The sequence below is a fragment of the Peribacillus sp. NPDC096447 genome (assembly GCF_044762725.1).
Lineage (GTDB): Bacteria > Bacillota > Bacilli > Bacillales > DSM-1321 > Peribacillus.
The window spans coordinates 173,015-230,685 of sequence record NZ_JBIWEV010000001.1 but is presented as its reverse complement, the minus strand read 5'-3'; the positions used below and the strand labels follow the sequence as shown (position 1 = coordinate 230,685).

The 57,671-nt window shown below is 41.2% G+C and carries 59 protein-coding genes (1 of these 59 cut by a window edge); 51 read left to right on the top strand and 8 right to left on the bottom strand.

All coding sequences use genetic code 11. The annotated features are described in order from the left end of the window. The 20 genes from ACIQZD_RS01130 to ACIQZD_RS01035 all read left to right on the top strand — a co-directional run. On the top strand, positions 1 to 467 hold the 3' portion of the coding sequence (locus ACIQZD_RS01130) for a heptaprenyl diphosphate synthase component 1 (RefSeq protein WP_402897413.1). It extends 364 nt beyond the left edge of the window; the window shows 467 of its 831 coding nt (coding positions 365–831); its start codon lies beyond the left edge, outside the window; it ends in the stop codon at positions 465 to 467. A 3-nt stretch (positions 468 to 470) separates the two neighbouring features. After that, a complete protein-coding gene (locus ACIQZD_RS01125; protein ID WP_352920278.1) occupies positions 471 to 1,181 on the top strand; it encodes a demethylmenaquinone methyltransferase in 711 nt (236 codons plus the stop codon). 34 nt (positions 1,182 to 1,215) lie between these two features. Then, the gene (hepT, locus tag ACIQZD_RS01120; protein ID WP_137016018.1) at positions 1,216 to 2,178 is read left to right on the top strand and encodes a heptaprenyl diphosphate synthase component II; all 963 of its coding nucleotides are present in this window, start codon (positions 1,216 to 1,218) and stop codon (positions 2,176 to 2,178) included. A 96-nt stretch (positions 2,179 to 2,274) separates the two neighbouring features. Next, a complete protein-coding gene (ndk, locus tag ACIQZD_RS01115; protein ID WP_034308008.1) occupies positions 2,275 to 2,721 on the top strand; it encodes a nucleoside-diphosphate kinase in 447 nt (148 codons plus the stop codon). 189 nt (positions 2,722 to 2,910) lie between these two features. Next, positions 2,911 to 3,684, top strand: coding sequence for a CheR family methyltransferase (locus ACIQZD_RS01110; protein WP_402897409.1), 774 nt, complete (start codon positions 2,911 to 2,913; stop codon positions 3,682 to 3,684). 255 nt (positions 3,685 to 3,939) lie between these two features. Next, on the top strand, positions 3,940 to 5,112 hold the full coding sequence (gene aroC, locus ACIQZD_RS01105) for a chorismate synthase (protein ID WP_214750460.1): 1,173 nt from the start codon (positions 3,940 to 3,942) through the stop codon (positions 5,110 to 5,112). A 3-nt stretch (positions 5,113 to 5,115) separates the two neighbouring features. Further along, entirely contained in the window at positions 5,116 to 6,195 is a 1,080-nt protein-coding gene (aroB, locus tag ACIQZD_RS01100) for a 3-dehydroquinate synthase (RefSeq protein ID WP_402897407.1), read from the top strand. 25 nt (positions 6,196 to 6,220) lie between these two features. After that, a complete protein-coding gene (gene aroH / locus ACIQZD_RS01095; protein WP_101222417.1) occupies positions 6,221 to 6,589 on the top strand; it encodes a chorismate mutase in 369 nt (122 codons plus the stop codon). Positions 6,590 to 6,670: 81 nt separating this feature from the next. Beyond that, positions 6,671 to 7,783: a histidinol-phosphate transaminase gene (gene hisC, locus ACIQZD_RS01090; protein WP_402897404.1), complete on the top strand. Its 1,113-nt coding sequence runs from the start codon at positions 6,671 to 6,673 to the stop codon at positions 7,781 to 7,783. Between the two features lie 47 nt (positions 7,784 to 7,830). Then, positions 7,831 to 8,934, top strand: coding sequence for a prephenate dehydrogenase (locus ACIQZD_RS01085; protein ID WP_402897402.1), 1,104 nt, complete (start codon positions 7,831 to 7,833; stop codon positions 8,932 to 8,934). Between the two features lie 23 nt (positions 8,935 to 8,957). Then, complete coding sequence (gene aroA, locus ACIQZD_RS01080; RefSeq protein WP_402897400.1) at positions 8,958 to 10,244, top strand: 3-phosphoshikimate 1-carboxyvinyltransferase; 1,287 nt, start codon at positions 8,958 to 8,960, stop codon at positions 10,242 to 10,244. A gap of 368 nt (positions 10,245 to 10,612) precedes the next feature. Further along, positions 10,613 to 11,884 (top strand): tetratricopeptide repeat protein, encoded by a 1,272-nt coding sequence (locus ACIQZD_RS01075; protein ID WP_350299357.1) that lies wholly within the window; start codon positions 10,613 to 10,615, stop codon positions 11,882 to 11,884. A gap of 41 nt (positions 11,885 to 11,925) precedes the next feature. Then, on the top strand, positions 11,926 to 12,477 hold the full coding sequence (locus ACIQZD_RS01070; RefSeq protein ID WP_241590168.1) for a ReoY family proteolytic degradation factor: 552 nt from the start codon (positions 11,926 to 11,928) through the stop codon (positions 12,475 to 12,477). A gap of 162 nt (positions 12,478 to 12,639) precedes the next feature. Then, entirely contained in the window at positions 12,640 to 13,101 is a 462-nt protein-coding gene (locus ACIQZD_RS01065) for a YpiF family protein (RefSeq protein WP_101222411.1), read from the top strand. Positions 13,102 to 13,261: 160 nt separating this feature from the next. After that, positions 13,262 to 13,768 carry a Rieske (2Fe-2S) protein gene (locus ACIQZD_RS01060; protein ID WP_057276295.1) on the top strand — a complete coding sequence of 169 codons (507 nt, stop codon included), beginning with the start codon at positions 13,262 to 13,264 and terminating at the stop codon, positions 13,766 to 13,768. Between the two features lie 3 nt (positions 13,769 to 13,771). Next, positions 13,772 to 14,446, top strand: coding sequence for a menaquinol-cytochrome c reductase cytochrome b subunit (qcrB, locus tag ACIQZD_RS01055; protein WP_034307974.1), 675 nt, complete (start codon positions 13,772 to 13,774; stop codon positions 14,444 to 14,446). Between the two features lie 56 nt (positions 14,447 to 14,502). Then, positions 14,503 to 15,270 (top strand): menaquinol-cytochrome c reductase cytochrome b/c subunit, encoded by a 768-nt coding sequence (locus ACIQZD_RS01050; RefSeq protein WP_137016001.1) that lies wholly within the window; start codon positions 14,503 to 14,505, stop codon positions 15,268 to 15,270. Positions 15,271 to 15,447: 177 nt separating this feature from the next. Further along, positions 15,448 to 16,044, top strand: coding sequence for a lipoprotein heptaprenylglyceryl N-acetyltransferase LhaT (gene lhaT / locus ACIQZD_RS01045; RefSeq protein ID WP_402897397.1), 597 nt, complete (start codon positions 15,448 to 15,450; stop codon positions 16,042 to 16,044). Between the two features lie 118 nt (positions 16,045 to 16,162). Continuing rightward, complete coding sequence (gene ypjB / locus ACIQZD_RS01040; RefSeq protein ID WP_402897395.1) at positions 16,163 to 16,948, top strand: sporulation protein YpjB; 786 nt, start codon at positions 16,163 to 16,165, stop codon at positions 16,946 to 16,948. Between the two features lie 85 nt (positions 16,949 to 17,033). Then, on the top strand, positions 17,034 to 17,708 hold the full coding sequence (locus tag ACIQZD_RS01035; protein ID WP_402897393.1) for a zinc metallopeptidase: 675 nt from the start codon (positions 17,034 to 17,036) through the stop codon (positions 17,706 to 17,708). Between the two features lie 107 nt (positions 17,709 to 17,815). Here the strand turns inward: ACIQZD_RS01035 and ACIQZD_RS01030 are convergent, their stop codons facing one another. Continuing rightward, a complete protein-coding gene (locus ACIQZD_RS01030) occupies positions 17,816 to 18,688 on the bottom strand; it encodes a YitT family protein (RefSeq protein WP_402897391.1) in 873 nt (290 codons plus the stop codon). Positions 18,689 to 18,854: 166 nt separating this feature from the next. On the opposite strand from ACIQZD_RS01030, the gene ACIQZD_RS01025 reads away from it, so the two are divergent. The 20 genes from ACIQZD_RS01025 (at position 18,855) to ACIQZD_RS00930 (ending at position 38,784) form a co-directional block, all read left to right on the top strand. Beyond that, the gene (locus ACIQZD_RS01025) at positions 18,855 to 19,214 is read left to right on the top strand and encodes a nucleotide pyrophosphohydrolase (RefSeq protein ID WP_076366321.1); all 360 of its coding nucleotides are present in this window, start codon (positions 18,855 to 18,857) and stop codon (positions 19,212 to 19,214) included. Next, entirely contained in the window at positions 19,207 to 20,007 is an 801-nt protein-coding gene (gene dapB, locus ACIQZD_RS01020; protein WP_137015994.1) for a 4-hydroxy-tetrahydrodipicolinate reductase, read from the top strand. The genes ACIQZD_RS01025 and dapB overlap by 8 nt, the downstream gene beginning before the upstream one ends. An 18-nt stretch (positions 20,008 to 20,025) precedes the next feature. Next, positions 20,026 to 20,451 (top strand): methylglyoxal synthase, encoded by a 426-nt coding sequence (locus tag ACIQZD_RS01015; RefSeq protein ID WP_101222403.1) that lies wholly within the window; start codon positions 20,026 to 20,028, stop codon positions 20,449 to 20,451. Continuing rightward, the gene (bshB1, locus tag ACIQZD_RS01010) at positions 20,435 to 21,148 is read left to right on the top strand and encodes a bacillithiol biosynthesis deacetylase BshB1 (RefSeq protein ID WP_402897388.1); all 714 of its coding nucleotides are present in this window, start codon (positions 20,435 to 20,437) and stop codon (positions 21,146 to 21,148) included. The genes ACIQZD_RS01015 and bshB1 overlap by 17 nt, the downstream gene beginning before the upstream one ends. Positions 21,149 to 21,152: 4 nt before the next feature. Beyond that, positions 21,153 to 22,292, top strand: a complete 1,140-nt coding sequence (bshA, locus tag ACIQZD_RS01005) for an N-acetyl-alpha-D-glucosaminyl L-malate synthase BshA (protein ID WP_137015988.1) — start codon at positions 21,153 to 21,155, stop codon at positions 22,290 to 22,292. Positions 22,293 to 22,305: 13 nt separating this feature from the next. Next, positions 22,306 to 23,490: a CCA tRNA nucleotidyltransferase gene (locus ACIQZD_RS01000; protein WP_402897385.1), complete on the top strand. Its 1,185-nt coding sequence runs from the start codon at positions 22,306 to 22,308 to the stop codon at positions 23,488 to 23,490. After that, positions 23,475 to 24,455 (top strand): biotin--[acetyl-CoA-carboxylase] ligase, encoded by a 981-nt coding sequence (locus ACIQZD_RS00995; protein ID WP_402897382.1) that lies wholly within the window; start codon positions 23,475 to 23,477, stop codon positions 24,453 to 24,455. The genes ACIQZD_RS01000 and ACIQZD_RS00995 overlap by 16 nt, the downstream gene beginning before the upstream one ends. A gap of 342 nt (positions 24,456 to 24,797) precedes the next feature. Then, on the top strand, positions 24,798 to 25,634 hold the full coding sequence (gene panB, locus ACIQZD_RS00990) for a 3-methyl-2-oxobutanoate hydroxymethyltransferase (RefSeq protein ID WP_137015982.1): 837 nt from the start codon (positions 24,798 to 24,800) through the stop codon (positions 25,632 to 25,634). Next, positions 25,631 to 26,479 (top strand): pantoate--beta-alanine ligase, encoded by an 849-nt coding sequence (panC, locus tag ACIQZD_RS00985; RefSeq protein ID WP_402897378.1) that lies wholly within the window; start codon positions 25,631 to 25,633, stop codon positions 26,477 to 26,479. The genes panB and panC overlap by 4 nt, the downstream gene beginning before the upstream one ends. Positions 26,480 to 26,504: 25 nt before the next feature. Further along, positions 26,505 to 26,888 (top strand): aspartate 1-decarboxylase, encoded by a 384-nt coding sequence (gene panD / locus ACIQZD_RS00980; RefSeq protein WP_054400285.1) that lies wholly within the window; start codon positions 26,505 to 26,507, stop codon positions 26,886 to 26,888. Positions 26,889 to 27,049: 161 nt separating this feature from the next. Further along, complete coding sequence (gene dinG, locus ACIQZD_RS00975) at positions 27,050 to 29,830, top strand: ATP-dependent DNA helicase DinG (RefSeq protein ID WP_402897376.1); 2,781 nt, start codon at positions 27,050 to 27,052, stop codon at positions 29,828 to 29,830. A 156-nt stretch (positions 29,831 to 29,986) separates the two neighbouring features. Continuing rightward, the gene (locus ACIQZD_RS00970; RefSeq protein ID WP_064505144.1) at positions 29,987 to 30,157 is read left to right on the top strand and encodes a YpmA family protein; all 171 of its coding nucleotides are present in this window, start codon (positions 29,987 to 29,989) and stop codon (positions 30,155 to 30,157) included. Positions 30,158 to 30,175: 18 nt separating this feature from the next. Then, positions 30,176 to 30,652, top strand: a complete 477-nt coding sequence (locus ACIQZD_RS00965) for a cell wall elongation regulator TseB-like domain-containing protein (RefSeq protein ID WP_402897374.1) — start codon at positions 30,176 to 30,178, stop codon at positions 30,650 to 30,652. 19 nt (positions 30,653 to 30,671) lie between these two features. Then, positions 30,672 to 31,856: a pyridoxal phosphate-dependent aminotransferase gene (locus tag ACIQZD_RS00960; RefSeq protein WP_402897372.1), complete on the top strand. Its 1,185-nt coding sequence runs from the start codon at positions 30,672 to 30,674 to the stop codon at positions 31,854 to 31,856. A 245-nt stretch (positions 31,857 to 32,101) separates the two neighbouring features. Beyond that, entirely contained in the window at positions 32,102 to 32,779 is a 678-nt protein-coding gene (locus tag ACIQZD_RS00955) for a GntR family transcriptional regulator (protein WP_230176940.1), read from the top strand. Between the two features lie 108 nt (positions 32,780 to 32,887). After that, the gene (gene hpaI / locus ACIQZD_RS00950) at positions 32,888 to 33,805 is read left to right on the top strand and encodes a 2,4-dihydroxyhept-2-ene-1,7-dioic acid aldolase (protein ID WP_402897369.1); all 918 of its coding nucleotides are present in this window, start codon (positions 32,888 to 32,890) and stop codon (positions 33,803 to 33,805) included. A 79-nt stretch (positions 33,806 to 33,884) separates the two neighbouring features. Then, a complete protein-coding gene (gene hpaE, locus ACIQZD_RS00945; protein WP_402897367.1) occupies positions 33,885 to 35,399 on the top strand; it encodes a 5-carboxymethyl-2-hydroxymuconate semialdehyde dehydrogenase in 1,515 nt (504 codons plus the stop codon). Positions 35,400 to 35,429: 30 nt separating this feature from the next. Then, the gene (gene hpaD / locus ACIQZD_RS00940) at positions 35,430 to 36,413 is read left to right on the top strand and encodes a 3,4-dihydroxyphenylacetate 2,3-dioxygenase (protein ID WP_402897366.1); all 984 of its coding nucleotides are present in this window, start codon (positions 35,430 to 35,432) and stop codon (positions 36,411 to 36,413) included. A gap of 463 nt (positions 36,414 to 36,876) precedes the next feature. Then, positions 36,877 to 37,215 (top strand): DUF485 domain-containing protein, encoded by a 339-nt coding sequence (locus ACIQZD_RS00935; protein ID WP_402897364.1) that lies wholly within the window; start codon positions 36,877 to 36,879, stop codon positions 37,213 to 37,215. A gap of 3 nt (positions 37,216 to 37,218) precedes the next feature. After that, a complete protein-coding gene (locus ACIQZD_RS00930; protein WP_402897362.1) occupies positions 37,219 to 38,784 on the top strand; it encodes a solute symporter family protein in 1,566 nt (521 codons plus the stop codon). A 167-nt stretch (positions 38,785 to 38,951) separates the two neighbouring features. Here ACIQZD_RS00930 and ACIQZD_RS00925 read toward each other — a convergent pair whose 3' ends face one another. Next, positions 38,952 to 39,821 carry a LysR family transcriptional regulator gene (locus ACIQZD_RS00925; protein WP_402897360.1) on the bottom strand — a complete coding sequence of 290 codons (870 nt, stop codon included), beginning with the start codon at positions 39,819 to 39,821 and terminating at the stop codon, positions 38,952 to 38,954. 165 nt (positions 39,822 to 39,986) lie between these two features. Here ACIQZD_RS00925 and hpaB point away from each other — a divergent pair, with 165 nt between their 5' ends. Then, positions 39,987 to 41,459: a 4-hydroxyphenylacetate 3-monooxygenase, oxygenase component gene (gene hpaB / locus ACIQZD_RS00920; RefSeq protein ID WP_402897358.1), complete on the top strand. Its 1,473-nt coding sequence runs from the start codon at positions 39,987 to 39,989 to the stop codon at positions 41,457 to 41,459. Between the two features lie 78 nt (positions 41,460 to 41,537). Here the strand turns inward: hpaB and ACIQZD_RS00915 are convergent, their stop codons facing one another. Genes ACIQZD_RS00915 through ACIQZD_RS00905 form a run of 3 tightly spaced genes read right to left on the bottom strand, consistent with a single transcriptional unit; the run spans position 41,538 to position 43,515 of the window. Further along, the gene (locus tag ACIQZD_RS00915; protein WP_251430558.1) at positions 41,538 to 41,924 is read right to left on the bottom strand and encodes a 5-carboxymethyl-2-hydroxymuconate Delta-isomerase; all 387 of its coding nucleotides are present in this window, start codon (positions 41,922 to 41,924) and stop codon (positions 41,538 to 41,540) included. A gap of 17 nt (positions 41,925 to 41,941) precedes the next feature. Beyond that, a complete protein-coding gene (locus ACIQZD_RS00910; protein WP_402897355.1) occupies positions 41,942 to 42,730 on the bottom strand; it encodes a fumarylacetoacetate hydrolase family protein in 789 nt (262 codons plus the stop codon). After that, on the bottom strand, positions 42,727 to 43,515 hold the full coding sequence (locus ACIQZD_RS00905; RefSeq protein ID WP_402897354.1) for a fumarylacetoacetate hydrolase family protein: 789 nt from the start codon (positions 43,513 to 43,515) through the stop codon (positions 42,727 to 42,729). The genes ACIQZD_RS00910 and ACIQZD_RS00905 overlap by 4 nt, the downstream gene beginning before the upstream one ends. A gap of 204 nt (positions 43,516 to 43,719) precedes the next feature. Between ACIQZD_RS00905 and ACIQZD_RS00900 the strand changes: the two genes are divergently transcribed. From ACIQZD_RS00900 to ACIQZD_RS00875, 6 genes are all read left to right on the top strand, one after another. Further along, complete coding sequence (locus ACIQZD_RS00900) at positions 43,720 to 45,252, top strand: 4-hydroxyphenylacetate 3-hydroxylase family protein (RefSeq protein WP_402897352.1); 1,533 nt, start codon at positions 43,720 to 43,722, stop codon at positions 45,250 to 45,252. A 145-nt stretch (positions 45,253 to 45,397) separates the two neighbouring features. Beyond that, positions 45,398 to 47,257, top strand: a complete 1,860-nt coding sequence (locus ACIQZD_RS00895; protein ID WP_402897350.1) for a XylR N-terminal domain-containing protein — start codon at positions 45,398 to 45,400, stop codon at positions 47,255 to 47,257. Positions 47,258 to 47,514: 257 nt separating this feature from the next. Further along, the gene (asnS, locus tag ACIQZD_RS00890; RefSeq protein ID WP_402897348.1) at positions 47,515 to 48,807 is read left to right on the top strand and encodes an asparagine--tRNA ligase; all 1,293 of its coding nucleotides are present in this window, start codon (positions 47,515 to 47,517) and stop codon (positions 48,805 to 48,807) included. A gap of 116 nt (positions 48,808 to 48,923) precedes the next feature. Beyond that, positions 48,924 to 49,619, top strand: coding sequence for a DnaD domain-containing protein (locus ACIQZD_RS00885; protein WP_402897346.1), 696 nt, complete (start codon positions 48,924 to 48,926; stop codon positions 49,617 to 49,619). Positions 49,620 to 49,641: 22 nt separating this feature from the next. After that, complete coding sequence (gene nth / locus ACIQZD_RS00880; RefSeq protein WP_101222378.1) at positions 49,642 to 50,298, top strand: endonuclease III; 657 nt, start codon at positions 49,642 to 49,644, stop codon at positions 50,296 to 50,298. Beyond that, positions 50,295 to 50,834 carry a YpoC family protein gene (locus ACIQZD_RS00875; RefSeq protein WP_402897343.1) on the top strand — a complete coding sequence of 180 codons (540 nt, stop codon included), beginning with the start codon at positions 50,295 to 50,297 and terminating at the stop codon, positions 50,832 to 50,834. The genes nth and ACIQZD_RS00875 overlap by 4 nt, the downstream gene beginning before the upstream one ends. Positions 50,835 to 50,876: 42 nt before the next feature. Here the strand turns inward: ACIQZD_RS00875 and ACIQZD_RS00870 are convergent, their stop codons facing one another. Together ACIQZD_RS00870 and recU are read right to left on the bottom strand one after the other, a co-directional pair. Beyond that, positions 50,877 to 53,624 (bottom strand): PBP1A family penicillin-binding protein, encoded by a 2,748-nt coding sequence (locus ACIQZD_RS00870; protein ID WP_402897341.1) that lies wholly within the window; start codon positions 53,622 to 53,624, stop codon positions 50,877 to 50,879. Positions 53,625 to 53,651: 27 nt separating this feature from the next. Next, positions 53,652 to 54,263: a Holliday junction resolvase RecU gene (recU, locus tag ACIQZD_RS00865; protein WP_402897339.1), complete on the bottom strand. Its 612-nt coding sequence runs from the start codon at positions 54,261 to 54,263 to the stop codon at positions 53,652 to 53,654. A gap of 142 nt (positions 54,264 to 54,405) precedes the next feature. Between recU and ACIQZD_RS00860 the strand changes: the two genes are divergently transcribed. The 4 genes from ACIQZD_RS00860 to ACIQZD_RS00845 all read left to right on the top strand — a co-directional run bounded on the left by ACIQZD_RS00860 (position 54,406) and on the right by ACIQZD_RS00845 (position 57,079). Beyond that, positions 54,406 to 55,353, top strand: coding sequence for a DUF2515 family protein (locus tag ACIQZD_RS00860; RefSeq protein ID WP_402897337.1), 948 nt, complete (start codon positions 54,406 to 54,408; stop codon positions 55,351 to 55,353). Between the two features lie 356 nt (positions 55,354 to 55,709). After that, the gene (locus ACIQZD_RS00855) at positions 55,710 to 55,985 is read left to right on the top strand and encodes a hypothetical protein (protein ID WP_101222373.1); all 276 of its coding nucleotides are present in this window, start codon (positions 55,710 to 55,712) and stop codon (positions 55,983 to 55,985) included. Positions 55,986 to 56,054: 69 nt separating this feature from the next. Beyond that, entirely contained in the window at positions 56,055 to 56,423 is a 369-nt protein-coding gene (locus ACIQZD_RS00850) for a YppE family protein (protein ID WP_402897335.1), read from the top strand. A gap of 77 nt (positions 56,424 to 56,500) precedes the next feature. Further along, positions 56,501 to 57,079, top strand: a complete 579-nt coding sequence (locus ACIQZD_RS00845) for a YppG family protein (protein WP_402897333.1) — start codon at positions 56,501 to 56,503, stop codon at positions 57,077 to 57,079. 69 nt (positions 57,080 to 57,148) lie between these two features. On the opposite strand, the gene ACIQZD_RS00840 is transcribed toward ACIQZD_RS00845, so the two are convergent. Continuing rightward, positions 57,149 to 57,598 (bottom strand): Hsp20/alpha crystallin family protein, encoded by a 450-nt coding sequence (locus ACIQZD_RS00840; protein ID WP_402897331.1) that lies wholly within the window; start codon positions 57,596 to 57,598, stop codon positions 57,149 to 57,151. Between the last annotated feature and the right edge of the window lie 73 nt (positions 57,599 to 57,671).

The window sequence follows — 57,671 nt, the reverse complement described above, 5'->3', positions numbered from 1 at the left end:
CGAGCGCGATAAAAAAAATAAATGACAATAAAATCATTCTTTACCAACAAGGGTCCATTAATGATGTCCCAACGCTTTTAATGACGATCAAAGCGATCGAGGCTTCGCTGATTCATAAACTCGCGGATTACTATAATGAGCCTGCCTGGATAGAAATAGCGGAAGATCTGCTGCTTTTAAAACGGCTGCATGCCGAGAAGAGCAGTTATATGGAGTCGGGGCAATCGATAGTTTTTGATGTCCTAAGGGAAATGCCTCTCGATGACTCGATTGACGGGAAAGTTACCATTTCGGAAAAAGAAGAACAGGTACGCACCCAATTCGACAAGTGCCTGAGGGATGCCAGGCAATCCGTACAGTGCTCGATGCGGAAGCTGGCAAAGTTGGATGATGAACTTCTGGAAAGAGTGAAGGCCATCTTGGAACAAACAGAGAGTATAGCAAATTCATATGTGAAAGAAGGGTGAATCATGGAGCAGTCTAAAGAGCAAAAAGTTCATCATGTCTTTGAAAAGATATACGGAAATTATGACAAGATGAATTCCCTCATCAGCTTTAAACAGCATCTTAAATGGCGGAAGGCTACAATGGCCATCATGAATGTCCCCAAAGGCGCCCATGCACTGGATGTATGCTGTGGAACAGCGGACTGGACCATTGCCCTTGCTAATGAAGTAGGACCAGAAGGAAAGGTTGTTGGTTTGGATTTTAGTAAGAACATGCTGAAAATCGGCGAACAAAAGGTAAATGAACTCAATCTAGAGCAAGTGTCCCTAATGCATGGGAATGCAATGGAGCTTCCTTTTGAGGATAATAGCTTTGACTATGTCACGATCGGTTTCGGGCTGCGGAATGTCCCCGATTACATGAAAGTGCTCAAAGAGTTAAACCGGGTAGCCAAGCCGGGTGGAATGATCGTTTGCCTGGATACTTCACAGCCTACGATGCTTGGCTTTAAACAGGGCTATTATTTTTATTTCCGTTTCATCATGCCCATGTTCGGCAAATTATTCGCAAAAAGCTATAGCGAATACTCATGGCTGCAAGAATCGGCTCGGGATTTCCCTGGCATGAAAAAGCTTGAAAACATGTTCAAGCAGGCGGGAATGGAAAATGTCAGTTATAAGGCCCATTTCGGTGGGGTAGCAGCAACACATTTCGGGTACAAGCCTTCAAAATAAGCATAATAGCAATGGACAAAGCTGGGTGGAATGTATGAAATTTAAAATGATGTATTCATTTTTGAATGCAGATTTGCAATTAATAGAAAAAGAACTGGAAGCCGCAATCGAAGCGGATTCCACGGTTTTAAGGGAAGCTTCCCTGCATTTGCTGCAATCCGGTGGAAAACGGATCCGTCCGGTATTCGTCCTATTGGGTGCGAAGTTTGGCAACTATGATATTCATGTCGTAAAGCATGTCGCAGCGACTTTGGAACTGATTCATACAGCTTCCCTTGTGCATGATGATGTAGTGGATGATGCCGATTTACGCAGGGGATCTGCTACCATTAAATCAAAATGGGATAATCGTGTCGCCATGTACACAGGCGACTTCATTTTTGCTCGTGCACTGGAAATGATGGCGGTTATCGAGTCTCCGCTGGCGCATCAAATTCTCGCTGATACTATGGTTGAACTATGTCTTGGTGAGATTGAACAAATAAAAGATAAATACAATTTCGAACAGAATTGGCGGATATACTTTAGAAGGATCAAACGGAAAACGGCACTGCTCATTGCATCCAGTTGCCAGTTGGGGGCCATTTCAGCGGGTGTTGAAGAGAGAATTCACCAAAAGCTATTTAAATTCGGATATTATGTCGGTATGTCTTATCAAATCACCGATGATATATTGGATTTTACTGCTTCGGAAGAAGAGCTTGGGAAACCAGCCGGCAGTGATTTGATTCAAGGTAATATCACTTTACCCGTATTGATTGCTATGGAAGATCCAAAGTTAAAAAAGCTTATCGAAACAGTTCGGGAAGATACGCCAAAAGAGGAAATGTCCCATATAATTCATGCGATAAAAACTTCCGGTGCCATTGAACAGGCAGCGAGGATCAGTGATATGTATTTAGAAAAGGCTTTTACTGAGTTGAAAGGTCTTCCTGCCATTAAAGCTAGAAAAACTTTATCGGATATCGCGAAAAATATCGGAAAAAGAAAGTTTTGATAATGGGAGTTGCGAAACTCATCAAACAATGGTAATATTCTAAAAGTATTGCCTTATATAGGCAAATAACAATGATACATATTAGGAGTGACATTCATGGAAAGAACATTTTTAATGGTTAAGCCTGACGGCGTTCAACGCAATTTAATCGGTGAAATCGTTTCCCGTTTTGAAAAGAAAGGCTTCCTTCTTGCAGGAGCAAAATTAATGGTCATTTCTCAAGAATTGGCTGAGCAGCATTATGGCGAGCACAAAGAACGTCCTTTCTTTGGCGAACTAGTGGACTTCATTACTTCAGGTCCTGTCTTCGCAATGGTTTGGGAAGGTGAAAACGTAATCGCTACTGCACGTCAAATGATGGGTGCCACTAACCCTAAAGATGCAGCAGCAGCAACAATCCGTGGCGATTTTGCCGTGACTGTCGGCAAAAACATCATTCACGGATCTGATTCAGCTGAAAGCGCTGTACGCGAAATCGGTTTATTCTTCAAAGAAGAAGAACTTGTTGAGTACTCTAAACTTGTTAACGAGTGGGTTTATTAATTAATACGATCTCTTAAAAAAAAGCGGGTTCCATCGTCATTATGCGATGAAACCCGCTTTTTTTAATTGCTTTTTTAGTTTCAAGCAGCAACGTAAGGGATTATTTTAGTTTAAAGAAAATATGGCACTCTCCGATATATATAAAGGGAAGAACCACTTAAAATAATTATGTGCAGGGGAGTCGTGGGAATGCCTCAAGAATATGAAGAGTTTATTCGTAATATCAAAATGCTGACAGGCATTGATTTGGCATTATATAAGGAAGGGCAAATGAAAAGGCGACTAACATCTCTATATGAAAAAAGAGGATATCATTCATTTCGTGAATACTACAAAGACATTCAAACCAATCCCGGTGTTTTTAATGAGTTTTTGGATAGAATGACAATCAACGTTTCCGAATTTTATAGAAATGCGAAAAGATGGGAAGTGTTGGAGCGGAAAATCCTGCCTGGGTTATTAGAAAGCAAAAAAAAGTTGAAAATTTGGAGTGCTGCCTGCTCAACCGGGGAGGAACCATATACGATTGCCATGATATTATCCAATCTGGTCCCACTTAGCCAGATAGAGATATTGGCGACGGATCTCGATGAAAATGTATTGGCGCGAGCGAAATTGGGGATATATCCCGAACGTTCCTTAAATGAAGTGCCTGAGGAAATTAAAAGGAAATACTTTGAAAAAAAAGCGGATTTTTATCGTGTCGATGATGAAATCAAGAGAAGGGTGACATTTAAAAAGCAAAACCTTCTTGCTGACCGATTCGACCAAGGGTTCGATTTAATCGTTTGCCGCAATGTTTTAATTTATTTCACTGAAGAAGCCAAGAATTTATTATATGAAAAATTCAGTGCATCGCTAAAAAGCGGCGGGGTATTTTTTGTAGGAAGTACAGAGCAAATATTCACCCCAGGAAAATATCAATTTGAAACGATCGACACATTTTTTTATAAGAAAAAGTAAATACTTTAGAAAAAAGGGACTGATCCTGCACCTGCGCATTCAGTCCCTTTTCGTTTGCCGTGCAATAGCAATTCCAGTAGAACTCTAATTTGAAAGAATAAACTATATCGAAAATGTTTAAGTACTTGTAAAATAGAAAGAAAAGTGATTAAATTCAAACAATATGGTTTTTACGTTTTACATATACCCACATTTCATAAAATTGTGGTATATTGATACATATACACTTTAAAGTGCTAAAAGGGGGGCTGGAAGATGAGATATTTAACAGCGGGAGAATCACATGGTCCGCAACTGACTACTATCATTGAAGGATTACCGGCAGGAATGCCGATTTCGAAAGAGGATATCAATCAAGAATTAGGACGCCGGCAAAAAGGGCATGGACGTGGAAGAAGGATGCAGATCGAGAAAGATCAGGCTTTTATTTCTTCGGGAATCAGACATGGCTACACACTCGGTTCACCGGTTGCTTTGGTCGTTGAGAACGATGACTGGAAGCATTGGACAAAGATTATGGGAAGCGAAGGGCTTTCAGAAGAGGAAGCTGAAGAAATTAAACGTAAAATCACCCGGCCACGTCCTGGTCATGCCGACTTGAACGGCGGGATTAAATATGGGCACCGCGATTTGAGAAATGTTCTGGAACGCTCTTCAGCCCGTGAAACGACAGTAAGGGTAGCAGCAGGAGCTGTCGCTAAAAAGCTATTGTCTTTATTGGGGATAGAAGTGGCATCTCATGTTTTGGAAATTGGCGGAGTGAAGGCAGAACCGCCAAAATACGAAAGTATTCAGCAATTGCAACAAGTAACGGAAGAATCTTCTGTTAGATGTTTTGACAAGAACGTAGAACAGCAGATGAAGGATGCAATTGATGAAGCGAAACAAAAAGGAGATTCCATTGGCGGCATCGTTGAAGTCATTGTAGAAGGTATGCCGGTGGGTGTAGGAAGTTATGTGCATTATGACCGTAAGCTTGATGCAAAACTAGCCGCAGCGATAATGAGCATCAATGCATTTAAAGGGGTGGAAATAGGTCTTGGATTTGAAGCTGCCCATCTATTTGGGAGTGATGTCCATGATGAAATCGCATGGGACGAAGAACAGGGCTATTACCGGAAAACCAATCGCCTTGGCGGTTTTGAAGGCGGTATGACAACTGGAATGCCGATAGTTGTACGCGGTGTGATGAAGCCGATCCCCACTTTATATAAACCTTTGAAAAGCGTTGATATTGATACGAAGGAAGTGTTTGAAGCAAGTGTCGAACGTTCCGATAGTTGTGCGGTTCCTGCAGCAGCAGTGGTTGCTGAGGCGGTAGTAGCATGGGAACTGGCGGCTGCCATCGTTGATCAATTCCCTTCAGATCGTTATGAGCAATTAGCGGAATACATAAGATCATATCGGGAAGAAGTAAAGGGGTTTTAAATCATGGAATCCATCCAAATAAAAACGGCTTCCAAGCAATATCCGGTTTTAATTGGCAAGATGGCAATAAATGAATTGCCCGAATTAATATCACATGAATTAAATCATCTAAACAAGATTCTGATCATAACTGATGAGAAAGTGGCGGCACTTCATTTGCAGACCGTAAAAAACGCCCTGATCAAGACGGGGAAACCTGTCCTGCATCATGTAGTGCCTGAAGGGGAGCATGCTAAAACATTCGATGTGTTTTATGAATGCCAAAGCTTCTGTTTAACTCAACAGATTAATCGCAAGTCATTGATTATCGCCCTTGGCGGTGGTGCAGTAGGTGATTTGGCTGGATTCGTTGCGGCTACTTTTATGAGAGGGATTCCATTTATACAGGTTCCGACGACTTTACTCGCCCACGATAGTGCAGTGGGCGGCAAGGTTGCGATCAATCACCCGCTAGGGAAAAATATGATTGGAGCCTTTCATCAGCCTGAAGCGGTCATTTATGATCTTGAATTTTTAAAAACTCTGCCCCTTAAAGAATTAAGGTCAGGTTTTGCAGAAGTCATTAAACATTCATTGATAGCCGATTATGAGTTTTATCTATGGTTAAAGTCGAATATTGTTGATTTGAATGATATAACGGATGAGCAATTCCTGACAATGATTACAAAAGGAATTGGAATTAAAGCTAAAATTGTCGAAGAGGATGAGAAGGAAAACGGCATTCGTGCCTTTTTGAATTTTGGTCATACGCTCGGACATGCAGTGGAAGGTTCAATGGGATACGGAAACTTTACGCATGGGGAATCCATTTTAATCGGGATGGTATATGCTCTTAAATTAAGCAAAAAGAAAGTGGATCTCGATTTTAAACTGGATGAGTTTATTAGCTGGGTTTCTTCTTTAGGTTATCAAATAACGATTCCAACCAGGCTTGAACATGCAATGCTGCTTGAATTAATGAAAACAGACAAAAAATCGGTCAATGATTCAGCTACTTTTGTCCTGCTAAACGAAGTGGGGTCACCACTATTAATGGATATAGCCGACTCTGAGCTGATAGAGGAAATGGCGGATATGATATAGAGTTCAGGAGAAGGGGGGACTATGTGTGATAAGAGGAATAAGGGGTGCCACTACTGTAGAAAGAGACACGGAAATGGAAGTGATTTCCGCTGCCGAAAAGTTGATGGCAGAGATCATTCAGGTCAACGAGATTGATCCCGAAATGGTAGCTTCTGTGTTTTTTTCTGCTACGGAAGAGATTCGTTCTGTCTTCCCTGCCAAAGCCTTGAGGAAATTCGAAGGCTGGACTTATGTACCGGTTACATGCATGAAAGAAATACCGGTCAGCAATTCCTTGCCATTTTGCATTCGGGTCATGATCCATGTAAATACGACGAAATCTCAAAAAGAGATACAGCATGTATACCAGGCAGGGGCTACGGTATTACGGCCAGATTTGACAAAGCAGATATAAGATGATTTTAAATCTATGAATATGATATACTATTCTCACACTTTCTTACTTTAAAGTGATAAAAATATAGAGGTGATTGACATGAAATGGAATGAAGCGGTCCTTTCCTTGAAGTCTTATCAACCGGGAAAATCCACTGATGAAGTGAAAAAATTATACGGGTTGGAAAAAATCACGAAATTAGCTTCAAATGAAAATCCTTTCGGCTGTTCGGAAAAGGTAAAGGAGTCCGTTAGGAATTCAACCCATTCGTTTGCCATCTATCCAGATGGATATGCAACGATGCTAAGGGAAGCTGTTGCAAAACATACAGGTGTGAAAGAAACTCAGCTTATTTTTGGAAATGGATCTGATGAGAACATTCAAATCATCTCCCGAAGCCTATTGGGAGCTGGAAAGAATACGGTCATGGCAACAGGCACTTTTTCACAGTATCGTCATAATGCCACGCTAGAAGGTGCAGAAATCAGGGAAGTTCCTCATATTGATGGTGCACATGATCTAGAAGGAATGCTTAAAGTTATAGATGAAAAAACAGCAGTTGTCTGGCTTTGTACACCAAATAACCCAACAGGTAAATACATTACGGAACAGGACTTATTATCATTCATTGAAAGAGTGCCGGAAGATGTACTTATCGTTTTGGATGAAGCTTACTGTGAATATGCAACGGCTGAGGATTACCCGAGAACGAATCAATGGATTAATAAATATAAAAATTTGATCATACTCCGGACATTCTCAAAAATCTATGGACTTGCCAGTTTTAGGGTAGGGTACGGATTGGCGGATGAGGATATCATCCAGAAACTAGATCCATCCCGGGAACCATTCAATGTCAACACATTCGCACAGAATATTGCTATCGTCGCTTTGGAAGATCAAGCCTTCATTGAAAAATGCAAGGAAGAAAATCAAAAAGGGCTTAAGCAGTACTATGAATTTTGCAATAAGGAAAATTTAGCTTATTACCCGTCACAAGGTAATTTCATCTTTATCCATTTTAAACAGGATGCCGATGTTGTGTTTCAATATTTGCTTGAGCGCGGATACATTGCAAGGTCGGGGAAATCTTTCGGTTTTCCTACCAGCTTAAGGGTCACGGTTGGTTCTACGGAAGAAAATGAAGGAATGATTAACGCTATTAAAACTTTTTTGAATGAAGTTGAGGCACCTTCTGATTCGCTGCTTTAACGTTTCATCAAACCTAGAGGAGCACAAAAGATGCGGGGGAGAGAAGAGTGAAGGGAAAGGTTTTTGTAATAGGTCTAGGTCTAATTGGCGGATCATTGGCCATGGCTGTACGCCATGCACATCCTGAAGCCGTTATTGTTGGTACGGACCTAAGTGAAAAGAATATTCAACTATCGATGCTATTGGGGATCATTGATGATTCTGTATCATCATTGGAAGCGGGAGCATGTGATGCTGATTTGATTCTACTTGCTGTGCCTGTCAATGAAACCGTGAAGATTTTAGCTCAATTGGCTGAGATGGATTTGAAGAGTGATGTCCTCATATCGGATGCAGGAAGTACGAAGGATACAGTCGTTAAGGCAGCAAAACCATTGATAGATAAAGGGGTGGCCTTCATCGGGGGGCACCCTATGGCTGGTTCCCATAAAAGCGGTGCTGCGGCAGCCAAATTGCATTTATTCGAACATGCATTTTATTTGCTTACTCCAGGAGATTCCATCGAAGAAGAAAAAGTCGAGCAGCTGAAAGGGTGGCTGCAAGGAACAAGAGCGAACTTTCTGGTTGTGAGTCCTGCCACGCATGATAAGCTGACTGGGGTCATTAGTCATTTCCCGCATATTGTCGCATCGGGGCTTGTTAAGCAGGCAGAAAATTACAGTAAGGAAAATAAGTTGATTTCAAGGCTTGCAGCAGGTGGATTTCGAGATATTACAAGAATTGCTTCAAGCAGTCCGGAAATGTGGCGTGACATTTTGTTACATAACCGGGATGTGTTACTTGAATTAATGAATGATTGGCTGAATGAAATGGAGCATATAAAAGGCCTGGTCGCGAATGAAGATAGTGAAGAAATCCTTCGATTCTTTACCGATGCCAAGATTTTCAGGGATGATTTGCCAACACATGCGAAAGGCGCCATACCAGCGTTTTATGATTTATATATCGATATACCGGATTATGCCGGAATAATTTCTGAGATTACCGGATATTTGGCACAAGAAGGTATCAGCATTACAAACATAAGGATCATTGAAACCAGGGAAGAGATATACGGTGTGCTGGTCATCAGCTTCCAAACGGATGTTGACCGCATAAAAGCTGCAGAGTGTATTTCAAGACATACAGATTATGAAACGATCCTGGCATAACATTTATAGGGAAGGATGGTTTTATGAATACAAAAAAATTACAAACGAACATCCAATCATTACGTGGTTCGATTGCCATACCTGGAGATAAGTCGATCTCCCATCGTTCGATAATGTTCGGAGCCCTTGCCGAGGGGGAAACGACAGTCACTAATTTTCTTCCAGGAGCCGATTGTTTAAGTACGATTTCCTGTTTTAAGCAGCTTGGAGTTCATATTGAACAAGATGGCCAGCACGTTAAAATTGAAGGCAAAGGTTTTAATGGATTAAAGGAACCGGAATCTGTACTGGATGTCGGAAACTCTGGTACCACGATCAGGTTAATGATGGGCATTTTGGCAGGACAGGAATTTTCGGCCGTTTTGGCAGGTGACGAATCGATAGCTAAACGTCCAATGACCCGGGTAGTCAACCCTCTTCGTCAAATGGGGGCGGTCATTGACGGTCGAAAAGGAGCCGAATACACCCCCCTCTCCATAAGAGGAGGCAAGTTACAAGGGTTTCGCTATGAATTGCCTGTGGCAAGTGCACAGGTGAAATCAGCGATAATCTTGGCCGGTTTACAGGCAGAAGGTGAAACGATCATTATCGAACCGGAAGAGACCCGGGATCATACAGAACGAATGATCCAAGAGTTTGGCGGAAAAATCGAAAAAGACGGTCAAACGATCAAAGTAAGCGGAAACCAAGTCTTCAAAGGGACTACCATCCATGTGCCGGGTGATATTTCTTCAGCGGCTTTCTTCATGGTGGCTGCAGCGATTACGGAAAATAGTGAAGTGGTATTAAAGAATGTCGGCCTTAATTCGACAAGGACTGGAATCATCGAAGTCATGAAATCGATGGGGGCGGATATTACGATTGAGAAGAAGACGAGTGAGGGTGAACCTGCAGGAGACATCACTGTCAGAAGCTCCCGGCTAAAGGGAACGACCATCAGCGGTGATTTAATTCCCCGTCTCATCGATGAAATACCGGTAATTGCACTCCTGGCCACACAGGCTGAAGGGGTAACGACAATCAAGGATGCAGCAGAACTTAAAGTGAAAGAGACGAATCGAATTGATACTGTTGCAAATGAGCTTTCCGTCCTGGGCGCAGATATAACCCCGACAGCAGACGGATTGATCATCAAAGGGCGTAAAGCCTTGAATGGTGGCAAGGTTACAAGCCATGGGGACCATCGTATCGGGATGATGCTTGCTGTAGCGGCTTTGATAACGGATGGGGAAGTGGAACTTGCTGACCCTGATGCCATAGATGTATCATATCCACAATTTTTTGGGCATTTGACGCAATTGATAAAGTGAATATAAAAAAAGTTTACATACCTTATTTGGTCTGTAAACTTTTTTTAAATGCTGAAAAGTGTTGAAAGCGCTAACATTCAGGCTTTTTCTATCTGTATCGATCATGAAAATAATGAAAATGGGGTTCATGATCAAAAAGGAGATTTACCATAGCGTGGAGAATTAACTAGTAACCTTTTTTTAATGAGAATGGGAGGGGACTTCATCAATGGAATACAGGGCTACAGTATGGTAAACTAATGAATACTGTTTACTATGCATCTCGCGATTATTTGGTATTTTGTTCTTAATGGCAGAGTATGTTACATTATGGCGTGAGTGTGTATGACTAGGGACCAAGTCTATCATGCAAAAGGAAGGATTCAACAATGAACACAGTGGAACAAGTTATACAGCATTTAAAAAAAGGGGAATTAACAGAAGCTCTTAAACATATAAATCGAATTAAATCATCAGAGTCAGCAGAGGACATATTGTTGCTGGCCGAAGAAATGCTCCAGCTTGGTTTTGCGGAGGAGGCAAAGGATCTTTTTGAACATCTGCTGCAACTCTATCCCAATGAAGGAGAATTAATTGTTTCGCTGGCGGAAATCCTGATTGACATGGACCAGGAAGATGAAGCGATGCTGATGCTTGAAAAAGTAAGTGCAGATGATGAAGTATATCCAAGTGCTTTGCTTTTGGAAGCGGACCTCTATCAATTACAGGGGATGGACGAGGTCAGCGAAAGGAAATTACTGCAGGCCAAGGAAATGCTTCCAGATGAGATCATCATTGATTTTGCACTAGCTGAACTGTTCTTTCATCAAGGAAGGGATCAGGAAGCCATTGCAAATTACATAAAGGTTTTGGAACAGGAACAAGAAATCGCTGGTGTTAATGTCAATCAGAGGCTTGCTGAAGCATTAAGCAGTTCGGGGAAGTTCGAGGAGGCCCTTCCGCACTTTGAAAAGGCCTTAAAGGATGGACTTGAAATCAATACCCTATTTGAATATGCATTTACAGCTTTTCAGGCAGGTCTTTATGACACAGCCGTACGAAAGTTCATTGAACTGAAAGAATTAGATCATGAATACCATTCTTTATATTTGTACCTGGCAAAGAGTTATGAACATCTTGAAGATCTGGAAAATGCCTTGAAAACAGTCAAAGAAGGAATCAAGGCTGATGAATTCAATAAGGAACTTTACTTCTTCGGTGGAAAAATTGCCTTGAAAAGCGGGCTTGATGAAGAGGCGGAAAATCTCTTTAAAGAAGCACTAGCCATTGATCCGGGATACCTGGAAGCTGCACTCACCCTCTTGAAATTGTATATGCACCACGAAAGGTATGAAGATGTATTGGAGTGTATTGGTGAAGTAAGGCGATATGGAGAAGATGATCCGCAGTTTGAATGGATAGCTGCTGTATCATATCAGCATACTGAACAATTTAAAGAGTCATTAACCAGCTATCATAATGCATATAATTCATTCAAGAACAATCAAGATTTCCTTGAAGATTATGGTTTCTTTTTAATTGAAGAAGGAGACAGAGCCACATCTAGAGAAGTATTTAATAAGCTCCTTGAGATGAACCCGGCGAATGATGAGTATGCGATGATTTTGGAGCGGCTAGGTGAAAGCACAGATGAAATGTAGTTAAGTGAAACGAAACTAAATCTAGACAGAGGAGGGAATTCATGGTGGCTGCCCCTGTTTCTGTGAATGAAAAGAAGGATTTTATTCGGTGGTTTTTAAATCATTATCAACTGAAACGAAGAGAATGTGTGTGGATATTGAATTACTTAATGAGTCATGATCAACTAATGAAAAAGGTTCATTTTGTAGAAAATGCACAATATTGCCCACGTGGACTGATTATGTCGACACATTGTGTGGATGAGGTCCCTTTCAGGTTCTATAAGTCCAATATCATGACGACCGATGCAGAGAAATCTTTTCATGATATCCGTTTAAATCGGGATGAAGACATTTATATTCAGCTTAATTTTAAATCGTCTTATTCTTCCTATCAATATGCAGCGGTACTCGAGAACAACCCCTTCATGCCGAAATCAACGGCATCGAATGAAAAAGACCAGCTGCTGGCTGAACAATTTTTGGAAAGAAGCATGTTGTATTTTCAAAGGGACCGTTTGCTTAAGGAAATCGATGAAGCCCTCGATAAGCATGATGAACTAGCATTTAAGAACTTAACCGAACAATTGAATCAATTAAAAGTACTTGGATGAAATAAATTGACCTTTCCGTAATCAGGAAAGGTTTTTATTTTTTATAAAACATTGATAAAATCCACATTTTTGTAAAGACTATGGGTATATGGTAAAGATGTTATAAAAATAATGGTAAAATGATAAGGAGTTGATTTAAAAAATCGGGAGTGAAGAAAAAACATGAAGTGGACAGCAAAAGATCTTGACATGTATATGCAGTCAAAAGAGTATGTGGATACCGTTTTGATTCCTTTGGTTCCCCTATCTTTTCGAGGGCAAATGAAGCAAACGGGCTCAATGAATGAATTTCTTACCATTTTAAGCTTGGAAATCGAAAAGCAGATGAAAGGAAGGATTCTTTTATTGCCAACATTCCATTATTTAAGTGGTGAATTGGATAAGGTTGAGCGGTTAAAGCGTTGGGCCAATGAAGTGAAAGAAAATAATTTCGAGCATGTTTTTTTTCTTACATCGGATTTTGAGTGGAAAAAGGAAGAGCGGGAATTAGAAAATAATTTAGTATGGATTCCTGCCATCCCCCTGGAAGGGCTTGAAATTGAACAAGCAAGGGAAATGATTAACCAGCAAGTTCTCCAAATCCTTGATATTTTCTCTTATAATTGGAAAAATGAAAAAAAGTAGGATTTTTCGCATTATTTGACACATAGTTGCCACCTTTTGGGTTTTACAAATATTGACCTTGGTAAATTATTGAGATATCATGGAAATGTCCTAGTTTTATAGTGTCGCTATTTATTGGTCCTTTGGGCTCTCAGTATAGTAATAGAGGGGGGGAAAACGCATGAGCAAGCATAATGTTTCACGACGTCAATTCCTTAATTACACACTTACTGGCGTTGGTGGATTTATGGCGGCCGGTATGTTGATGCCTATGGTTAGGTTTGCAATTGATCCTGTATTATCAGCAGATAAAGGCGGGGATTACGTTGCAACTAAACAGAAGGTAGGTGAACTGACTACCGAACCAACCCGTGTCGACTTTAGTTTTAAACAGGTCGATGGGTGGTATGAGTCTGAAGAAACAAATACAGCTTGGGTTTACAAAACGGATGATGGTAAGATCGTTGCTTTATCTCCAATCTGTAAACATTTAGGCTGTACGGTAGGCTGGAATACGGATAAGACTAATCCGAATCAATTTTTCTGTCCTTGCCATTATGGCAGGTATACGAAAGATGGGGTGAATGTGAAAGGGACACCGCCGGTTTCACCATTGGATGTCTTTGACACGAAAGAAAAAGATGGAATACTTTATTTGGGTCAACTAAAACCGCATGGGGAGGCGTAAACATTGCTAACAAAGTTATATGACTGGGTGGACGAGCGTTTAGATATTACGCCGTTATGGCGGGATATTGCTGACCATGAGGTTCCTGAACATGTTAACCCCGCACATCATTTTTCTGCATTCGTATATTGTTTTGGTGGGTTAACTTTCTTTATTACGGTCATCCAAATCTTGTCAGGCATGTTCTTGACGATGTACTATGTCCCAGACATTAAAAACGCTTGGGAATCTGTTTATTATTTACAAAATGAAGTTGCCTTCGGTCAAATTGTCCGTGGTATGCATCACTGGGGAGCAAGTCTAGTTATAGTTATGATGTTTTTACATACTCTTCGTGTCTTCTTCCAGGGAGCTTACAAAAAACCGCGTGAATTGAACTGGATGGTCGGCGTATTGATTTTCTTCATCATGCTGGCATTAGGCTTGACTGGTTATTTATTGCCATGGGATATGAAAGCGCTATTCGCAACGAAAGTTACTTTGACAATTGTCGAATCGGTACCGTTAATGGGACCGGCACTCAAGACATTGATAGCAGGAGATCCAACGATCGTTGGAGCACAGACATTGACACGATTCTTTGCAATTCATGTATTCTTCCTGCCTGCAGCATTATTTGCTTTACTAGCGGCTCATTTCCTGATGATCCGAAAACAAGGTATTTCAGGTCCACTTTAAAAGAATGGTGAACCAAGAACCAAAAAAACCTTTTCATAAAGGAGGGGAATTGTTCAATGCATCGTGGGAAAGGTATGAAATTCGTAGGTGACTCGCGTATCTCCGCGGACCGTAAACCGAATATTCCGAAAGATTATTCAGAATATCCTGGGAAAACTGAAGCATTTTGGCCTAATTTCCTTTTAAAAGAATGGATGGTAGGAGCTGTATTTCTCGTAGGCTATCTATGCCTGACAATCGCACATCCGTCACCATTGGAAAGGATAGCAGATCCTACAGATACAGCGTATATTCCGCTGCCAGACTGGTATTTCCTATTCCTTTACCAATTACTTAAGTATACCTATGCTTCAGGCCCTTATAATGCAATCGGGGCTTTAGTAATACCTGGTTTGGCTTTTGGAGCTTTGCTCTTGGCGCCTTTTTTAGATCGTGGTCCAGAGCGGAGCCCGGCAAAACGTCCTTTTGCTGTAGGTTTCATGCTCTTGGCAATTGCTGGCGTTTTCTATTTAACATGGGAGTCTGCAGCCCACCACGATTGGGAAGCTTCCAAGAAACAAGGAGCGATCGTGGAAGGTGCAGACATTGATAAAGAGAGCGATGGGTATAAACTGATGGATTCCAGTGGCTGTATTAGCTGTCACGGGGCAGAGTTAACTGGTGGAGCAGGAGCGCCAAGCTTAATTGACACTGGCTTGAGCCCAGAAGAAATCTCTAAAATCGCAGTCAAAGGCCAGGGCGCTATGCCAGCTGGCATGTTCAAAGGTACAGATGAAGAATTGGCAACATTAGCTGAATTTGTATCTGGTTTATCGGCAAAATAAAATAGCCATCCACAGCATTTTCCTTCATATGCTGCAAATGAAGCTGACGACTACGGTTGTCGGCTTTTTTATTGGTAAATTGAAGCGTAAATGAGAAGAAATTGAAATGAATGCTTGGTTTTCTGGTTAATGGCCTGTAAAATGAGTATACTTGAGAATGTTAGTGAGGGTAAAAGAATGAATGTTATCTACAGTTGGCTTGCAAATCGGCAAATGCTCGTTTTGTTATTAATGATAAATATATTCGGAACTGCCTATGGATATTATTGGTATGGCAGTCAATTGGAAAACACTCCTGCGATTTTTTTGGCATTTGTACCGGACAGTCCGACAGCTAGCCTGTTTTTTGTTTTTGTTTTATTGGGGTTCCTATTAAGAAGGAATTTCGGACTTATTGAAGCGTTGGCGATAATGACACTATTCAAATATGGCATATGGGCAGTTGTAATGAATTTGATGACCTTCGTGACAACAGGTTCACTGCCTTGGGAAGGTTATATGTTAATGGCTTCTCATTTGGGGATGGCGATTCAAGGGGTATTATATGCACCATTTTATCGAATAAAACCTTGGCACTTGATAGCGGCAGGGATTTGGACCATACATAATGACATAATCGACTATGTTTTTGAAATGATGCCAATATACCGTGATTTATTGGTGTATATGGACTCTATAGGTTATTTCACTTTTTGGCTCAGCATACTTTCCATTTTTGTCGGCTGGTTCTTTGGATATAGAAAAAAACGGTTCACCCTGTCCTTCATCTCTTAAAAATCAACACTAAATACAGCTTTGTAAAAGCAGGGTTAACTTTTTTATGTTGAACGAGGTCTACTCATGTTTTTTCTTTCATATCGTTTTAGTAGAGATATGAGGAGGGACGAGTAGCATGTTGAAAAAATTCATATTAACCATTGCTGTTTTATTTGTCGTCTTACATTTCCCTGTCTATGCAGAATCCTCTTCAAGTTTGGAGCAATTAGATGACATTTCCGATAGAGCCTTGGAAATGACCAAGTTGAAGCGATATGGAGATTCGGAAAAGATGCTGACGTTTTTTTCTGACCGGTTTTTAAAAGATACAGCGAAAGAGCAGATCCTTGACATGGACGAACTTCGAATTATCACTGTAGCTCATAATGAGGCGTTGATGACAATAAAGGATATGAACAAGGGAGATTCCGAAAAGGTTAATTCTGTTACAAAGTTCCGGCTTGTTGTTGATGCGGTCAAGTCTACTCATCAGCCACTTTGGACAGAGATGGAGGATCAAATGATGAGTTCTTTCCAGCAGACAAAGAATGCCGCCATCAAACAAGACACAATTACATTCAATAGCCAATTGAACTTATTCCTATCACAATATGAAATGATATATCCAAGCTTGAAAGTCGACCTTTCCAAAGAAACGATGCAGCAATTGGACACGAGGATTCAATATATCAATCAATACCGCCCGGAGGTAATCAGTGATGGAGATAATCAAGAGGAACTGGATGCGCTGCAAAACGAACTAACCTCCATTTTTGATGATATGGGGGAAGATGATGCAGATCCTTCCCTTTGGTGGGTCATCATTTCGACAGGCTCAATCATTATCATGACGCTTTCTTATGTAGGCTGGAGAAAATATAAAGGTGATAGGGAAAAACCAAGGAAAGAGCATAATGATTAAAAAGACACGGGTAGAGAACACTATATTTGACAGGGTTGCCTTCAATCCATAGAATTAAGGGTAATAAGAGTTATAGGAGGATACCATGTATTTCATTTATTTGGCGATTATCATTTTAATCCCGATTTATGCACAAATGAAAGTGAAAAGCACGTATAAAAAATATTCAAAGGTATCGGCCTCTTCCGGAATGAATGGTGCTGAGACGGCTCGTGCCATTTTGGATCAAAATGGACTGTTCAATGTCAGGGTCGAAGAGACACCTGGAATGCTTTCGGACCATTATGACCCAAGGGATAAAACGGTGCGTTTATCAACGGATAACTATCACGGCCATTCAGTTGCCGGCATAGCTGTTGCAGCCCATGAAGTTGGACATGCGATTCAAGATAAAGAAGCATATGCATTCTTGCGTTTCCGCCATGCATTAGTACCGGTAGCTAATTTTGGCTCTAACATATCTTGGATTTTGATTTTAATCGGGATGCTAGCTTCACTTCCTAATTTGCTTTTGGCGGGTATCGTATTTATGGCAGCCGCTGTATTGTTCCAAGTGATAACACTGCCGGTTGAATTCAATGCTTCTTCTAGGGCTATGGATCAACTCGTTTCCGCTGGGGTCATCCGGAATGATGAAGAACGGGAAACGAAAAAAGTATTAAGTGCTGCTGCGATGACTTATGTTGCTGCCGCTCTTGTAGCCGTACTGGAATTAGTTCGTCTTCTGCTTATGTATACAGGAATGAGAGAAGAAGATTAATTTGAAAAAAGGACTCCATCTTGGGATGGGGTCCTTTTCATTTTAAAGAGTTTTTGCTTCACATTACTAATAAAATGCAGTTAGACAGGGCAACATTAATCAATGGATTACCTTTCAATGGGATTCTTGTTCTCATCAAGGGTAAAGCCCTCACCCAATACATCATGAACTTCACTTACTGATACAAATGCATGAGGGTCCACCGATGTTATGGCATTTTTTAAGCGGACTAACTCATTTTTCCCGACAACACAATAGAGTACTTCCCGATCATTGCGTGTAAAGGATCCATATCCCCTTAATACAGTTACGCCCCGCTCCATGTCATTCATGATTTTTTCTGCAATTTCCATGTTTTTATCACTAATGATCATTGCACCTCTAGCAGCATAGGCTCCTTCTTGCATAAAGTCGATTACTCTAGCACCAATAAAAACGGCAACGAGGGTATACATCGCTTCACGGTAATCCAGGTAGGTAAGGATGGACAGGCCAATGACGACGGCATCAAAGATGAACATCGTCCGCCCCATGCCCACTCCTAAGTAACGGTGGGCAAAACGGGCAATGATATCCACTCCGCCTGTTGTTCCGCCGTAACGAAAGATGATGCCCAGCCCGACACCAACAGATACCCCGGCAAACAATGCCACCAGCATCAAATCGTTTCCGAGATCGATTTCGATTTCGTATCTCTCGAAAACCCATAGCCAAACGGAGAGGCCAACCGTTCCGATAATCGTATAAAAGAAAGATGTGCGCCCTAGATATTTCCACCCTATTAAAAATAAGGGAATATTCAAAATCAAATTAGAATAAGAAGGATTTATCCCGATAAGTTGATATATAATCAATGTGAGACCGGTGAATCCGCCTTCGGCCAAGTTGTTCTGCATGTTAAAATGCACGAGGCCAAAAGCGAAGATTCCAGCCCCAAAAAGGATGAAGATGATATTTTTCAATTTTAAGCCCAAAAGCATGTCCCATACCTCCAAAGGTTTACATTTCATTAATTTACTTATTATAACTAATTAGCCAACTATGGGCAATTTTGATTCGCGAACGTATCTGTTGTCATCTGTTACACTTTTAGCTAACATGGAGAAGGTATGATGTTTGAAAACGAAATCAAGAATGGGTGACTATATGGAAAAGCATAAGACGATCCAACAAATGCAAGCGGAAGTCGACCAATACATAGGACAATTTAAAGAAGGATATTTCAGCCCTCTGGCCATGCTGGCCCGTATGTCCGAAGAACTTGGGGAGTTGGCTAGGGAAGTCAATCATTACCATGGTGAAAAACCAAAGAAGGCAACAGAAGAAGAGAATACGATTGAAGCGGAATTGGGGGACATGCTTTTTGTGTTGATTTGTTTTGCCAATTCTTTAGGGATTGACCTTCAAAACTCGCATGATTTGGTCATGGAAAAGTTCACAACCCGTGATAAAGATAGATGGACAAGAAAAGAAGAAAAAATGGAGGAGGAAGGTAAAGATGAGTAAAGTTAAAGTGATTGTGGCTGGTCCACGTGGCAGAATGGGAAATGAAGCGGTGAAGCTTGTACATAGGACAGAAGGGTTTGAATTGGCAGCGGTCATAGATCGCAAGCATAACGGGGAAAGTCTCTCCGCAATAGAAGGTTTTCACGGTATTGAAGCACCGGTTTTTTCGGATATAAATGAATGCTTTTCTTCCGTAAAAGCGGACGTATTGATCGATTTGACCACACCGGAAGTGGGGATGCTTCATACCGAAACGGCACTTAATCATGGCATCCGCCCTGTAGTGGGAACGACTGGTTTTACTAAGGAAGATTTAGCGAAGCTGGATTCATTGACAAAAGAAAAGGGCATTGGTTGCATCATTGCGCCAAACTTTGCAATTGGAGCCATTTTGATGATGAAGTTTTCCCAAATGGCCGCAAAGTACTTCCCGGATGTGGAAATCATAGAAATGCACCATGATCAAAAACTGGATGCACCTTCTGGAACTGCTTCCAAAACGGCAGACATGATTGCAGCAGTCCGTGAAACGAAACAACAGGGGCACCCTAATGAAAAAGAAACCATCCAGGGGGCAAGAGGCGCAAATGTAGATGGCATGCATATCCACAGTGTCCGGCTACCTGGATTGGTTGCCCATCAACAGGTGCTTTTCGGAAGTGATGGAGAGTTATTGACGGTTCGGCATGATTCCTTTAATCGAGCTTCCTTCATGTCAGGAGTCAAACTTGCTGTCGATACCGTCATGAAATTGGATGTTCTTGTATACGGCCTGGAAAATATTATTGAATAGGGATCAGGAGGATTTACGATGAAAATTGCCTTAATTGCCCATGATATGAAAAAAGAAGATATCATTCAATTTGTAACAGCCTATAAAGATGTATTTGAGCAGCATGAATTATATGCTACAGGAACGACCGGGAAAAGAATCATGGAAGAAGTATCGCTGCCTGTCCATCGTTTTCATTCAGGACCTCTTGGCGGGGATCAGGAAATAGGTGCAATGATTGCGCGCGGAGAAATGGACATGGTCCTATTTTTCCGCGATCCATTGACATCACAGCCACATGAACCTGATGTATCGGCGCTTATACGCCTATCAGATGTTTATGAAATTCCCTTGGCTACAAATATGGGCACGGCAGAAGTGCTGATACAAGGTTTGAAGCATGGGTATATGGACTGGCTAAAACTACGGAAAAAACAAGGTGAGATAAATGATAAGCAAAAGTAACATAGATATTCTGGCTTTTGGCGCACATGCGGATGATGTTGAAATCGGTATGGGTGGCACGATCGCCAAATATGCGCAACAAGGCAGGGAAATTGTCATTTGTGATTTGACAAAAGCTGAAATGTCTTCCAACGGAACCGTTCCATTGCGTCAGGAGGAAGCACATAAGGCTGCTGAAATCCTTGGGGTGAAGAGGATTTCCCTTGATTTACCCGACCGGGGCCTATACATGAAAGCGGAATACATAAATCAAATCATTACGGTCATTCGCCAATATAAGCCTGCACTTGTATTTGCACCATTTTTGGAAGATCGCCATCCCGATCATGGTAACTGTGCCAAATTAGTGGAGGAAGCAGTTTTTTCGGCAGGAGTAAGAAAGTATATGGAAGAAGCAGGCATGGATTCTCATCGTGTCCAAAATATGTACTATTATATGATCAATGGGTTTCACAAACCGGACTTCGTCGTGGACATCAGTTCCACCATATCGAAAAAGCTGGATAGCCTTAGGGCATATCGCAGCCAATTCGAAGAAAGTCAAGTATCTGTAGAAACACCGCTGGTTAATGGCTATATCGAGACTGTCGAGGCACGGGAGCGGATGTTCGGCAAAGAAGTGGGTGTCGCCTATGCGGAGGGATTCATGACTAAAAAACCGTTACTGATCGATGCCGACTTGTTAGGAGAAAAATAATCTTATGAAATTAAAAATTGGAATTACCTGTTACCCTACAGTTGGGGGGTCTGGTGTCGTAGCAACTGAATTAGGCAAGATGCTTGCAGAAAAAGGACATGAAATACATTTCATTTCTTCAAGCCTCCCTTTTCGCTTGAATAAGATGTACTGTAATATTTTTTATCACCAAGTTGAAGTGAACTCGTATTCAGTCTTTCAATATCCTCCATATGACCTGGCGCTTGCGAGCAAGATAGCGGATGTCGTAAAACGGGAGAAATTAGATATTCTCCACGTTCATTATGCAATTCCCCATGCTGTTTGTGCAATCCTTGCAAAGCAGATGTCAGGTAATGAAGTAAAGATCGTAACTACACTCCATGGTACGGACATAACCGTATTGGGCCATGATCCCTCATTGACCAATTTGATAAAATTCGGGATAGAGCAATCGGATGTCGTTACAGGAGTATCGAATTCCCTTGTTCAGCAGACGCACGAATTAATCGCACCGGATAAGGAAATCAAAACCGTTTATAATTTTATTGATGAAAGAGATTACCATAAATCCAATTCCGATTACCTTAAGGATGAATACGGAATCAGTGAAGATGAAAAAGTGATCATACATGTTTCGAATTTCCGTTCGGTCAAGCGAGTGAAAGACGTCATCCAAGCGTTTTATCTAACTCAAAAGAAAATGCCTGCAAAGCTTCTCCTCGTAGGGGACGGGCCGGAAGTGACAACCGTTTTGAAATTGGCTAATGATCTTGGAATCGATGATTCGGTCTTGTTTCTTGGTAAGCAGGATAACCTTGCCGAATTATATTCAATCAGTGATTTGATATTCCTGTTATCGGAAAAAGAGAGTTTCGGACTTGTGCTGCTCGAGGCGATGGCATGTGGAGTTCCTTGTATAGGGACAAATATCGGGGGAATTCCTGAAGTCATCGTTGACGGGGAGACTGGTTATATTTGTGAATTGGGAGATGTCAAAATGGTTGCTGAAAAAGCGATTGGACTTTTAAGCGACCCGGTTTTACATAAACGCTTTTCTGAAGCTGCGCTGGAGAGGGCCAATACTGAATTTCACAGTGATACGATTATGGCTGAGTATGAAGCCATCTACATTCAAGCACTTGAAGGTAAATCCATGGAATAGGGAGGGGATGCCGATGGATCGGTTATTCTTAAAATCAATACCCATTCTGGAATTGATTGAAGAAGCAGGATACGAGGCTTATTTCGTTGGCGGCTCTGTAAGGGATTATATCCTTGGCAGGCCCATCAACGATGTGGACATCGCCACTTCCGCAACACCCCAGGAGATCAAAAGGATTTTTCCTAATACGGCTGATATCGGGATTGACCACGGAACAGTGCTCGTCATTAAGGATACGGGTACATACGAAATTACGACGTTTAGAACGGAAAGCGGGTATTCGGACTTTCGCAGACCCGATGCTGTACAATTTGTCCGTTCTTTGATGGAGGATTTGCAAAGAAGAGATTTTACGATGAATGCAATGGCAATGGATAAGACCGGTAAGATCATCGATCCATTTAATGGTAAGCGAGATTTGGCTGAAAAAAGGATCATCACGGTTGGCAACCCGCATGAAAGGTTTCATGAGGATGCATTGAGAATGATGCGTGCATTAAGATTCGTCAGTCAACTTGATTTTGAACTGGATCAAGAAACCTTTGATTCCCTTAAAGAAAACGCCCAGATCATCAGTGAAATTGCTGTCGAAAGAATCCTGGTTGAATTTGAGAAACTATTGGCAGGATCTAATAAGATAAGGGCTTTTTCACTCTTGCTGGAAAGCGGTTTATATCAATACCTGCCTCTATTCTCCAGTAAAAAGGATCATTTAATGGAATTACTGAACCTGCCGCTTCATCAGCTAAAAGCGGCAGAAATATGGTCTATAATCATGGTTCACACAAAGGATCAGGAAATGGAAGAGGCTTTGAGGGAATGGAAGCTGCCATTGAAAACTATAAGAAACGTTCAACGTACGATACAGCTAGTGAAGAAGGAAGATCCATCAGCCATCGATGTATTTCAGGCAGGTCATGACGTGACTGTACAAGCTGCAAAAGTCAGGGCGGCGCTGACTGGCGGTAATGTATCGGATGCGGAGGAGAATGCACATCAAAGCTATAATGGACTTATTATTAAACAAATGTCGGATCTTGCCGTTACAGGGACGGATTTATTGAATTGGCAACAAGAAAAGCCAGGTCCTTGGGTCAAGGAATACTTGGAAAAAATATTGAAAGCTGTCTTGAATGAAGAATTAAGAAATGATAAAGAAGAAATAAAGAGGTGGCTGGTGAAATGCAATCTGAGTTAAGAACAAAGCTGATGGAAGCCCTCTCAAAAGCGGATGGTGCGTTTATATCCGGTCAGGAAATTGCTGAATACATAGGCTGTTCGCGCACAGCTGTCTGGAAGCATATAGAAGACCTGCGCAGTGAAGGGTATAATGTTGAAGCCGTAAGGAAAAAAGGCTACCGGATCATTTCAGCGCCGGAAAAAGTGTCCGAGAGCGAAATACAGCTTGGCTTGGAAACAAAAACGATCGGCAAGATGATCCACTATCAGGAAACTGTAGAATCCACGCAAAAAATTGCGCATCAACTCGCAAATGAAGGCGTTCAGGAGGGGACCCTCGTCGTTGCCGAGGAGCAGATATCCGGAAAAGGAAGGCTAATGAGATCTTGGCATTCCCCAAAATTCAGCGGCATATGGATGAGCCTCATCCTAAGACCGAAAATCCCGATTCATGAGGCTCCACAGCTTACATTATTGGCCGCGGTCGCTGTTGCTCAGGCTATAGAGGATATCACTGATTTGAAGCCGCAAATAAAGTGGCCGAATGATATTTTGGTGAATCGCAAGAAAGTGGTGGGCATCCTTACGGAGATGCAGGCGGAATCAGATAGGATCCATTCTGTCATTATCGGAATTGGAATGAATATCAATCAGCAATTGGAGGATTTTCCTGAAGATCTGCAGGAAAAAGCGTCTTCCCTTCTCATAGAAAGTGGAGGGACGGTTTCAAGGTCCAAGGTCATTCAACGCGCATTGTTTCGTCTGGAAAATTTGTACGAACTCTATTTAGATCAAGGCTTTATGCCAATAAAGGATTTATGGGAGAGTTATGCGATCAGTCTTGGACAGGTAATCAAAGCCAGTACCGTTAATGACACGATTGTCGGAAAAGCATTGGGCATAACGGATTCAGGCGTTTTACTTCTTGAAGACGGCAAAGGAACCGTACATTCGATATATTCTGCAGATATTGAAATTCAGTAGATTTTTGTCAAATTCGTGAAAATTAAATAGAAAATTTCAATTTGCCTTGTTATAATGCAAGTGGGCAGTATCTCATGTGAACTGCACCCCCATAAATACCAAATTATTTGAAAATCTGCCTTGATCCAGAGTACTGGACTGGGACGGAGGGATGAAACTTCTGATGAAACAAAGGGATTGACTAAAAAGATAAGTGCTGTTTATTGATCGATATGTGGCTTTTTTAGCCATTTTTCGTAGCAAAACAGATACTTTTTTAGTCAGTCCTTTTTTTGCGCATGAATGTATAGACACCAGTTTTCGCTGATGTTTTCATCTCCTCCATCAAAAGGAGGAAACGTAATGAAATTGTCCGGAGATTTTTTGAAAATGAAACAAAATCAAGAGAAAATTGTCATGCTGACGGCTTATGATTACCCGTCAGCAAAGTTAGCCGAACAATCAGGTGTAGACATGATTTTAGTCGGAGATTCTTTAGGAATGGTCGTATTGGGATATGAGTCAACGATTCCAGTTACGGTGAATGACATGATCCATCATACAAAGGCAGTAAAACGCGGGGCACCAAATACATTTGTCGTGACGGATATGCCATTTATGAGCTATCACCTATCTATGGATGAAACACTCAAGAATGCAGCCCGGATCATGCAGGAAGGTCATGCGGATGCCGTAAAGCTTGAGGGAGCGGATGATGTTGTTGAAAAAATATCAGCATTGACCAAGGCGGGCATCCCGGTTGTAGCCCATCTTGGCTTGACTCCTCAATCAGTCGGCGTTCTGGGCGGATATAAAGTGCAAGGAAAAGATGCCGAAAGTGCAGCACAGCTCTTGGAAGATGCGAGAAAGTGTGAAGCTGCGGGGGCGATGGCAGTAGTCTTAGAATGTGTTCCATATCAAGTGGGGGAACTCGTCACACGGAACCTTGACATACCAACCATTGGAATTGGGGCAGGTGCTGAAACGGATGGTCAAGTCCTCGTTTACCATGATGTCATCAAGTATGGGGTAGACCGGCTGGCGAAATTCGTAAAAGTTTATGGAGATGCAAATGAACTGATTGGCCAATCGATTACAAGCTTCGTGAATGAAGTGAAATCTAAAGTTTTTCCGTCGGAGAAACATACATTCACGATGAAGGAAGAGCAGCTTTCTGAACTTTACGGAGGGAAAAGATGAAAACATTTACATCAGCAGCTGATTTGCAATCGGCACTTAGAGAGGAAAAAAACAATAACAAAAGCATTGGCTATGTAGCGACAATGGGGTTTTTACATGAGGGGCATGCAACCCTTTTGGAAAAGGCGCGCAAAGAAAATGACATTGTGGTATTGAGTATTTTTGTCAATCCGACGCAATTTGGACCCAATGAGGATTTTGAAACATATCCGAGGGATTTGGAACGGGATGAAAAAGTCGCAGCCAATGGCGGAGTTGATTATCTCTTCTATCCAACAGTCCACGAAATGTACGGTGAAGAACCATCTGTAAAAGTTGTTGTCCAAAGCAGGACGGATGTTTTATGCGGCAGACAAAGGCCTGGACACTTTGATGGTGTTGCGACAGTCTTAACGAAATTCTTCAATATCATCCTTCCTGATAGAGCTTACTTTGGTAAGAAGGATGCCCAGCAAGTCGCCGTGATAGATGGACTGATCAAAGACTTTAATTTCCCTATCCAGCTTATTGCTGTAGATACCGTACGTGAAGAAGATGGGTTAGCGAAAAGCTCGCGCAATGTGAACCTATCAGATCAGGAGCGCTTGGAGGCTAAAGAGCTGTACCAAAGTTTAATGAAAGCCAAAGAGGCGGTTGAATCAGGTGAAAGAAATGCAGCAAACGTCACGGCTCTAGTAAGTGAACATATTGGTGCCCACACAAGTGGAGTGGTCGACTATATTGAAGTCTATCAATACCCGGAACTTAAACCGCTTGAATCGCTGGCTGGAAACATCATCATTGCAATGGCTGTAAAGTTCAAGCATGCAAGACTAATTGATAATATCACTTTATTTGTAGAATAATTCATGAAGATCAGGGGGAATTGAGATGTTTCGAACGATGATGAATGGAAAAATCCACCGTGCAAGGGTAACTGAGGCTAATTTGAACTATGTAGGCAGCATTACGATTGATGAAGACATAATTGATGCGGTTGGTATTCTGCCTAATGAAAAAGTCGCCATCGTGAATAATAATAATGGTGCACGACTTGAAACGTATGTGATTGCAGGTGAACGGGGCAGCGGTGTCGTGTGTTTGAACGGAGCGGCGGCAAGACTGGTGCAGCCGGATGATATCGTGATAATCATTTCTTATGTGATGGTTTCAGAGGATAAACTTGGGGATCATAAACCAAAAGTTGCTATCATGGATGAAAATAACAAAATCATTGATCTGATTTCAAACGAACCTGCAGCTACAATCATGTAAGCGGAGGGCCGGCACAATATGCATGGATCATGCATACAGGTGCCGGCCCTTTTCGTCGGTTGATGAACCGCTTGTTTCCTTTATTACGATTATTATGGTATAAAAAAGATAAGAGAATTCCATCAGGAAGTGGAGAAAGTGAAGTTTGAGGTGTACAATTCATGATGCAACGATATGTAGTGGTCGATTTGGAAACAACAGGGAATTCTCCGAAAAAAGGGGATAGGATTATTCAATTTGCTGGCGTGGTCATCGAAAATGACCAAATTGTGGATGAATACTCGACATTTATCCACCCTGGACAGGAAATTTCCTTGTTTATTGAAGAATTGACCGGAATAAGCAACGAGACGGTAAAAAATGCACCTGACTTTGAAGATGTTGCAGAAAATATTGCCCGGCTTATAGAAGGGGCTTGTTTTGTTGCCCATAATGTTTTATTTGATTTATCTTTTCTACAGGAAGAACTAGTACGATGCGGGTTTGAGCCGTTTTATGGTTCCACCCTTGATACTGTGGAGTTAGCGAAAATATTAAAACCAACATCCGATGGATATAAGCTGCACCAGCTGGCTAAAGAAGAAAACCTAGATCATTCCAGGCCCCATCAAGCGGATAGTGATGCATATGCGACCGCTTTATTATTGTTGGAATTGAAAAAAAAGCTGATGAATCTTCCAGTGATGACACTTAAACAGTTATATCGATTATCATATTCCTTACAAAGTGAGATTTCCGAATTGATAGATGCTTGCATTGCAAGCAAACTTGCTAAAGCAGAAGTCCATTCACCTGATCTTATCACTTATAGGGGCCTTGCATTTAAAAAGGCCGAAGACGAAAGTGATCAAAAAGACACGGGGGCGGAATTCCCGCTCGATGATGAGAAAAAAATAGCCATGCTTCAAAGTGCATACCCTGCCTTTGAAGCAAGAAGCGGACAACTTGATATGATGAACATGATTCACCATTCCTTCGAATCCAGCCAAGATGCAATCATTGAAGCTGGGACAGGAATTGGGAAATCCATAGGCTATCTGCTTCCGGCCGTCTATTTTTCAAAAAAACATCATAAACCTGTCGTCGTTTCGACATACACGCTTCAGCTACAGGATCAACTACTCCAAAACGAGGTTCCCAAGCTTAAAAAAATACTTCCCTTTACCTTTCAAGCTGTTTTGCTAAAGGGGAGAAGTAATTATTTGAGCTTGGCAAAGTTCGAAAGGGCATTGCGTGAGAAGGAAGATAATTATGAAACGGCATTAACGAAAATGCAGATATTGGTTTGGCTTACCGAAACCGTAACAGGCGATAAAGATGAATTGAATCTTACAAGCGGCGGTCAGCTATTTTGGAACAGGCTTCAAAGTGATGGTCTTACATACGCCGGGTTAAAACAGCCCTGGCTTGAATTGGATTTTTTTGAACGGGCAAAAAGAACAGCTGCCAAGGCGGATATCATCATTACTAACCATTCATTTTTAATGACGGATCTGCTTACAGATGATGCCTTGATTCCAAAAAAAGGGTATTTGATTCTCGATGAAGCACACCATTTGGAACAGGCAGCATCTAAACAGCTTGGGAGCAGGCTTAATTACATTTCGGTAAAGACCGTTTTGAACAGACTAGGGACCTCAGATCAAAAGCAATTATTATATAAATTGGACAGGATGCTCTTAAATAATGGACTGACGCATGGGAAGTCCACACATGAATTAGATCAAAAGCTTAGTGATTTTTCCTATGAATTCGAACAGCTTTTTTATTACATTTCCAATCAGGCGGAAAAACTTTCACGTTCCATGAGTCCGAAACGGCTTTCATTCAAAATAGATGATGGAAGATGGGGTAAAGCGATTCTGGTCGCTGAGAGATTGGTTGATTTATTAGGATACATCATCACGGAGTTAGAGAAAAGATTGGCTCTTTTATTGAATAATGAGTCCCCCTTAGGAAAAAATTCATTATTTCACTTGAATGATATCGAGGTGCTGCTTGGACATTTACAGGATACCAGGCACTCCTTGCATGAGTTTTTCATCAAGCCGCATGAAGAAAATATTTATTGGCTTGATTATACGAATGCAGCACCCCAGCATGGGGTGACATTGACGGTTCAGCCGATTGCAGGAAGTAAACGGCTATGGGATTCCTATTTCGGACGCCAAAAAAGTGTGGTCATGACATCGGCAACCCTCGTGGTGAAGGATTCTTTTAAATATTTTAAAGAACAACTCGGTTTAGAGAATGAACCAATGCAGACAGCAAGTTTTCCTTCACCCTTTCCTTATAAGGAACTCGTAAAGGTACTGGTTCCAAATGATCTACCGGATATCAATTGCTTATCGGTGGAGGAATTCTCCGAAACCGCGGCAAACCATATTATTGCTGCCGCTCAAGCAGCGAAAGGGAGGATGATGGTCTTATTCACCTCGCATGAAATGCTGCGGGCGACCTATCATTCCATCAAAGACAGTGGGGTCCTGGATGAGTTCACCCTGTTTGCACAAGGGATTTCTGGCGGAAGCCGGATGAGGCTGCTCAGGAATTTCCAAAACTTCGAGAAAGCCGTCCTGTTTGGGACAACCAGCCTATGGGAAGGCGTCGATATCCCAGGCGAGGATTTATCTTGTTTAATCATTGTCAGGCTGCCATTTTCGCCGCCGGATGAACCAGTGACAGCTGCAAAATGTCAACTTCTCGAGAAGCAAGGGCGTAATCCTTTCTCTGCGTATTCTTTACCTGAAGCCCTGTTAAGGTTCCGGCAAGGATTCGGCAGGCTTATACGCACGCCAGAAGATAAAGGGATTTTGGTTATTCTTGATCGCCGCATCATCACTGCCAAATACGGCCCTGAATTTCAAAAGGCCATTCCGGAAGTGGACTGGCACCAAGCCTCAATAACAGAAATGGCTGAAATGATAGAGAAATGGATTTAAAGAATCTTTAGATTTTTCATTAATCTAAAATGAATTTTTATGAATTTATAAAGAAAAATAACCTTTGAACTGGTATAATGTGATAGGTGGTAAAGCCTTCAAATCCTATTCATACCAGTGGTTGTTGACAATTTATTAAAATGGAGGGGCGTTTTCATGGAAAGTAAAATCGAAGTAATTTCAACAGTCAGGTTGCAACATTCTCCTGATCTGTATAAAATTGTGGATTCCTTGAACCGAACATTGAAAAAAGATGATTTAATGTTCGGTTTGGCATTGGATTCCGAAGATCAAGAAAAAGCGATATTTACAATTTATCGTACATAGAAAGAGGGAAAAGCAGCTTTGAAAAAATGGTTGATTATTGCTTCTATCCTGGTCCTTTGTTTTATCGGATTTGTCAGCGGGGCATATATTAAAGCGATGCAGCCTAAAAAAGAGGCTGGTAATGAGGCTTTTAAAAAGGCGAAGGAAGAGGGCGGCCTTGTGACCATGGAAGAATTCTACCTTTATAATGGGCAGGATTCATACTCCGTCATCATTGGTAAGGGAGAAAAAGGGACTAAAAAAATAGTCTGGCTTCCTGAGGACAAGAAGAAAGAAATAGTAGTGGAAAACTATAAAGATGGTAAATCAAAAAAAGAGATTTTAAACATTGTCAAAGAAAAGCTTAATCCCCAAAAAATCATTTCGGTTAAGCTAGGCATGGAAAAGAACGTTCCGCTTTGGGAAGTAACATATCTTGATGAATCCGAGCGTTTTAACTATGACTATTATGATTTTAAAACTGGGGAATGGCTAAAGTATTATCGAAGCATTTAGAATGGAGGATTAATTTAAAATGAAATTAGCGAACAGGGTTCAGTCATTAACGCCATCAACAACATTGGCCATTACGGCAAAAGCAAAGGAACTTAAGGCCCAAGGTCTGGATATAATTGGTTTGGGTGCTGGTGAACCAGATTATAATACGCCCCAACATATCATAGATGCAGCACTTCTGTCCATGAATGAAGGTCAAACTAAATACACGCCATCCGCTGGTCTGCCGAAGCTAAAAGAAGCAATTGCGGCTAAATTGAAGCGTGATCAAGGCTTGGAATACAAACCGTCTGAAATTTTGGTTGGCTCAGGTGCAAAGCACGTGCTTTACACATTGTTTCAAGCTATCCTGGATGAAGAAGATGAAGTCATTGTTCCGATACCATATTGGGTAAGCTATCCTGAGCAAATCAAGCTTGCTGACGGAAAGCCAGTTTATGTAGTCGGTACGGAAGAAAATCAATATAAAATCACTAAAGAACAATTAGAACAAGCAATTACCGAAAAAACGAAAGCGGTTATCATCAACTCGCCAAGCAATCCAACGGGCATGCTTTATTCCAGGGAAGAATTGGCGGCTATCGGGGAAGTTTGCCTGGCTCATGATATCTTGATCGTTTCCGACGAAATTTACGAAAAATTGGTTTATGGAAATGCTAAACATACATCCATTGCAGAGATTTCACCTGAATTGAAAAAGCAAACGATCATCATCAATGGTGTATCTAAATCGCATTCGATGACTGGCTGGAGAATTGGTTATGCAGTCGGTGAAGAGTCCGTCATTAAAGCAATGACGAACCTTGCCAGCCATAGCACATCAAATCCCACCACAACTGCTCAATATGGTGCGATTGCCGCTTATGAAGGTACACAAGAACCTGTTGAAGAAATGCGTCAGGCATTTGAAGGCCGTTTGAATAAGATATATGATAAATTGGTCGAAATTCCAGGCATTAGCTGCATTAAACCACAAGGGGCATTTTATTTATTCCCGAACGTTAAACGTGCAGTTGAATTAACAGGGTACAGCAATGTCGAAGATTTTACGACTGCGTTGCTGGAAGAAGCTCAAGTGGCTGTTATTCCAGGTTCAGGGTTCGGTGCACCTGATAACATCAGACTCTCTTATGCAACTTCACTGGAGCTGCTGGAAGCAGCAGTTGAAAGAATACATTCATTCGTTAAATCAAAAATGGCATAATTTTTTAATAACCTGCAGACTACCTGGCTATATCAGGGTCTGCAGGTTATTTTAGTTGAATTATATTTTAACTCACTTCACTATGGCAAAGGAAAAGGTGGATTACTGATCTCCCTTTTTATCAATGGAGTTTTTTATCCCATTAAGACCTGCAGAGAAACAGTACATAAAGAAAAATGAAAATCATATATGATTTTTAATAAAAATCGATTGCAATCATATATGATTTCATATATGATGAAAATATGGAAGAGAAAAACAAAATCCCCAGTAAAAAACAAATAGCTTATGAGCACCTTCGTAAATTAATTTTGGATGGAACATATGGTTCTGGACAGCGGATCATTATCGATCAAACGGCAAAAGAACTTAGTCTAAGTCCGATTCCTGTCAGGGAAGCGATCAGACAACTGGAATCCGACGGCCTTATTCAATATAAGCCTTATAGTGGAGCAGTGGTTACAAGCATTAATGAGAGCGAATACATTGAAACTCTATCTGTTTTATCTTTGCTTGAAGGATATGCAGCTGCCCTTAGTTCTTTAACGATGAAAGATGATGATTTTGAAAATCTGATTAATTTAAACAAAGAAATGGAAAAAGCACTCCATAACTTTGAATTAGAGCTGTTTGGTAAGCTAAACGAATGTTTCCATGAGGAAATTTATGAAAAGTGCGGAAATTCCTTTTTAAAGGAGGAAATTAAACAGGCGCAACAAAGAATGAATAGAGTCAGAAAGTCCATGTTCACCATGGTACCGCAACGCGCAGTCCAATCGATTCGCGAACATGAAAGCATCATAAAGCTTTTAAAGGAAAAAGCATCTTTTGAAGAAATTGAATCTCTGGTGAGAAAGCATAAACTGAATGCCATCAATACATTCAAGCAGAGGTCGGAAACTAATCACGATCAGGCACTTTGATGACCCAGGCCTTGTTTTATAATAGTCGATTGATTATTCATAAAAGCAAGGCCGATTTTTTCACTTTAATTATTCGAATATTCAAATAATGAAAGGGCGGTAGAAAAAATGTACGAGGAAATCAAAAGTCGTTTAAGAGGATCCATAGCTCCAATTATCACTCCGTTTGATGACAAGATGGAAGTGGATGTAAAGGCAATTGAAAATCTAGTAAACTGGCATATTGAAAGCGGTTCCCATGGAATCTCGGTATGCGGGACTACCGGTGAGCCGAGTTCTCTATCGATTGAGGAACGGGAATTAGTGATGGAAACGGCAATCAAAACAGCAAAAGCACGTGTTCCGGTTGCACCAGGTACTGGATCCGCCAATCAGAAAGAAACATTGCATTTGACTAAAAGGGCACAGGAAATGGGGGCTGATGCTGCTTTAGTCATCGTTCCTTATTACAATAAGCCGAATCAACAGGCACTTTACAATCACTTTAAGACGGTGGCCGATTCCGTTGATATCCCGCTTATCGTTTATAACATTCCCGGAAGAACGGCGACGAATTTGGAAGTGAAGACATTGGCACGCCTTGCTGAAGATTGTGAAAATATAATTGGCGTAAAGGAATCTAATAAAGATTTTGAACATGTGAACCGTGTCTTATTGAATTGCGGAAGGGATTTTCTCTTATATTCTGGCATCGAATTATTATGCTATCCGATGCTGGCTATTGGTGGGGCAGGACATATTAGTGCTACAGCTAATATCACTCCTAAAGAAGTGGCTGAAAATTATAATCATTGGGTGGAGGGTGATGTGGAAAAGGCACTTGACCTCCATTACAAATTAATGCCATTGAATGATGTTTTGTTTAAAGAAACCAATCCAGGACCATTAAAAGCTGCGATGGGGATGATGGGGAAAATCAATCCTGCACTAAGGCCGCCGATGGGACCTCCTTCGGAACCGTTGGAAAAAGAATTGCGTGAAACCCTTCAATCATACGGATTGATTGACCAAAAAATCCAGTCATAATTGCTAGATTGGGAAGATTGCACAAATCCAAACGATTATTGTCATCTTCCCGAATTAATTTTTAAAGGAGGATTTATTCATGCAAACTTTTCCGGTTCAAGATGTCAAGCATTACATCAATGGTCAATTTGTTGATGGAATCTCAGGAAAAACATTTGAAAATCTAAGCCCTTTTAATAATCAAGCAATCAATAATGTGGCAGAAGGATTTAAAGAGGATATTGATCAAGCGGTAGCTGCCGCAAGAGCTGCATTCGATAATGGTACATGGAGAACGATGAAAGTGGAAGAAAGATTGAAGTACATTAATAGGATTGCTGATTTAATTGAAGAGAATGCCGAAGAAATTTCCTTTTTGGAATCCCTTGATACAGGGTTGCCGATTAGCCAGACAAAAAAACAGGCGGCAAGGGGAGCGGAGAATTTTCGTTTTTATTCTGAAATGGTAAAAAGCAGGCTGATAGGAGAGTCGTATCAAGTGGATGACACTTTCATCAATTATACGATTCATAAACCGATAGGAGTGGCAGGATTAATCACTCCTTGGAATGCGCCTTTCATGTTAGAAACCTGGAAGATCGCCCCGGCTCTGGCTACAGGTAATACATGTGTCCTTAAACCGGCGGAGTGGTCTCCATTGACTGCCAATAAATTAGCACAAATCATTGACCAATCAGGTCTGCCAAAGGGCGTATTCAATATCGTTCACGGTTTTGGGGAGACAGCAGGGGCGTCCTTGGTTGCCCACCCAGAGGTCCAATTGATATCCTTTACCGGAGAAACGACAACTGGCGCTGAAATCATTAAAAATGGTGCTGATACGATGAAACGTTTTTCCATGGAACTCGGAGGTAAATCACCAGCCGTCATTTTTGAAGATGCCGATCTGGAAAAGGCCATGGATTCAGTGGTTTGGGGAATCTATTCATTCAATGGGGAGCGCTGCACAGCCAATTCCAGATTATTTATCCATGAATCGATAATAGACCAGTTCGTTGCAGAATTGAAGGAACGTGTTCATAATATCAAAATTGGAAACCCAATGGATCCAGAAACGGAAATCGGACCGCTGATCCATCGTAACCATTTTAATAATGTCTCCCGTTATCTGGATATAGCAAAAGATGAAGGGGCGGAAATTGTAAGCGGTGCGATACCAAGTGCGTTCAACGAAGGGAATTATATTGCCCCGACGCTTCTCTTGAACTGTACAAATGATATGAAGGTAGCACAAGAAGAGATTTTTGGACCAGTCATGGCAGTCATTCCTTTCAAGACTGAAGAGGAAGTATTGAGAATGGCTAATGATGTAAAGTATGGGCTTGCTGCTTATGTATGGACAAATGATATGAAACGGGGACATAGGTTTGCTCAAGCTGTCGATAGTGGGATGGTCTGGGTGAATTCCCAAAATGTAAGGGATTTGCGGATACCGTTTGGAGGTTCGAAATATAGTGGGGTAGGACGTGAAGGTGGCCATTATAGCTTTGAATTCTATACGGAAACACAAGTTATCCACGTAGCAATTGGAGAACATCACATTCCCAAATTTGGGGACGTAAAACGAAATGCGGTTTCTTCTGCTGAAAAATAATCCGGGTGTCATTAAGAAGGGGAGAATACAATGAATTTTTCTATTATTCGTGTTGCGAGAACGATACTAAATGTAACGGATTTAGATAAATCAAGAGCCTTTTATGTGGATGCTTTAGGTTTTATTGAAACGGAAAGAACGAATGATCACATATATTTACGTGGTTTAGAGGAAGCGCATCATCACTCGCTTATCTTGCAAAAGGCAGAAAAGCCAAGCGTAGAAGCGATAGGATACAAGGTTGAAAAAGAGGAAGACCTTGAAGAATTGGAATCTTTCTTCCTGTCCAAGGGAATGAAGATGAAGTGGATGAAGGAAGGAACACAGCATGCACTAGGCAAGTCGCTCCGAGTTCAGGATATTTCCGGATTGCCAATCGAATTTTTCAGCAAAATGGATAAAGCAGAGAGGTTGCTGCAACGATTCGATATGCATAGGGGTTCAAGGGTCCAAAGGATCGATCATGTGAATTGTAATGTAACAAATGTGCAAAAAGCCTATGATTTTTATGTGAAAGCATTAGGTTTTGCCTGCTCGGAAGATACAGTGGATGAGTCGGGCCAATTATGGGCTACGTGGCTACATAGAAAGCAAACCGTCCATGACCAGGCATTCATGAACGGAATCGGTCCAAGACTTCATCATGTAGGCTTCTTTCTGCCTGACCCCCTTGCAATTATCCATGCCTGTGATGTACTGGCATCACTTGGATATGCACAGTCCATCGAACGCGGACCAGGAAGGCATGGCCTATCCAATGCATTTTTCCTATACTTAAGAGACCCGGACGGTCACAGAATTGAATTATACAATGGGGATTACTTAACATCTGACCCGGATATCGAACCGATTCATTGGGATTTGAATGATCCAAGACGCCAGACATTTTGGGGAGCAAAAGCCCCGGATTCATGGTTTGATGAGGCTTCAGCTGTTCTTGATATAATATCAGGTGAAGAAGTTCCTCTTAAAGAACCGATTCTGGCAAAAAGCAAGCCTGAATTCATCATCTGAAAAAAGCGGGATTCTGGATGAAGATCGAGTGTTTCTGCAAAACATACATTGACTTCACATGGTCATTTGGATAGTGCGCTTGTTTTATATATACCTGTTCCAAGACCAATTGTCACCGTTTAAGGGAATTGGTGAATAGTTGATGGAAAACTGGAAGATTTGAAACGTGAAAGTATAAATAAGCCGAAACGGATGACGGATATGCGAGCCAAGTCTATTGCGAAAGTGCAAGCCTTCTAAAAGATATGGTCTGGGACAGGGCAGCAGTGGGAACTAACTGCTGCCCTATCTGTATGTGTCACCGATTAGGCAAAATGCGTACGGAAAGCTTAGGGATGGGCTTAGACCTTCTTGTGCAGATGAGTTGTTTGGATTTTGGGAAAAAATTTCTGACAATGGAGAGGCTCAATACCATTTATAGTACCGTCCTTTGAAAAATAAATATCAGAAGAGGTGTGAAGAGATGGTTCGGTTGGAAAAAAACCTTCAAGAATCGGAACAAACTAATCTAGTGGATTATGAAAGGATTGTTGCTTCCAAAGAGTTTCAGAATATGCTTTCCGATAAAAAGAAATTCGTCATCCCTTTTACGATATTCTTTATGGGATATTCCCTGCTTTTGCCCTTCTTAGTTTTTTACACTGATATCCTCGATCATCCTTTCATTGGGGACATAACATGGGCGTGGGTGTACGGTGTCTCCATCACGGTTATGTCTGTATGGGTTTGCAGCGTATATGTAAGGAAATCCGAAAGAATCGATGAACGAATAAAAGAAATCATCGAGAAAGAAGGGCTTTGAATCATGAATTGGACAGTTATTATTCTCTTTGCACTAATGTCGATAGGCACCCTTTTCATTACCTATTTCGCTTCCAAAAAAACTAAAACGGCAGGCTCTTTTTATACGGCTGGGGGCGGTTTGACAGCTAGGCAAAATGGACTTGCATTGGCCGGGGATTTTATGTCGGCTTCCACATTTTTAGGGTTGATTGGAGCATTTTCCTTAACGGGGTATGATGGATTTTTCCTGATGTACGGAGCACTTGTTTCATTCCTTGTCGTGTTATTCCTGGTGGCTGAACCTTTAAGGAACTTAGGGAAATACACATTGGCTGATATGGTGACTACAAGGTTTAAATATAAACAGGTCCGGGGAGTGACCGCTTTTAATACCTTGGTGATATCAGTCATGTACATGCTGGGTCAACTTGTTGCGGCAGGTGCTTTATTTAAATTGCTTTTAGACATCCCGTATAATACCTCTGTCATCATCGTAGGTATTGTAATGTTGGTATTTGTACTATTAGGGGGGATGACGGCGACGAGCTGGGTGCAGATCATTAAAGCCATCCTGCTGATTGGCGGCGTGTTTATATTATTCATGATCGTCATGTGGAAGTTGAATTTTAGTTTCATTGGAATTTTCACGGAAATGAAAACAGCGACACCCATGGGTGGAGATTACCTGAAGGCAGGTATTAAATATGCCAGTGGGTGGGATGCAGCTTCCTTGTCCCTGGGCCTAATTCTGGGAACGGCAGGTCTACCGCACATTTTAATACGTTTTTTGACTGTCCCGAATGCACAAGTGGCAAGGAAGTCGGTTGTTTGGGTGATGTGGATTATGGGTGCTTTTCATATCATGGTCATTTTTCTCGGATTCGGTGCTGCGAAGTTGGTTGGAACATCGAATATCATGAACGCTAATCCAGCGGGTAACATGGCTGCACCTTTATTGGCCCAACTTGTGGGCGGGGACATCTTATTCGCCTTTATTGCGGCCGTTTCCTTTGCAACGATACTCGCAGTTGTTGCGGGAATCGTTTTAACAGGTGCTACGGCATTTTCACATGATTTTTACAATGAAATTTTAAAAGATGGCAAAGCTACGGAAAAACAGCAAATGACGATGGCTAGATGGGCTTCCATTGGTGTGACTGCACTTGCAATCGTTTTATCATTAGGTCTGCAGGAATTCAATGTTGCGTTTCTGGCATCGATTGCTTTTACATTGGCAGCCAGTTCGAATTTGCCAGTCATCCTTCTCACCATCTATTGGAAAAAATTCAATAAAACCGGTGTAATGGTCGGTATGATGACAGGTCTTTTTGGTACACTTTTGCTCGTGGCCTTAAGTCCAAATGTCTGGAACCCGGTCCCGGGAGCCACCATCATGACAGGTGACCCGATTTTTCCTTTGAATTCACCAGGAATCGTTTCCATTCCGCTTGGGTTCCTCGCATGCTATTTGGGTGCCCTGTTCGGTAACCGCAGGACAAATTTGGAAACGGTTACAAAAGACAATTATAATGAAATCCTCGTAAAGTCCAATACCGGTCATGATGTTAAGGGTGTTTTGCGACATTGAATGATATGCCTATAAATAAAGGGCAGGTCATCGAACTTGTGAATCGATTTTAAAAAGCAGCCATCCAGGTTGCTTTTTTTCTTTTCATTCGAATAGAAATTCAAACCAACACCATAGATTATTAGAAAAGGTACAAATGAAATGAAGATTTAAGGATAACTGGCCATTCATTCAGAAAAAGTTTCTAGAAATTTGACGGCGCCTTTGGAAAGATAGCGTTCTTCGAGCCAAATAAGGGCGGCTTCGGATTGTACTTCACAATCTATCAATTCGACTATTTTTATACCCTGGGTTGAAAACGATTTGGATGTGGTACGTGGCATGATGGTAGCGCCTATTCCTTCCTTCACTAAAGATAATATCATTGCAGCATCAGGACATTCACATACAATCGTAGGTTCAAATCCATGTCTGGAGCACTCATCCACTATAAGTTCAAATGTACCTTGACCGCTTACCCTATGCAGCAATAAGAGGGGAAATTCCTTGATTTCTTTAAATTCGATGGAGTCTGGGATATCCCAATCATTTGGGGTGACAAGTACAAAATCTTCTGGTGGAAGGTTAACCGATGAGAATTGCTTACCATTAATCGGAAGCCTTACAATGGCCAACTCGATTTCCCTGTTTATTAAGCCTTCCGTTAAACGGAACGTATCACCTTCCATTAACTTGAATCGTATGTCAGGGTATTTTACTCTAAAGGTTCTCATCCTTTGCGGAATGTAAGAAAAGCAAGTTTTTACAGACCCAATGGAAAGAGTGCCCTTTACCCCTTTACTGACTTCCTTCACTTCCAGAAGTGTTTCTTCAAACTGATTCAATAGAGCTTCAGCTTTTTTATATAAAACCTGGCCAGTCTCAGTGAGTTCAAGTTTTTTTCCATTCCGATCAAAAAGTTTTTCACCGATTTCCATCTCCATCAATTTAAGTTGCTGGCTAAGAGGCGGTTGTGCCATATGTAATTTTTTTGCAGCTTTGGTTACTTGTTCTTCCTGAACGATTGTCACAAAATATTTTAACTGTCGGATGTCCATTATATACACCTCATACATATGATTTACATATACATATTGAATTTTTAAAGTATTTTATATATATCATAACACATGGTATATTTTGTTATAGAAATTAATTCAATATTTGGAATTCATTTAATTGTAAGCGCTTCATTTATATTGGTGTTTAAGGGGGATGCAAGCATGCCGGCTAAAACAGGTAAAGAATATATCGATAGGGTAGACAAAGCAAAGGCGAATGTATGGATCAATGGAGAACAAGTAAAAGATAAGATCAGTCAACACCCAGCTTTTAAAGGGGTCATGAAAACACAGGCTGAATTATATGATTTGCAGCATGATTCCGCGAAAAATGACATCATGACTTATATTTCACCAACTTCAAACGAAAGAGTAGGGACCTCATTCATGCAGCCGCGGACTAAGGAAGACCTTGAAAAAAGGAGGAAGATGATTCAAGAATGGGCAAGGCATAATAATGGAATGATGGGACGTTCCCCTGACTATATCAACAGTGGGATGATGGCTTACGGTACCGCAGCGGATATGTTCGGCACTCAGGATTCGGCATTTGCAAAAAATATGAAGGATTATTATGAGCTCTGCCGGGAAAAGGATTTGTCGTTGACACATACCTTGATTCAACCACAGGTTAATAGGGGAGTTAGTGCCGCAAAGCTTCCGGACCCTTACATCGCCGCAAGAATTGCTGGCAAGAATTCAGAAGGGCTTATTATAAAGGGAGCCAGATTATTAGCTACACAAGGAGGAATAACGGATGAAATCATGGTTTTCCCTTCGACATTGCTAAAACAATCAGAAGAAGAAAACCCTTATGCATTCGCATTCTCCATACCAAATAATACACCGGGGTTGAAATTCATCTGTCGTGAATCATTCGACTATGGCAAATCACATTTTGACCATCCACTTGGATCACGATTTGAGGAGATGGATACGATTATCGTTTTTGATGATGTAGTCGTTCCTTGGAATCGGGTATTTGCATATGGGGATGTCGGCATTTGCAACCAGGCTTATAATGAAAGCAATGCAGTTGTTCATATGACCCATCAGGTGGTATCGAAGAATATCGCCAAAACCGAGTTCATTCTGGGGATTTTGCAACTTATGGCGGAAACCATCAATATCGGGCAATACCAGCATGTTCAGGAGAAAATCTCGGAAGTCATCATGGCGCTTGAAACGCTAAAGGCTTTCATAACAGCTTCGGAGGCAAACGCGAAATTGGATAAATGGGGAATGATGACACCTGATTTTACACCATTAAACATCGCCCGTAATTATTATCCGAAGATTTACCCTAGATTCAGTGAAATAATGCAGCTTCTTGGAGCAAGCGGCTTAATGGCGATTCCAAATGAAGCCGATTTCAATTCGGAGCTTCGACCGGATTTGGATAGATATCTTCAAGCCGCGAATGGTGGAGCCTATGACAGGGTCAAATTGTATCGTCTCGCATGGGATGTATGCATGAGTTCATTTGGATCCAGGCAAACGCTGTACGAAAGATTCTTTTTTGGAGATCCGGTCCGTATGGCGAGTGCTTTATATAACGGCTATGATAAACAGGAATATGTGGATCGTGTCAAGGAGTTCTTGAACCGTACTGAAAACCTTGCAGAAATCAACTGAGCGCGGCAGCAGTGGCAAAACATTATAATTTAAAGGCCTCCCCAATGATGAGGAAGGCCTTTAAATATGAAATCTTGTTCATTTATTATATCGATCATGGATATTATTCTTTTTATATGTGCCAAAATCACTGAATTCCGTAAGTTCCATGGAGAGTGCAAGATATCTTTTTGAAAAGAGGGATGCCAAATGGGATTCCATCGTTTCGAATAGTTGGTCACATACTTTGGTTTTATCACTGTCCTGGCGTCCAGCGCCAATTTTTAGGATGGCATGGACAAAGGCATCATCCTCTGTACCATCGGCAACACGATAATGTTTCAATTCAATGGCCCGGGATCGAATGCCGCCAATTGGAAAGATGGAAGGATAAGATATCAGTACATCATTCACCTTCCTTAATAAGCCATCAATCTGGATTTCATCTTTGATATTATCCGTATATTCAATAATAATATGAGGCATGTGATTAGTCCCTTCCGTTAATTATGGATTTTTAGATGCGGCCGATCCCCGCCTTCAGTAAATGCATCGTCACCGACTATTGTGCTGATGAGTTTCCCGATTCCTTCAATTTCAGTGATGATTTCATCGCCTACAGCAGTATCCGCCAATCCTTCAGGTGTGCCTGTCAAAATGATATCACCTGGACTCAATGTCATGAAGCTGCTGAAATATTCAATTAAATCAGGAATGCCGAAAATCATGTCTTTCGTGTTGCCTTGCTGAGTCAATTTTCCGTTGACGTAAGTTTTGATGGCAAGATTCGAAGGATCTGGAATATCTTCTGCATCAACTAGCCAAGGTCCAATGGGAGTGCAGGTATCGCGATTTTTGACCTTTAAGTTTGGTCGGTAGTAATTCTCCAGATAATCCCGTATTGCATAATCATTTGCAACCGTATACCCACTTACATACTTAAAGGCTTCTTCCTTTTTTATGTTTTTCGCCTTTTTCCCGATGACGACTGCCAGTTCACATTCATAATGCATAAAAGCTGCATCAGCAGGCCGTCTTGTCTGTCCCCGGTGGCCGATAAAGGTATTGGGGCCTTTTAAGAACGCAAGGGGTTCTTCCGGGGTTTTAAAAGCAAGCTCCTTCGCATGGTCTGCATAATTCAAGCCAAGCGCGAAGACAGTTCGTGGTTCCACTGGGGGAAGCCAGACAACATCCTGCTCATTGACAATCCGGCCATCCGCCAATTGGAGATGGCCGTGATATTCACTTGCTGGATGTACGGCACCTGCATAGGCTACACGTGCTCTCTTCATAAAATCCCCTCCAGTGACAGTTTTTCCTCGGAAATGATTGTATTTTCCAAATATCCGATTTCATCAATTTCTATTCTGACATGATCATTGGCTTTTGCCAGCGGTGCATTCTCTGGAACTCCAACTAGAAGGACGTCACCTGTACTCAAAGTCATGAAGTCTGTTACATCCTCAATAAGGCGGGATATGGAGCGAATTAAATTTGAAGTTGAATTTTCTTGCTTTAGCTCTTCATTTATATATACACGGATGCCTAAAGAATCGGGGTTTGATATCGATTCCTTGGATACGACCCAGGGACCGATCGGGCAAAATCCATCACGGGCTTTATGGCGGATCGCAGGACGGAAAAAGCTTTCATGAGGAATGCTGATATCATTGGCAATCGTAAATCCTTCTATATAATCCAATGCATGTTCTTTCTTGACTCTTGTGGCCGTTTTACCGATTACAATTCCAAGTGCGGCCCCGATTTCCAATTCAGGTATGCTGTTTGGAAGGGGAACTGGATTTGAAAAAGAAGAAAACGTGTTTCTGGGTTTAATATAAAGGATCGGCCCTTTAGGAGGTTCATTATAGGGAGGAAGGTCGATCTTTCCCTTCAATGCTTCCAATGATCCTTTATAGTTTAATAATGTTCCATATACCGTTCCTGAAATAGGGTTATCCAACTTGATTTGTGATACCTCATACTTATCACCATTCATTAATATGTAGCGGTTCGACAGTATTTCGATTTCTTCTGAATAATCTGACTTAATGAGCTTCACTCTTGCTTTTGTCATGGACACTCACCCCTTGATTGTTTATTAATCATATATGATATCGTATATGATTTTTCGCTTAAGTTCAACATATTTAGATTATTCAGTATAATTAGACAAAAAATGTTAGAAAAAAGAGGTGTTTCGAGAGAAAAATGCCTTGAACATTTAGTTAGTATGAAGCTAGGAATTCAAAATGAAAGAATGTGAATGGGGGATGTTCTGATGATGAATGGCAAAGAGTATTTAGAAAGTTTACGAGATGGAAGAACTGTATTCTTGAACGGCGATAAGGTAGATGATGTGACGACACACCCGGCATATCGCAACTCTGCCAGGTCAATTGCCCAACTGTATGATGCTCTCCATGATCCGGTTAGTGCACGGGTTTTAACGGCTAAGACAGATGAAGGCCATACTACCCATAAGTTTTTCAAGGCTTCAAAGAACGCAACAGAGCTGCTTGAAGCAAGGGATGCCATAGCGCAATGGTCAAAATTGAGCTATGGTTTCATGGGCCGCACGCCTGATTATAAAGCTGCCTTTACAGGGTCGTTGGGACCGTATAGCGATTTTTATAAAGGATTTGAAGATAATGCGAAAAGATGGTATGAAAAAACCACAAGGGATGTTCCCTTCTTTAACCATACAATTATAAATCCGGCAATGGATAGGAATAAACCGCTACATGAAAATAAAGAGGTTTTTGTGCGAACGGTAGAAGAACGGGATGATGGAATAATCGTAAGCGGCGCCAAAATGGTTGGTACTTCTGCAGCCCTTACGAATTATAATTTTGTCGCGAATTATTCTCCTGTCGATCTTGGGGAAGAAGATAGAAGCCATGCATTGATTTTCTTTGTGCCGATGAATGCGCCTGGATTAAAAATGATCAGCAGACAGTCTTTTGAAGAAACGGCTTCCAAGACAGGCACTCCTTTTGATTACCCGCTTTCAAGTCGGTTCGACGAAAATGACGCAGTCATCGTCCTTGATCATGTTTTCATCCCATGGGAGAATGTATTCGCCTATAATAATGTGGAAATTGCCAATGGATTTAGATCCAGGACTGGGTGGATGAACCGATATACATTTCATGGCTGTACACGCTATGCGGTGAAATTGGACTTTATGGCTGGGCTTCTGATGAAAGCTACGGAGATGGCAGGAACGAATCAATTTAGGGGAGTACAAGCCAACATCGGGGAAGTGCTTGCTTACAGGAATATGTTTTGGGCAATCTCGACAGCGATGGCTACAGATCCTATGGAAGGGCCGAATGGCACTGTTCTGCCCAATAGCACATACGCAACTGCATATAGGGTGTTTGCGCCTATGGTATGGCCAAAGGTAAAACAGATATTTGAACAGGTTGTAGCAGGTAATCTCATTCAACTCCCATCAAGCTCCAAGGATTTTTTAAACCCTGAGGTCCGTCCGTATCTCGATAAATATTATAAGGGATCTGGCGGGGTTTCGGCAGTGGAAAGGGTAAAACTGATGAAACTTATATGGGATTCCATCGGAACTGAATTTGGTGGCAGGAATGAATTATATGAAATCAATTATGCGGGTAACCATGAAAATATTAGGCTAGAAACCATGAAAATGGCAGATTCAAATGGACAATCGGATAAATTCAAAGCTTTTGTGGACTTGGCAATGGACGATTATGACCTTCATGGCTGGACAAATGATAAGTGGATAAATGAAGATGAAGGCATCGATGCTGATGTGATCCAGCTCCGAATGAATTAATTTGAGTAGGAAAACGTGAATGGTTTGTATCGGAATCCCACCGGCTTTTCCACCACTGCATGATATGAATGCGCTTACATTTTTTCTTGATAGGTAAGGGGTGGAAAAAGTATAATATTATGTAAAAGGAAAGCCGGGGGGAATCATGACGAATCTTTTGAATCTTAAGAATGACGAAGGGGAAATTCATTTAAATGATGAGAGGATGATCCTGACTTCCTCTTCAATTTTCGGTACCCTAAGAAAAGACTTGATCGAGAATATTGGATTTGAAAGAATGAAGTCTTTTTTAATACGTTATGGCTGGAATATCGGAGTCAATGATGCTAAAAAGGCACTAAAAGGGAATTTGTCAACGATTAAGGAAATACTGAGGCAAGGTCCCATCTTACATATGCTGCAGGGTTATACAAAAGTTAATACTGAAAAACTGGAATTATCAATGGATAATCAAACGGATGTACACTCTGTAAAGGTGGAAGGGGTTTGGGTGAATTCCTATGAGGCAGAGGAACATATCACCCAGACAGGCATCGCGGAAAAGCCAGTCTGTTATACATTGACGGGTTATGCAAGTGGATTTTATTCGACGGTCTGCGGTCATGAAGTGATTTTTAAGGAAAGTGCCTGTAAGGGAGCTGGGCAATCAGAGTGTAGATACGAAGGTAAATCGATACATTTATGGGGTATGGAGATTCAGGATGAATTGAAATATTATAAAAGCAAACCGATTGTTCAAGAGCTTGCCGTGACATATGAAAAGCTGCTGGAGGAACGCAATAGTTTATCAAAAGTGATGGATATTCATAATTTGCTGACAGAAGAGTTAATTAACGGAAGAAGCCTTCAATCGATAGTGAGGACGGTTTATCAGAAAACGAAAATACCTTTGTTGATGGAGAACTTCAATAGCAATCAGGTTTATCATGCTGGATTTCACAAAGGGAAGGTAAGGGAAGTCAGGAATCAGCTCAAACTAATGAGGGAAAATGGTCCTGTCACATTGGAGACCGGAAGAATCGTAAAAGATGGGATGGAGCTGCTTTATACTCCCATTACGTTACAAAATAAAACTTACGGCTATTGTGTGTTTGCGCAATCGGATCCGGTAGAAGGAAAAACGAACCTGGAAATCAATCGAATGATTCTTGAAAGGGTGTCCATGACCGGTTCCTTATTCCTCTTAAATGAGAAAAGCAGTTTTGAAGCCCTCGAAAGGGTAAAAGGTTTATTTCTTGAACAAATATTAAATGGAGAGTTTGCTTCCAGAGAAGAAATAATCAAAAAAAGCATGTATTTAGACACTTCATTGGATCATCCTTTCACCATTGCGGTGCTTGGCTATGGTTTTTCCTCCGATCGGGGGACAGGGAATGACTATTTCATTCAGCAGAAAATCATCGAAGAGATTTATAGTTTCTTTAAAAAGCGGAATCAAGTTGTCTTAACAGCCTTAAGGGATGGTAATATCGTATTGCTTATACCGCTGAGTCCGGGAACTGAATTTCAACTTCGAACCAAGGAATGCATCAATCACTTATATACTGTTTTTAGCGGATATAACTTTAAAATGGGGCTTAGCACAATAAGTGATGAATTGGAACGGGCTCACGAGGTTTTTCAAGAAGCTTTAACCGCTTTGAATATGAATGAAGGAACTCGGGATATTATCAAATTTGAAGAAGTAGATCTGCTATCCATTTTAATGCATACGGGGAGTACTCCAGCGGTCCTGCAAAAAGCAGAGAAAATGCTGGGTCCTTTATTGATGAAAGATGACCCAAAAATGAATGAATTATTGAAAACGCTTTATGTATTTCTGCAATGCGGTGGAAATCTTGAATGCAGTATGAAAGAATTGAACATTTCAATGAGTGGTTTACGGTATCGGATCAAAAGACTTGAAGAGCTGCTTTCCTGCCAAATAAGAGATCCTAAAAGTGCTTTTCAATTATTTGCATCATTTGAAACCCTGTTGAAGGCGAAAATGATTACCTTTGGTTGATAGGATTCAATCCTTTGTTGAAATAGAAATGTCGAATGATACATATACCAAGATGACTTTACGGTAATGAGCTTTGGGCGATAGTGAAAAGTAATCTACCATACAATCTTGCGAGTACGCTCCAAAACATAATAAGAGTGATAGAAAAGGCATGGAAGTTCCGCTTCAATTGATTTATTTGCTTGTAAGCAGGGCTATGGGTATAATAAGTAGAGTAAATTCCTTAGTAAGTTAAGCTATTTTTGGAGGTAAATTCCGTGAAAATTACAATAAAAGATGCTAGCAAATTCGTCGATCAAGAAGTTACCATTGGAGGCTGGCTTGCCAGCAAACGTTCCAGTGGGAAAATTGCTTTCCTTCAAATCCGTGATGGCTCTGGTTTCATTCAAGGTGTGGTCGTGAAAGCTGATGTGGGTGAAGAAATTTTCGCTCGTGCGAAATCGGTTTCGCAAGAGTCATCCTTGTATGTAACAGGTGTCATTCAAAAGGATGAACGCTCGCCGTTCGGTTTTGAGCTACAGGTGAAAGATATTGAAATCATCCATGAATCATTGGATTATCCCATTACACCTAAAGCGCATGGTCCTGAATTCTTAATGGATAACCGCCATTTGTGGCTGCGTTCAAAACGTCAGCATGCAGTCATGAAGATCCGCAATGAAATAATCCGTGCTACATATGAATTCTTTAATGAAGAAGGTTTCGTTAAAGTGGATCCCCCAATTTTAACTGGAAGCGCACCAGAGGGAACGAGTGAATTGTTCGCGACCAAGTACTTTGATGAGGATGCATACCTTTCACAAAGTGGTCAGCTTTATATGGAAGCGGCTGCCATGGCACTTGGGAAAGTATTTTCATTTGGCCCTACCTTCAGGGCAGAAAAATCCAAAACAAGACGACATTTAATCGAGTTCTGGATGATTGAACCAGAAATGGCTTTTATCGAATTTAAAGAAAACCTGGAGGTTCAGGAGCAATTCGTTTCTTCGATCGTCCAATCCGTATTGAAAAACTGTCAGCTTGAGTTGAATACACTGGGCCGTGACTTAGCGAAGCTTGAACAAATTCAAGCCCCTTTCCCGCGTATTACATATGATGAAGCCATTAAGTTCCTTCATGAACAAGGGTTTGATGATATCCAATGGGGTGATGATTTTGGGGCTCCGCACGAAACTGCGATAGCGGAAAGTTATGATAAGCCCGTTTTCATAACTCATTACCCAACTAAAATCAAACCTTTTTATATGCAGCCAGACCCTGACAGGGAAGAAGTCGTTCTTTGTGCCGATTTGATCGCTCCAGAAGGATATGGAGAAATAATTGGCGGTTCAGAGCGGATTCATGATCAGGAATTGCTAGAGCAGAGAATCAATGAGCATGGCTTGAGCGAGGATGCTTACAAATGGTATATGGAATTAAGAAAATATGGCTCTGTACCGCATTCAGGCTTCGGTTTGGGATTGGAACGCACCGTTGCATGGATCAGTGGAGTCGAGCATGTCCGTGAAACCATCCCGTTCCCACGCCTATTAAATCGATTATATCCTTGATTCCGTAATGAAGCGGTTATCTTGCCATATTTGGCAGATAACCGTTTTTTGTTAAAATTATAAACTTATTCGGGGAGCCGTATTCATGTTATACTTAACCAGAGGTGTCCAAAAACATGAATAAAGAACATTTATATGCGTGGTTTAAGGAAGGAACGATAACGATTCCATCCTTTTTGCTGACTAACTATAGTACAATGGGACTAAATGAACAAGAAATGGTCCTTTTATTACAATTGCAAAGCTTCATAGATAAAGGTAACCATTTCCCTGCACCATCCCAACTTTCTGACCGAATGACATTGCAGGAAACGGAATGTCTATTCTTGATCCAGCGTTTGGTCCAAAGGGGATTTATTGAAATGTTGGTTGAGGATAGCCAAGAAATCGGACAGGAAAAATACTCGTTGTCTCCACTTTATGAAAAAATGATGGACTGTTTCTTGAAAACTTTGAAACAGACAGAGTCTGCTGAAATCCAAAAAGCGGGAGAGAGCCTTTATACGATTTTTGAACAGGAGTTCGGCCGCCCTTTATCTCCATATGAATGTGAGACATTGGCAATGTGGATGGAGGATGACCATCAACCCGAAATCATTAAGTCAGCTCTGAGGGAGTCTGTCATTTCCGGAAAATTGAATTTCCGATATATTGATCGAATTTTATTCGAGTGGAAAAAGAATGGAATTAAAACCTTGGAACAGGCAAGGGAGCAAGGACAAAAGTTTAGGGTTCACCAAAAGAGGGACCGAAAGACGGAAAATGCACGGCCATTGAAAGATGTGCCTTTCTATAACTGGCTCGAGCAGTAATGTAAATTGAAGGAGAACCAATATGTTGAATAAAGCTCAAATTCGATATTGTCTGGATACGATGGGTGAAATGTTTCCGGATGCCCATTGTGAGCTGAATCACTCCAATCCATTTGAATTGGTGATTGCTGTTGCCCTGTCAGCTCAGTGTACGGATGTATTAGTCAATAAAGTAACGAAGGATTTATTTCAAAAATATAAAACGCCTGAGGATTACATAAGCGTTCCGATAGAAGAGCTGGAAAATGATATTCGCTCAATCGGTTTGTTTCGTAACAAGGCAAAGAATATACAAAAGTTGTCGCGCATGCTGATCGAAGAATACGGTAAGGAAGTTCCCAGAGATCGTGATGAGCTTGTTAAATTGCCTGGCGTTGGCAGAAAGACGGCGAATGTAGTCGTTTCCGTTGCTTTTGATGTGCCTGCGATTGCTGTGGATACCCATGTAGAGCGTGTTTCCAAGCGTCTGGGATTATGCCGTTGGAAGGATAGTGTCCTCGATGTTGAGAAAACGTTGATGGCTAAAATACCAAAGGATGAATGGTCCGTTACGCATCACCGCCTGATATTCTTTGGACGCTATCATTGCAAGGCCCAGTCACCAAGATGTGAAACCTGCCCGCTTCTTGAATTATGCCGTGAAGGAAAAAAAAGAATGAAAAGGAAAGAAGCCAATTGACGCAGTCCATATCATTGAAAGTCCCTGAAGAATTGGACCACCCTTTGTTTTTTCCTGAAAAGGAAACCATCTTGGAAAAAGAGCGTTTTGCAGGTTGGAGTGGAACGATCCCATTCGAGGCTTTCCCGTATGAGTTACTTTATTATAATAATGTAGAGGCGTATGCTCCTTGGACTAACGGGGCATTGCATATAAAGGAACTGCTGGAAAAATGGAAGGTAATTGATTCAGAATGCAGTTTGCTATTTTCCGAGCGAAAAGTGGGACAGACTTTGGGACTCATGAAGCAGGGGATCGGTTTATTTTTAACCGCAGTCTTCTGGATGCATGAAAAGCCAGTGGTATTGAGTGATTTCCGGGCAAAAATAGAATCCTTTACCAATATTCCGGTGAACCTTGCTGAGAGGCTTTCTTTCATCCTTGCTAGACCCGCTTTTTTTCATTCATATAGACAGCTTAGTGAGTTGTTCCGAGAATTTGAAAAGCAATATGTGAAGTTCATGATCAAAAATAGGAACAGCCAAAAAAACGTCTAAGCTTTTAGCTTAGACGTTTTTTAAGTCGATCTTTATATATATTTATTCCGTATCTTTGTTTGGATCTGGGTCCGGGTTAGGGTTAGGGTCAGGGGTCTCGCCTGGTTTTTCCTCTTCTACCGTTCCAGGGTCAGTGACATCATCCCCGCCTTCGACGTCCCCATCACCATTATTGCCAGTTCCATCATCAGTGTTGTTGCCATTACCATTACCAGTTCCATCATCAGTGTTGTTGCCATTACCATTATTGCCGGTGTTGCCGTTATTTTCGTCATTGCCATTATTGCCGTTTTCGCCATTGTTATTTTTGTCTTCGTCTTGCTTATCTTCTTCGCCTTCAGCAGGCGTTTCTTGTTCCGGAACTTCACCTTCGGCCGGATCTTCAATCTCCTCGTCCTCAGTATCCTCAGGAGCTTCCGCTTCAGCAGGTATTTTGACAGATGTACTCGCAGGATCACTTTGTTGGTTATCCACTAAAGCCACCACTGAGAAAGTATATTTACTGCCAGGGGTTGGATTAGGGATCGTTAAACTAGTATCCTTCGATTTTTTTAATACGCTCTCTGCTCCGCCATCAACGGACATCTTAACCTCGAATTGGGTATTCCCATTTCCTTTAGGATATGACCATGATAGATTGATTTCATTGCTTTCCTGATTGTAAGAAGCGTTAATGCCAGGTGAGTCGATTTTTTCATATTCTGTCGTCACTTGTGTCGGTTCGTGACCTTTAACATAATATTCATAAGTGATTTTACTGCTTGGTGTGTATTCATTGGCTTTAACAGCTGGATTCGAACCTTTGATGACTCCAACCTTCACAACGCTGTCAGGTTGATCAAAGTCTTTAGTTTCTTTTGATTGAGCCATATGTTCCATTAAATTCTTAAAGATGGATTTAGGGATCCTTTGAGATGATTCACCCAGATATTCCATTTTCTCACCAGATGCATTATCATAACCAGCCCAAACCGCGACAGTATAATTGGTTGTATAACCTGCCATCCAGCTATCTTTTACACCGGAAGATGGGATGTTGTTCGCTGCACGCTGTTCAGGCGTGAAATTGGTTGAACCCGTTTTACCGGCTACAGGGAGACTCGGTATATTGGCTAACCTTCCTGTTCCATAAGGTTCTTTCATAACGCTTTTCAACATATCCGTCACGATGAAAGCTGTGGAATCTTTCATGACCGGTTTTGATTCCGTCTTGTTTTTAATGGTTGTTTTATCACGTAAAACAATCTTTTTAACACTATGCGGCTCATTATAAATACCGTTGTTTCCGAATGAACTGTAGGCTCCGGCAAGTTCGAGTGTAGAAACATCCTTACCGCCGCCCAATGCTGCCGATTCGGTGATTTCCTTGTCAAAAGGAATGCCAAGTTCAGCAGCAAAATCACGTGCCCGGTCCAAGCCGACTGCTTGAAGCGTTTTTAAGGCAGGGATATTTAATGACCGAGCAAGTGCTTCACGAGTGGTTACAGTACCATAATGTCGTCCGGAAGCATTTTTAAGCGATGTTCCATCACTGTAAGTGTATTCCTCATCCTTGATTTGATGGTAGGTGGACCAATTTAAATATTCTACGGCAGGACCATAATCCAGAATAGGCTTAATGGTCGAACCAGGTGATCGCTTGGCATCCGTTGCATAATTCCAGCCGCGTTTAACCGTCGTGTTCCTGCCGCCGCCCACTGCTTTGATTTCACCAGTTTCTGTATCGAGTAATGTGACTCCGGCTTGGAGATCTTCACTTGGATAATTGATGATTTCATCACTATTCAACATGTTATAGACATATTCTTGGGCATCTTTATCGATTGTCGTTTGGATTTCCAAACCATCGGTAAAGACGTTATAGTCACCCATATCCCCGACTTCCTCAATTACCAAATCGATGAATGCATCGTATGCCGTCGTATCGATTTGACTCTTATCGATTTCTTGAAGTCCCTCTTTTATATCGATGCTTTGTGCATTTTTCATTTCCGTTTCGGTGATATATCCATGTTTATTCATTAAGTGCAGGACAATATCACGGCGTTCTTTTGCACGTTCAGGGTATTTATACGGGTCATACCTGCTTGGACTTTGCGGTAATCCTACAAGCATGGCCGCTTCGTTCAATTTTAATTCGTTTAGATCTTTTCCATAATAAGTTTGCGATGCAGTTAAGATTCCGTTTGCGCGGTTTGCAAAGAAAATCTTATTCACATACATTTCAAAAATTTCTTCTTTTGTATATTTTCTTTCAAGCTGTATGGATAGCCACATTTCCTGGACTTTCCTTTTGATGGTCTTATCAGGTGTTAAATAAGAACGCTTGATAACCTGCTGGGTCAATGTACTTGCACCCTCTGAGCCGAATCCGTTTTTGAAGTTGGCTATGACGGCACTGCCCAGACGTAAGAAATCGACACCGTGGTGTTCATAAAATCGTGAATCTTCCGTTGCCAGGAAAGCTTCTTCGACAAGGTCGGGTATGTCTTCATAATTTACATAATCCCGGTTTTCCTTTCCGATTTCAGCTAGCAATTTACCATTTTCATCGAGGATCTTGGATGTGACCGGATCTTTCAAAAGCTTTTCGTCAAGTTTTGGAGCGTCGCTGATAAAGTAAGCCATTGCAGCTCCCCCGGCAACAAGGCCTATTATTCCGATTGTAACAAGTATAAGGAAAATTCGCTTAAGCATATTTGTTGGCTTTTTAGGACCTGTTTTCTGTCCCTTTTTTTGAGTCTGCCCCTGCTTTCGGCGTTCTTCTCTAGTATTATATTTTTCAGCCATTACAGCTAACCTGCCTTTCTAAAAAAACTAAAAATTTTCTGCGATGAGCGAATCTACTACTTTAATATAGTCAATTCTCGGTTGAAAGCCAAGAGTAATCTTTCGTGAACTGCTTTCAACCTCTTGAAGAGTTATAGATTTGCGCCCGCCTTCTTTCATTCTCTTCCAATAAAAACTCAGTTGTTCAGAACTCATTACATATATATCATCCATTGCTGAAAACCGAATGATCACAAATGCAATTCCGTCATGCTGAACGATTTGTTTCATATGTTCAATTTGATGGTCATGAAAATTCTTCAGAGGGAACGAACTGCTGTTTTTTGTTTCTTTTGCCTCAAAATCAATGTACTTTCCTTTATAAACACCATTGTAATCGGTGGTCGATGCTTGTTTGAAATAAGCTTCTTTAATGACTGCGGCACTTCTTTTCGGATAGTGGACATCAACAATTTGAATGGGTGTCGGTTTTTTATGGATGACGGCAATGCCGTGTGCTAAATAATACTGATTGGTTTCGTTCAAATCGTCTTCCAATGTTTTTCCCCGGTTGCTGTAACTGATTTTTTTAAGTGGGCTTTTCTTTTCTTTCATAGCCTGCGGTACAAATCTTCGTCCGTTGGGATAATGAAATGCCACTTTTACCCCTCCTTTTTTTCACTTATCTATATTAGCAAAAAAAGAATCCAAAATGTGAATAAAAAGAATTGTTTCTTAGAACGATAGGATTTATGTACAACTATATGTCACAATTCATCGCTATAGAAAGGCGGACACATAGATGCGAATATTAAAGACGGAAAAGCAATTGCTACATTCCATAAAAGCTCAAACCGCTAAAGGGAATAGGGATAATATATCAAGGACAAAGGCATATGAACGATTTTTCAAAATGCATCCCGAAATACAATGGTCTTTTTTAGCGGGGATGGTTTCTAGAAATGCAGGCTGGAATATGTGTGATCTTGAAGGGATTTGGTTTTCCCATTTGCTTGGCCAGAAATACAGGCATCTCTTATTCCTGACGTATGAAGAAGCCAACTGGAGAATATTCCAAGATGCTTATCCGCAATTACTTCTCTATCATTATTCGACGAAGTATGGACGTCCTTTGTTTCACTTATGTCATTATTTTTTTATTACCAAATTCATGACGAACGAATGGTATTCCTTTTGGAAACATGGAAATCGGGAAAAATTAGTCACTGCGCTTATCATAAATGAACAAAACATCATAGAAGAACCGGTTATTAAAAAACAATCTTTCGTATTTCATTCACTATTATTTTTCCTGCAGGACTGGATGCATTTTAGCACCGTTTTATTTCCTACTTGCAATGGAGAACTGTATGGCTCGTCCGTTTCGCATTTTAGAAATATCGATAAAAGGATTGAATTGGGGAAAAGGTTGGCCGGCCTTTTATTTTCTGAAGAATTGTTTCCGCTATTCTATGAATTTTCCTGCAGGACAGAACCAACGGGGGCCAGGTATGATTATGAACAATATCGAAAAAATCCTAGGTACCATGAAACCCCGATGCTGAGGGGAGTATATCCATTGATACATCATCAAGCAGGGATGACAGAGCAATGGGATATGATAAAAAAGGTTAAAAAAAAATGGTTCATTGAACCCATATGGGAAGAAGACCCGCATTTGACCGATTGGTATGACCATAAACAAAAGCAGCTGCATACGGCAGCAATAATCAAAAATTGGATTTTATAATAGCAAACAGGGAAGGCGTCGTGTATGCCTTCCCTGTTTTATCGGTCAGTATTTATGTCTTACGTAGAGGGGCGGTTTTCTCCGCTAAGCTTCGGGTTTCCCGTTCCTGCCTTTTTAGTGGGCGGCTTTTGTCGTTTTTCGTTTTTTTGCTGTCTGCTTTCATTCGACTGCATAAAATCACCTCCTGTCTGTATTCTTGTTTAAAACTTCATTCTTCATTCTGCCATTGTTGTCGAAGGGCATAATAAATTAAGCGAATTGCACTTTCTTTGCCGATTCCCTTCTAGTTTTGTCAGTCATGAAGGGCTTTCTGATTAAAAAAAGAATAGTACAGGTAAAGAATGGGAGGGATCAGCATGGTCAATAAAAGTGTCGCAACAGAGGAGATATTAAGGATGATAGCTGAGATCAGTACCAGCCTGGATCGTTTGGAAATTTCATATGGGGAAACTGTAAATACAGTGCGGTGCAAATTATGGGCGGAGCAATATACATTAGTTAACGAAGCCCAGGAAGCCATTGAGAAAGCCGAGGATTATTGGGTAAATGCTGAAGGTGTAAACCATTCCTTTTCCATTGTCCCGAAAAAAACAATAATAAAGCACAATGTTCTCACTGAATTGCACGTATAAGCCAGAGGAATATCATTTTATAATGAACTGGATTATAATAAGGGAAACAATTGTGCGGAGGAATATATTGTGCAAAAAGAAAAACTGCAGCTATTAACAGAACAATTAATAAAATTTACGGACCAAGCGGATGATATCTATGAGGGTGTACGGAATGAAGGAAAGGAAAAGGATTTTTTTTCGGAAGTCAAGCCGTTTGCAGACCAGGTAAGGACCGCATGTATCGAATGGGAAGCCGGAATGAAGGAGTGGATGAAAGAAATCGAATTTAGGCATCTTTTCCCCGAGCAAATCGAACAAACCGCCCATAACCTTTCTGATGTGGCCGTACAGGCATTTTTTCCTAAAACGAGTTATAAGCGATTTAAAAGCCATATTCAATCGGTGGAATTCATCCTTAATAATGTAAGAACGGAAATCAATCGGATTTTATCATAAAAATACCTACACTTTATTATCCCTTTTTTCATATATTATCAGAACCATGTAATGAAAAAAGAGGAGGGCTCATTGACATGATGAGATCCGGTTTTAACCAAATCTCCCCAAATCAAGGACAGTTTCCTCAATCAATGACGGAATATTGGGGAGGGTACCAGCAGCCAATGCCGTATCCTCCGCCCAATAATCATGAACAACCATTTATGTATCCATATCATCTCCAGGATACAGGGGGCTATATGACACCATATCATGATCCTTATCAGCAAGCGGCCTATCATCCATTCCAATCAGTCCAGCAGCAGGCGATGCCTGTGGGAGCTTATCCGGGCAGCAGTGTAATGCAGCCAATGGCACAAATGCAGCCAATCCAGTCCAATCAGCAGCCGCAAGCTTTTAGTCCGTTCGCCAATCCGTTACAGCCAGCTAAAAGACCTCCGCAAGGTCAGCAGCAGGCTCATAATCCATATCCTAAGCAGCAGTTCATGCAAAAACCCCAGCCATCGGGTTTCAAATCGGTCATGAATCAATTCAAAACACAAGATGGCTCGATGGATATAACGAAGATGATGAATACAGCTGGACAAATGATGAATACAGTTTCTCAAGTATCTTCAATGGTCAAAGGAGTAGGGGGCTTCTTCAAAGCTTAGATGGTGAATAAAGGAAAAGCAGACTTACAAGTGACCCAGCCACTTTATTAAGTCTGCTTTTATTCATGTCTAATGGATTTCAATCCGATTCCCCCTGATTTTGGGTAGCTGAAGCGTGAGGATGCCATCGCGATGTCGGGCGGTGACTTTTGCTTCATCAATGGGTTTTGGAAAGGAAATGGTTCTTGAAAGAGTACCTGCTGAAACTTCTTTTTGAAACATTCCTAGATTTTTATGTCTTCTATCTACTTGCTTTGCAGTTATGGTTACGGCATGGGCCAGTACATCAATTGATATTTGGCTGCGTGCAATTCCAGGCAAAGTGGCGGTAAGGGTATATTCTGAATGCGTTTCGTGAACATCAACCGGAAAGCTGCGTTCTTTCGCCGAACCGAAGAAATCGTCAAGAGATTGCAGCATGCCTTTAGGAGGCCTTTCGGAAAACAGCCGATCCATTTTGTTAATGAAATGGGTAAAGGGTTCTATTCTCCGATTATTATTTTTTTCAGAAGAGGTCATCACGGTGCTCCTTTCTAAAAAATTCCTTTGCCTATAGGCTATGTGAGAAATGAAGAAATGTGAATGCACTGTT

Coding starts and splice junctions, on each gene's coding strand:
- ACIQZD_RS00925 (WP_402897360.1), bottom strand. CDS start 39,821: ATGGACATCCGACAGTTAAAATATTTTGTGACAATCGTTCAGGAAGAA.
- ACIQZD_RS00895 (WP_402897350.1), top strand. CDS start 45,398: ATGACGAATCTTTTGAATCTTAAGAATGACGAAGGGGAAATTCATTTA.
- ACIQZD_RS00915 (WP_251430558.1), bottom strand. CDS start 41,924: ATGCCTCATATTATTATTGAATATACGGATAATATCAAAGATGAAATC.
- hpaE (WP_402897367.1), top strand. CDS start 33,885: ATGCAAACTTTTCCGGTTCAAGATGTCAAGCATTACATCAATGGTCAA.
- bshB1 (WP_402897388.1), top strand. CDS start 20,435: ATGATAAGCAAAAGTAACATAGATATTCTGGCTTTTGGCGCACATGCG.
- hpaD (WP_402897366.1), top strand. CDS start 35,430: ATGAATTTTTCTATTATTCGTGTTGCGAGAACGATACTAAATGTAACG.
- ACIQZD_RS00885 (WP_402897346.1), top strand. CDS start 48,924: ATGAATAAAGAACATTTATATGCGTGGTTTAAGGAAGGAACGATAACG.
- ACIQZD_RS01065 (WP_101222411.1), top strand. CDS start 12,640: ATGAAGTGGACAGCAAAAGATCTTGACATGTATATGCAGTCAAAAGAG.
- ACIQZD_RS00905 (WP_402897354.1), bottom strand. CDS start 43,515: ATGACAAAAGCAAGAGTGAAGCTCATTAAGTCAGATTATTCAGAAGAA.
- ACIQZD_RS01125 (WP_352920278.1), top strand. CDS start 471: ATGGAGCAGTCTAAAGAGCAAAAAGTTCATCATGTCTTTGAAAAGATA.
- bshA (WP_137015988.1), top strand. CDS start 21,153: ATGAAATTAAAAATTGGAATTACCTGTTACCCTACAGTTGGGGGGTCT.
- panB (WP_137015982.1), top strand. CDS start 24,798: ATGAAATTGTCCGGAGATTTTTTGAAAATGAAACAAAATCAAGAGAAA.
- panD (WP_054400285.1), top strand. CDS start 26,505: ATGTTTCGAACGATGATGAATGGAAAAATCCACCGTGCAAGGGTAACT.
- ACIQZD_RS01110 (WP_402897409.1), top strand. CDS start 2,911: ATGCCTCAAGAATATGAAGAGTTTATTCGTAATATCAAAATGCTGACA.
- ACIQZD_RS00960 (WP_402897372.1), top strand. CDS start 30,672: ATGAAATTAGCGAACAGGGTTCAGTCATTAACGCCATCAACAACATTG.
- ACIQZD_RS00855 (WP_101222373.1), top strand. CDS start 55,710: ATGGTCAATAAAAGTGTCGCAACAGAGGAGATATTAAGGATGATAGCT.
- dinG (WP_402897376.1), top strand. CDS start 27,050: ATGATGCAACGATATGTAGTGGTCGATTTGGAAACAACAGGGAATTCT.
- ndk (WP_034308008.1), top strand. CDS start 2,275: ATGGAAAGAACATTTTTAATGGTTAAGCCTGACGGCGTTCAACGCAAT.
- ACIQZD_RS00910 (WP_402897355.1), bottom strand. CDS start 42,730: ATGAAGAGAGCACGTGTAGCCTATGCAGGTGCCGTACATCCAGCAAGT.
- ACIQZD_RS00935 (WP_402897364.1), top strand. CDS start 36,877: ATGGTTCGGTTGGAAAAAAACCTTCAAGAATCGGAACAAACTAATCTA.
- ypjB (WP_402897395.1), top strand. CDS start 16,163: ATGTTGAAAAAATTCATATTAACCATTGCTGTTTTATTTGTCGTCTTA.
- hisC (WP_402897404.1), top strand. CDS start 6,671: ATGAAATGGAATGAAGCGGTCCTTTCCTTGAAGTCTTATCAACCGGGA.
- ACIQZD_RS00870 (WP_402897341.1), bottom strand. CDS start 53,624: ATGGCTGAAAAATATAATACTAGAGAAGAACGCCGAAAGCAGGGGCAG.
- ACIQZD_RS01030 (WP_402897391.1), bottom strand. CDS start 18,688: ATGCTTTTGGGCTTAAAATTGAAAAATATCATCTTCATCCTTTTTGGG.
- dapB (WP_137015994.1), top strand. CDS start 19,207: ATGAGTAAAGTTAAAGTGATTGTGGCTGGTCCACGTGGCAGAATGGGA.
- ACIQZD_RS01050 (WP_137016001.1), top strand. CDS start 14,503: ATGCATCGTGGGAAAGGTATGAAATTCGTAGGTGACTCGCGTATCTCC.
- ACIQZD_RS00900 (WP_402897352.1), top strand. CDS start 43,720: ATGATGAATGGCAAAGAGTATTTAGAAAGTTTACGAGATGGAAGAACT.
- hepT (WP_137016018.1), top strand. CDS start 1,216: ATGAAATTTAAAATGATGTATTCATTTTTGAATGCAGATTTGCAATTA.
- ACIQZD_RS00860 (WP_402897337.1), top strand. CDS start 54,406: ATGCGAATATTAAAGACGGAAAAGCAATTGCTACATTCCATAAAAGCT.
- ACIQZD_RS01025 (WP_076366321.1), top strand. CDS start 18,855: ATGGAAAAGCATAAGACGATCCAACAAATGCAAGCGGAAGTCGACCAA.
- aroA (WP_402897400.1), top strand. CDS start 8,958: ATGAATACAAAAAAATTACAAACGAACATCCAATCATTACGTGGTTCG.
- ACIQZD_RS01000 (WP_402897385.1), top strand. CDS start 22,306: ATGGATCGGTTATTCTTAAAATCAATACCCATTCTGGAATTGATTGAA.
- ACIQZD_RS00930 (WP_402897362.1), top strand. CDS start 37,219: ATGAATTGGACAGTTATTATTCTCTTTGCACTAATGTCGATAGGCACC.
- ACIQZD_RS01060 (WP_057276295.1), top strand. CDS start 13,262: ATGAGCAAGCATAATGTTTCACGACGTCAATTCCTTAATTACACACTT.
- ACIQZD_RS01075 (WP_350299357.1), top strand. CDS start 10,613: ATGAACACAGTGGAACAAGTTATACAGCATTTAAAAAAAGGGGAATTA.
- nth (WP_101222378.1), top strand. CDS start 49,642: ATGTTGAATAAAGCTCAAATTCGATATTGTCTGGATACGATGGGTGAA.
- ACIQZD_RS00970 (WP_064505144.1), top strand. CDS start 29,987: ATGGAAAGTAAAATCGAAGTAATTTCAACAGTCAGGTTGCAACATTCT.
- lhaT (WP_402897397.1), top strand. CDS start 15,448: ATGAATGTTATCTACAGTTGGCTTGCAAATCGGCAAATGCTCGTTTTG.
- ACIQZD_RS01070 (WP_241590168.1), top strand. CDS start 11,926: ATGGTGGCTGCCCCTGTTTCTGTGAATGAAAAGAAGGATTTTATTCGG.
- ACIQZD_RS00955 (WP_230176940.1), top strand. CDS start 32,102: ATGGAAGAGAAAAACAAAATCCCCAGTAAAAAACAAATAGCTTATGAG.
- ACIQZD_RS00845 (WP_402897333.1), top strand. CDS start 56,501: ATGATGAGATCCGGTTTTAACCAAATCTCCCCAAATCAAGGACAGTTT.
- aroC (WP_214750460.1), top strand. CDS start 3,940: ATGAGATATTTAACAGCGGGAGAATCACATGGTCCGCAACTGACTACT.
- hpaB (WP_402897358.1), top strand. CDS start 39,987: ATGCCGGCTAAAACAGGTAAAGAATATATCGATAGGGTAGACAAAGCA.
- ACIQZD_RS01015 (WP_101222403.1), top strand. CDS start 20,026: ATGAAAATTGCCTTAATTGCCCATGATATGAAAAAAGAAGATATCATT.
- ACIQZD_RS00840 (WP_402897331.1), bottom strand. CDS start 57,598: ATGACCTCTTCTGAAAAAAATAATAATCGGAGAATAGAACCCTTTACC.
- aroB (WP_402897407.1), top strand. CDS start 5,116: ATGGAATCCATCCAAATAAAAACGGCTTCCAAGCAATATCCGGTTTTA.
- ACIQZD_RS00995 (WP_402897382.1), top strand. CDS start 23,475: ATGCAATCTGAGTTAAGAACAAAGCTGATGGAAGCCCTCTCAAAAGCG.
- panC (WP_402897378.1), top strand. CDS start 25,631: ATGAAAACATTTACATCAGCAGCTGATTTGCAATCGGCACTTAGAGAG.
- ACIQZD_RS01035 (WP_402897393.1), top strand. CDS start 17,034: ATGTATTTCATTTATTTGGCGATTATCATTTTAATCCCGATTTATGCA.
- hpaI (WP_402897369.1), top strand. CDS start 32,888: ATGTACGAGGAAATCAAAAGTCGTTTAAGAGGATCCATAGCTCCAATT.